Below are 57,671 nucleotides of genomic sequence, written 5' to 3' on the forward strand. Positions count from 1 at the left end.
CCATGGTCCTGGTGTCGTTTTTCCTGGTATTCATGCAAAAGGGAGCCGGGCAGATTGCCTCCCAGTTTAACCTGAATGAAAATGCCTCTGATGTAATAACAGGCATCATCCTCTTCTTCATCCTGGGCTGTGAATTCTTCATCAACTACAAGGTGGGAATCCGCAGCAAACGGAAAGAAGCAGGGGCAAAATTGTCATAAGGAGGCTGAAATATGGGTTTTTTAGTTATATTTATTCAGAAAGCAATCGGCCAGGGTATCGGCATCCTGTACGGAGCCCTGGGAGAAATCATGACGGAGAAATCAGGCAACCTGAATCTGGGTATTCCCGGCATGATGTATATGGGCGGCATTGCCGGACTGATCGGGGCTTTCCTGTATGAAAACGGGACAGCCAATCCAAACGGTCTGGTGGGGCTTCTGATTTCCTTTGTGTGCGCCTTTGTGTGCGCTGCCCTGGGAGGACTGGTATACAGTGTACTGACCATCACGCTGCGGGCCAACCAGAACGTGACAGGTCTTGCCCTTACCACCTTTGGGGTTGGCTTCGGCAACTTCTTCGGCGGTTCCCTGGCAAAGCTGGCAGGGGGAGTGGGACAGATTTCCGTGGCAGTGACAGGCGCTGCCTATAAGACTCCTATTCCCGGACTGTCCAAGTTTGGCGTCATCGGACAGATTTTTTTCTCCTACGGATTTCTGACCTATCTGGCAGTGGCCCTGGCCCTGGCATTGGCGTTTTTCCTGGCTAAGACCAGACGTGGACTGAACCTGAGGGCTGTGGGCGAGAGTCCGGCCACGGCAGATGCGGCCGGCATCAATGTAACGGCCTACAAGTATCTGGCCACCTGCCTGGGAGGAGGCATCAGCGGCCTGGGCGGATTATACTTTGTCATGGAATACTCCGGCGGTACCTGGACCAACAACGGATTCGGCGACAGAGGCTGGCTTGCAATCGCCCTTGTCATCTTCGCCCTGTGGAAACCGGTCAATGCCATCTGGGGTTCTATCCTGTTTGGCGGTCTGTACATCCTTTATCTGTATATACCTGGCCTGGACAGGGGCGCCCAGGAGATATTCAAAGCCCTTCCCTATGTGGTCACCATTGTGGTCCTGGTTATAACCAGCCTGAGAAAGAAGAGAGAATACCAGCCGCCCCAGAGCCTGGGACTTCCGTATTTCAGGGAAGAACGGTAGGGTATTGAGGCCGGATATCAGGGAAAGAATCGTCATGCAGTACAGGAAACAGAGAAGCAAAGAACGAAACAGATAAGTAAAAAACGAAACAGATAAGTAAAAAATAAAATTGATAAATGAGTAAGATAAAAGACCCTCCCGCAGGACGGATAGAATATCAGTATCTAACCGGCCCGGGAGGGTCTTTGCGGTCCAGTGTCACCACCGCAGTTGTATTCAGGACTCTGATGTTTTTCAATGGTTTTCCCTCCGCTATATCTGAAATAAAATGAATACAGGAATTTCATGATATAAAAAAACTGCTTATAATACCCCTGTGAAAGTATTATTAACAGTCTTGCTTACCCTTACGTAATAACAAACTTGTTTTCTGCATCTACGATAGCAACCCTGTTGTTTTTTTAAAATAGGGAATTTTATTTTCGTTAAAACAACCATTTTGGTACAAGGTTTTTTGTGCAGGTTATACAATGGGTATTGATATCCCGGAATGAATGGAATATACTGGGTCATATATAAAATAAAGGCAGTATTCAGGAAAAGAGGCGTTTGCTTTGTTGTTTGAAAAACAGATATATGATTACCTGCGGGGGATGGTTTCCATTCCCAGCGTGTCCAACACCCCACAGGAGAAGGAGGTTTCAGACTATATCGCAGGATGTCTGGAACGCCAGCCCTATTTTGCGAAACACCCGTCCCTCTGCGGGCAGTGCGCTCTGGAAGGCGACAGTCTGGGACGGACCGTTGTGTACGGCCTTGTGAGAGGGAAGGGAGCCGGGACGGTTGTGCTTACCGGTCATTACGACGTGGTGGACACGGACGAGTATGGACGGTTCCGCGCCCTGGCATATGATATGGAGGCATGGAAGCACATCCACGGGGAGGAACTGGAGGCGCTTAAGTCCATGCTGCCCCAGGAGGCCAGGGATGATTTGGCGTCAGGGGAGTGGCTGTTCGGCCGGGGAGTGAACGACATGAAAGGCGGGCTTTCCATTGGCCTTGCCATCATGGACTGGTTTGGACAGAAGGTGCTGGAATATCCTGAGACAACCGGAAACCTGCTCTTTGCGGCGGTGGCGGACGAGGAGGCATATTCTGCGGGGATGAGGGGAGCTGTTTCCCTGTTTACAGGGCTGCGGCAGGAATATGGGCTTACATATGACTGTCTTGTGGATTTGGAGCCCAGCTTTAATGAGGGCGGCAAGCAGCAGGTCTATATAGGGTCTGTGGGCAAAACCATGCCGGCTGTTCTTGTACAGGGCGCCAAGGCGCATGTGGTGGAATGCTTTCACGGACTGAATGCCATCGGCGTGCTGGCGGAGATGTTTATGGCCACGGAACTGGCGCCTGAATTTTCCGAGACCTTTGAGGGAGAGCATTGTCCTCCTCCCACCTGGTTTAATCTGCGGGACCGCAAGTACGGATATGATGTGTCTGTCCCCCTGCGGGCAGCCGGATATATGAGTATGCTGGGATTTTCAAAGACCACCAGCCAGGTCATGGAACGGCTGAAGGAAATGGGCCGGCGGTCCTTTGCGTCCTATATGAAGCGGATGGAGAGCCAGGAAGTCCTGGTCAGGTCGGGAAATATCCTGCCCAAGGTGGACTTGGAACACTGCGTGCTGGAGTACGGGGAGCTGGCAGAGATATGCCGGAAGAAAAAAGGATATGGGAAATGGTATCAGGACCTTTACGGAAAAATAGAGTCGGACGTGCGAACAGGTGCCATGAATTATCCCCAGGCTACGCTGGAAATGATGGATGCCATGCTGACGTTTTCGGGCATCACTTCGCCTGTCATGGTTATATCTTTTGCGCCGCCATATTATCCGGCCTTTCACAGCGACAGGCTGGGGGAGACAGATAGGGCGGGACGGACTGGAGGTATACAGGAAGGAGGTATACAGGCAGGAGAGGGTACCCGTCTCTATAACCTGCTGCAAAAGGCGGCGGAGGACACCTGCGGTCTCTGTCTTGGAAAGCGCAATTACTGCTGCGGGATATCGGATTTAAGCTACTGCGGGGGACCGGATCGGGAGGAAATGGCCTCCTATGCGGTCAATGCCCCTCTGTGGGGAACCATGTACCGGATGGACCTGGATGCCATGGCGGATTTCAGGGTCCCCTCCCTTTTATTCGGCCCCATCGGCAAGGATGCGCACCAGATGTCGGAGCGGGTTCACGCCAGGAGTCTGCTGGAAGAGGTTCCAGTAATTTTGCAACAATTCATCGAACAAATGTTTGCAAATGCATAGGCGATGTGCTATACTAGAGGCTGTCAGCGCTGTGTATCAGCGCTATGCAGAAAGAACATTTTTACAAGAAGCCAATTAAGATAAAAGACAAGGAGCATGTTCGATGGCAAAGCAGTACATTAAAATCCGCGGGGCGAATGAGCATAATCTGAAGGATATTTCCGTGGATATACCGAGGAACGAGCTGGTGGTCCTTACAGGACTGTCCGGTTCAGGCAAATCATCCCTGGCTTTTGACACCATTTATGCTGAGGGGCAGAGGCGTTACATGGAGTCCCTGTCTTCCTATGCCAGGCAGTTCCTGGGACAGATGGAGAAGCCGGATGTGGAGAGCATAGAGGGTCTGTCGCCGGCCATTTCCATTGACCAGAAGTCCACCAACCGGAATCCCCGTTCCACTGTGGGAACGGTTACGGAAATCTACGACTACATGAGGCTTTTATATGCCAGAATCGGTATACCCCACTGTCCAAAATGCGGCAAGGAGATACACAAACAGACCATTGACCAGATGGTTGACCAGATTATGTCCATGCCTGAACGGACCAAAATCCAGCTGCTGGCCCCTGTGGTCAGAGGGCGCAAGGGCGAGCATGTAAAGGTGCTGGACCAGGCCAGAAAGAGCGGTTATGTAAGGGTCCGCATTGACGGCAATCTCTACGAGCTCTCAGAGGAAATCCGGCTGGAGAAGAACATCAAGCATAACATTGAAATCGTGGTGGACCGTCTGATTGTAAAGGAAGGTATTGAAAAAAGGCTTACAGATTCCATAGAGACAGTCATGGCCCTGAGCGGCGGACTGATGATGGTGGATGTGAGCGGCGGTGAGCCGGTGAATTTCAGCCAGAGCTTTTCCTGTCCTGACTGTGCAGTCAGTATTGACGAGGTGGAGCCAAGGAGCTTTTCCTTCAACAATCCCTTTGGAGCCTGCCCGGAGTGTTTCGGTCTGGGGTATAAGATGGAATTTGACGAGGATCTGATGATTCCGGATAAGTCCCTGTCTATAGACCAGGGCGCAATTGTGGTCATGGGATGGCAGTCCTGTGCGGACAAGGGCAGCTTTACAAGGGCAATCCTGGAAGCGCTGTCCGAAGCTTATGATTTCAGGCTGGATACGCCCTTCCAGGATTACCCCAAGGAAATCCACGATGTGCTGTTATACGGAACCGGAGGCCGGGAGGTGAAGGTCCGCTATAAGAGTCAGAGAGGCGAGGGCGTCTATGACGTGGCGTTTGAGGGCCTGATTGAGAATGTAAACCGCCGCTACAAGGAGACTTTTTCCGAAGCGTCCAAGGCGGAATATGAGACCTATATGCGGATTACCCCCTGTCCGGTCTGTAAGGGGCAGAGGCTTAAAAAAGAGTCCCTCGCAGTTACGGTGGGCGGGATGAATATATATGAAGCCACCAACATGTCCATAGTCCGGTTTAAGGAATTCATGGACGGGCTGAAGCTGACTCCTATGCAGGAGACCATAGGCGCTTCTATTCTGAAAGAAATCAGAGCCAGGATATGCTTTCTCATTGACGTGGGTCTGGATTATCTTTCCCTGTCCCGGGCCACAGGCACTTTGTCCGGCGGTGAGGCCCAGCGCATCCGTCTGGCCACCCAGATAGGCTCCGGCCTGGTGGGAGTGGCCTATATCCTGGACGAGCCCAGCATCGGACTCCATCAGCGGGATAATGACAAGCTCCTTAAGACGCTGACCCATCTGCGGGATTTGGGCAACAGTGTATTGGTGGTGGAACATGACGAGGACACCATGCGGGCAGCGGACTGCATCGTGGACATCGGACCCGGTGCGGGAGAGCACGGCGGAAAGGTCATTGCCATGGGGACGGCCGAGGAAATCATGAAGAACCCGGATTCCATTACAGGAGCTTACTTAAGCGGGCGTGTGAAGATTCCGGTGCCTGCCGAGAGAAGGAAGCCCACGGGCTGGATTACAGTAAAGGGCGCGGCGGAGAACAATTTAAAGAACATCAATGTGGACATTCCCCTGGGAATCATGACATGTGTGACCGGCGTGTCCGGTTCCGGCAAAAGTTCCCTTGTGAATGAAATCGTTTATAAATCCCTGGCAAGGAAGTTAAACAGGGCCAGAACCATACCGGGCAGGCACAAGAGCATCGAGGGCGTGGAGCAGCTGGATAAGATTATCGACATCGACCAGTCGCCCATCGGGCGTACTCCCAGGTCCAACCCGGCTACCTACACAGGCGTATTCGACCTCATAAGGGACCTGTTCGCCTCCACTCCGGACGCCAAGGCAAAGGGGTACAGCAAGGGAAGGTTCAGCTTTAACGTAAAGGGCGGCCGGTGTGAAGCGTGCAGCGGAGACGGCATTATCAAGATTGAGATGCATTTCCTGCCGGATGTATATGTGCCCTGCGAGGTATGCGGCGGCAAGCGGTATAACCGTGAGACCCTGGACGTGAAGTACAAGGGAAAGAACATCTACGATGTGTTAAACATGACCGTGGAGGAGGCTCTTAAGTTCTTTGAAAATGTACCCTCTGTTACCAGGAAGATACAGACCCTGTATGACGTGGGACTGGGATACATCCGGCTGGGACAGCCGTCCACGGAGCTGTCCGGCGGCGAGGCCCAGAGAATCAAGCTGGCCACGGAGCTGTCCAAGAGAGGCACGGGAAAGACCATTTACATCCTGGACGAGCCCACCACCGGACTTCATTTCGCAGACGTCCATAAGCTGATTGATATACTTCACAGGCTGTCGGAGGGAGGCAACACGGTTGTGGTTATTGAGCACAATCTGGATGTAATCAAGACAGCGGATTATATCATCGACATTGGTCCGGAAGGCGGGGACAAGGGCGGAACGGTGATTGCAAAGGGAACACCGGAGGAAGTGGCCCGTTGTCCGGTGTCCTATACGGGAATGTATGTAAAGAAATATCTGAATTGACAACAGTTATGACAGCAGATGCGGCCGAAGCGCGGCGGGGATGAGGTAGTCCCCGCCTTTTTCTAAAAAGACAGGAATCAGGTATAGAGTGGAAAAAATGTGGACAACAGACGGAATTTACAGGGAAACCAGGGATAAGGCGGCCCGCAGGAAGGCGTAGGGCTGTGCCTGTGTGTGAGATGGAATGTGATGCCATAGCGGCTCCGGCTCAGTTCAGGAACCGGTCTATCAGCCGGTCTTTTTACAGCTCGGACAATCTGGAAAATATCATGGATATTGAAAATCCTTTGACATTTGCGCAGGGCCTACGTTATAATGGACAGGTTAAAGAGCAGTGCTAGGAGCGGGGATTGTAATGGATAAGGAAAAAAAAAGAAGTCTTTCAGAGGTGGCAGCAGATTATGTGAGGGAGCAGATTCTTCAGGGAAAGCTGGCTCAGAGAGAAAAGCTGGTTGAAAATGATATAGCCGTAACGCTGGGGATGAGCCGGGGGCCGGTGCGGGATGCGCTGAAGCAGCTGATGTACGAAGGGTTTCTGGATTATGAGACCAATAAAGGGTACTCTGTCACCATGCTTTCGCCTAAGGATGCCTATGAGATATTCTTTCTGCGGGGCAACCTGGAAAACCTGGCTTTGGAGCGGTGCGGGGGCCGTCTCCTGAGCGACAGCATTTTTCTTATGGAGGATGCGGTGCTGGCCATGAAGGAGGCAGTGTCAGAGGACGACATGGGGAAAATCATCAAGTATGATGAGATATTCCATAAACAGATTTTATTATCAGGCCAGATGGAGCGTCTGACCAGTCTGTGGGAGACACTAAGCCCCTTAAACGGAGCCATGTTCTATACCATTAAGCAAATCAACGGGTATGTGTCTGAAGAACAGGTGGATTTGGACCAGGAGGACATTGCTGCCCAGGCAGGACGGCGGGGAAACAACTATCTGGAGCATAAATGGCTTTTGGAAATCCTGCAGCGGGGGAACCTGGAACAGTCCAGGAGCGCAATCAATACCCACTACATAGCCAACGGCGAGAGAATTTACCGGATCGGAATGAAGATGAAGAACCAGGAACTGTTTTATCATGTGTAATTGCGGATGCATAGGGACAAAAAATAAAAGCGGATGTGCAAAAGCGGAAATGCAGGACGTGAAGACGATTGTATCACGTTCCCGTATTTCCGCTTTTTAAATATATGTATGTTTTCGATCATACTGCCGGTTCATACTTTTAATTCATATGCTTCCTCTATGTTTCAGCTCTTACTCTTCAGGCATCCCCTCTATCTGTCTGCATATATATTCCATATCCTCAGTTCCATATCTTTGGTCGCAGGTAAAGGACAGCACATGGCTGTAGATGTAGTCCGCGTCGCCATGGCCTTCGGTGTCCACCATGGGGCCCTGGGGCCAATAGGTGGTGGTCTTGACGCCTTGTCCGGCCAGATAGGACTGGACCATGTCCCTGTCCTTTGCATACACGGTAAAGTGGCTGGGAACAGCGCCCTCTTTAAGAACCGGGAATATCACGGTAATCTGGGGATGTTCCGGCATATGCTCCAGAAGATACTGGTAATTGGCACGGCGTCTCTGTTTCAGCTGCTCAAAGTCATAGTGCCGGATGATGTACTCTGAATCCCGGTCGCTTCCATAGGAATCAAAGATGCGGCGCAGCATCATCTCGGCGTCCCAGAAGGTATCATTGAACTTCTGCATGGCCTGGGGGTCGGGAGTCCCTGCCTGCAGAAGCTGCTGTTTGCCTCTCATGGACATACTGCGCATGGAAAGATGGGTTTCATCAGGAGGCAGAACGGGAAGGGAAAAGCCGCCTTTCCTCTTAATAGCGAATCCGCCAGCCGGTACTCCAATCCATTTGCGCATGCTGCCCACCACATAATCGCAGTGAGGGTCAACACCGTCGGCTGAAAAGATGGAGTGGGTCGTATCCTCCACAATGATGATGCCCCGTTCGGAGCACTTCCGTATAAATTCCCTGTCGTAGCTGCAAAAGCCGTAATAGCCGCAGAGATTGACAACGCTGATGCGGTCCAGGACCCTTTCATCAAAAATGGGGGTCAAATCCCTGGATACATCGTAGAATAAAAGTTCATAGCCGGCTTTCAGAAAAGGGGCCAGGACTGTCTCGCAGGTGTAGACAGGCACATAGGCCACTTTTTTGGTGTCGGACAGGCAGATATCCTGGAGCGCATAGTAGTTGGCACATCTGCCGGACATGAAAAAGCGCAGGCTTCCTCCTGGCGGGCATAGGTTTTCCAGATAATGGTTCTCGGTTTCGGGCAGTGGTTCATATGTAAAAAATCCGCCAATCTGTTTCAAATTTTCTTACCTCCCAAACATGTGCCGGCTCCAGGATGTGTGCGCCCCAGAGAGACACTTAGATTTAATATACAGACAAGTATATCATAGATTTGAAAAAAAGCACAATAGAAATGTTGACAAAATATTTAAAGTGTAAAATTTAAACAATGATTGTTGACAATTTTGATATATTGTTTTATAATTTGAATGAAGCGAGGGAGTTTCAAATCCTAAGGCTTCTTTTTTATTATTTTGGTTTCAAACCCCTGTGCGGGGTTGTGAAATATGTATTTTGCTTCGCTGCGTTAATGCAGCAAATATACGAGGATTGGAGAGAGAAAAATGTACAAGTATGTGTTAAAAAGACTGCTTATGCTGATTCCGGTCATTATCGGCGTGACGTTCATTGTGTTTTTCATTCTGAACCTGTCACCGGGCGACCCGGCGGCAATCATCCTGGGTGACCAGGCATCAGCCGAGGCGCTGGCCATGAAGAGGGAGGAGCTGGGACTCAACGACCCTCTGCTGGTCCGTTACGGACATTATATGATTAATATGCTTCACGGCGACCTGGGCACATCCTATAAAAATAACCTGAGCGTATGGTCGCAGGTTATGGAGCGGTTTCCTAACACAGCGGTGCTGGCAGTGGCAGGTATCCTGGTAGCCATTCTGATAGGAATTCCCACGGGAATTATTTCCGCCAAGAAACAGTATTCCATGATGGATAATACAGCCATGCTGCTCTCACTGATTGGCGTGGCCATGCCTAACTTCTGGTTCGGCCTGCTGATGGTTATTCTGTTTGCGCTGACCCTGGGCTGGCTGCCTTCACAGGGAATGGGGGAGGGATTCATACCTCTCATCAAGAGCCTGGTCCTTCCGGCGGTGACGCTGGGCACAGGGGCTGCTGCCATGATTACGCGTATGACACGCTCATCCATGCTGGAGGTTATCCGTCAGGATTACATAGACACAGCCAGGGCAAAGGGGGTTTCCGATAAGAAAATAACCACCCGCCACATGCTTAAGAATGCCATGATTCCGATTATCACGGCAGTGGGCCTGCAGTTCGGCACCCTTTTGGGAGGCGCCATGCTGACAGAGACCGTATTTTCCTGGCCGGGCCTGGGACGTCTCATGGTGGATTCCATCAAGTCAAAAGATATTCCCATGGTATTGGGGTCTGTTATCTTTCTGGCAATCATGTTTACCGTGGTCAACCTGGCGGTAGACATCATATACGCCTTTGTGGACCCGAGAATTAAATCACAATACAAGAGAAAGTAGGTGCAGTTCATGGGAAAGAAACATCTGATTGCCGCGGAAGCGGAAGGCGACCAGCGCTCCCTGTGGGGCGAGGCATGGCGCAGATTCAAAAAGAACCGGCTGGCCATGATTGGCATGTATTTTATCCTGGCACTGGTCATCATAGCAATAGCAACCATCATCATTGACGCGGTTACAGGCAAATCCATTTACCTGAATTACGTGGTAAAGCAGGATCTGAGGGGACGTCTGCAGGGACCAAGCCTGGCACACCCCTTTGGGCTGGATGAGTTCGGCAGGGACATGCTGCTGCGCATGCTTTGGGCGGTCCGGTACTCCCTGTTTATGGGAACCGTGGCCATCATCATTTCATGTATCTTCGGCGGTCTCCTGGGAGCTTTCGCAGGGTATTACGGCAAGACCGCTGACAATATCATCATGAGAATTATGGACATTCTTCTGGCTATCCCGTCCATGCTTCTGGCTATCGCCATCGTGGCGGCCCTGGGGACCAGCATCACCAATGTGCTGATTGCCATTGCCATCTCCTATGTGCCCACCTTTGCCAGAACGGTCCGGGCATCGGTGCTTACGGTGAAGGACCAGGAGTTTATTGAAGCGGCCCGCTCCATTGGGTGCAGCGACTGGCGCATCATCATCAAGTACGTGATTCCCAATTCCATGGCGCCCATTATCGTGCAGGTGACCCTGGGAATCGCAGGAGCCATCCTTTCCATCGCAGGACTTTCCTTCCTGGGACTCGGCATCCAGCCGCCCACCCCTGAGTGGGGCGCAATGCTGTCCAATGCCCGAAGCTATATCCGCGACGCATGGCATGTCACCATCATCCCGGGCATGGGAATCATGCTCACCATCCTGGCCCTTAACCTGGTGGGAGACGGACTGAGAGATGCCCTTGACCCGCGTTTGAAGAGCTGACGGATGAACACTAAGAAAGGACGAGTATGACATGGCAGATAAACCATTATTGGAAGTAAAAGATCTGGTCATCCACTATGAAACGGATGACGGAGTGGTAAAGGCGCTAAACGGCGTCAATATACATATCGGCGTGGGAGAGACCCTTGGACTGGTGGGAGAGACCGGTGCGGGAAAGACCACGCTGGCAAAAGGAATTATGAGGCTGATTCCCAATCCTCCGGGCAAGATTCTGGGCGGAGAGGTGATTTTTGAGGGACAGGACCTGTTGAAGCTTTCCACCAATGGAATGGAGGCCATTCGCGGCAGGGACATTTCCATGATATTCCAGGATCCTATGACCTCCCTGAACCCGGTGCTCACGGTAGGCGAGCAGATCATGGAGGTAATCGAGAACCACAACACCAGCCTGTCCAGGCAGGAGGCCAGAAAATGGGCTGAAAACATGCTGGAAAGGGTGGGAATCCCGGCAGAGCGTTTTGGAGAGTATCCCCACCAGTTTTCAGGCGGTATGAAGCAAAGGGTGGTCATTGCAATCGCCCTGGCCTGCAACCCCAAGCTGCTCATTGCGGATGAGCCCACCACGGCTCTGGACGTTACCATACAGGCCCAGGTGCTGGAGATGATATACAAACTTAAATCTGAAAATAACACATCCATGATCCTCATTACCCACGACCTGGGGGTGGTTGCCCAGAACTGTGATTACGTGGCAATCATCTATGCGGGGGAAGTGGTGGAATACGGAACCCTGCGGGAAATATACAAGGACACAAAACATCCGTACACGGAGGGACTCTTTGGTTCCATTCCCAGCCTGACAAGCGATGTGAAGCGGCTTCAGGCCATTGACGGCATGATGCCCGACCCCACCAAGCTGCCTGAGGGCTGCGTTTTCTGCGAGAGGTGCAAGTATGCGGTTCCTGAATGTTCCAAGACCCATCCCGGGATGGTGACTGTAGGCGGAACCCACCAGGTCCGCTGCATCCGCTACCGCTAAGAAAAGGAGATTGACATATGCAGGAACAGAAAACAGAGATATTACGTGTGGAACATCTGAAAAAATATTTTACAACCCCCAAGGGCACTCTCCATGCGGTGGACGATGTAAACTTTTCCATCCGTACCGGGGAGACACTGGGAGTGGTAGGGGAGTCCGGATGCGGAAAATCCACCATGGGAAGGGCTATCCTGAGGCTTCACGAACCCACAAGCGGCAAGGTTTATTTTGAGGGCAGGGATATCCTGGGCTACAACAAGAAGCAGCTAAAGGATTTGAGGAAGGATATGCAGATTATATTCCAGGACCCCTTTGCTTCCCTGAATCCCAGGATGACGGTCAGCGAGGCAATCATTGAACCGCTGCTGGTGCAGGGTATTTACAAGCCCAATGAAAAGGCCGCCATCACCCAGCAGGTGGAGAAGATCATGAACCTGGTGGGACTGGCCAAGCGTCTGGTAAACACATATCCCCATGAGCTGGACGGCGGCAGGCGCCAGAGAATCGGAATCGCCAGAGCGCTGGCGGTCAATCCAAAGTTCATTGTATGCGACGAGCCTGTATCGGCCCTGGACGTATCCATCCAGGCCCAGATCCTTAACCTGATGCAGGATCTGCAGGAGGAGCTGAACCTTACCTATATGTTTATTACACACGATTTGTCGGTGGTAAGGCACTTTTCCAATGACATCGTGGTCATGTATCTGGGACAGATGGTGGAGTCAGCACCTGCCAAGGCACTGTTTAAGAATCCCATGCATCCGTACACAAAGGCGCTGCTGTCAGCCATACCGGTTCCTGATCCGGACTTTAAGATGGAGCGCATTCCGCTAAAGGGCGAGCTCACATCGCCTATCAACCCGGAGCCGGGATGCAGGTTTGCAAAGCGCTGTCCTTATGCAACGGAAGGCTGTACCAGCAATGAAATGACTTTAAAGGAAATGGAGCCGGGGCACTTTGTGAGCTGCCGTATGGTTCAGGAGCAGGGTTAAATTCCGGAGAAATCCAGGGCAGGAGCCTGTGGTCCGGTATTTATAGAGAGCAATATTGACAGAGAGAAATGTAAGAAAGAGAGGAGCTAGTATGAGAAAAACATGGAAGAAAGTCATTGCATTATCCTTAGTGGCGGCAATGGCAGTAAGTGCAGCCGGCTGTTCCAAGTCCGGACAGACCTCCACGGAAGGCGGCAGCGCTCAGACAGAGGCAGGTTCCAAGGGAGCAGAGGCAGGAGGAAGCGCCGGTGGTTCAGGGGAGTACAAGGATACGCTGGTATGGGCGCAGGGAGCGGATGTTACTTCCTTAGATCCCCATCAGGGAAAGGAGACGCCGGCTGTAGAGGTTACGGACCAGATTTTCGACACGCTGACTGTTGTTGACGCTGCGACCGGAGAGCTGCAGCCCCAGATTGCAGAGAGCTGGGATCAGAATTCCGATACATCCTACACATTCCACATCCGCCAGGGCGTGAAATTCCACGATGGTTCTGAGGTGAAGGCAGAGGATGTAAAGTTCTCCCTGGACAGGGCCATTAATTCCGCCGCTGTTTCCTACATTGTTGACTTTATCGACAAGGTGGACGTGGTAGACGATTATACAGTTAATGTAGAGCTGAAGGCGCCTTATGCACCGGCTCTGAGAAACCTTTCCGTACCATTTGCAGCCATTGTTCCAAAAGCAGTGGTGGAGGCAGACGAGGAAGCCTTCAAGCTTCATCCAATCGGTACCGGCCCATATAAGTTTGTAGAGTGGAAGCAGGGCGATTCCGTTACCCTGGAGCGCTTTGACGATTACTATGCAGGACCGGCAGAGACACAGAAGCTGGTTATGAAGGTTATCCCTGAGGCATCCCAGAGAACCATCGCCCTGGAGACAGGAGAAGTGGACCTGGCTTACGACCTGCTTCCAAATGACCTGGAGAAGGTAAGGAGCAATTCCGACCTCCAGCTGTTTGAGGCTCCGTCCCTGACCTGCTACTACATTTCCATGAACATGAACAAGGCGCCATATGATGACCAGAAGGTAAGGGATGCCGTTAACTACGCCATTGACCGCCAGCTGATTATCGACACCATTGCCAGCGGCTCCGGAGAGCCGGCTGACGCCATCATTGCACCGGCCGTATTCGGATACTTCAGCCCTGGCGCTTATGAGTATGACCCTGAGAAGGCAAAATCCCTTCTGGCCGAGGCCGGATATCCAAACGGATTCGAGACCAGCATCTGGGTAAATGACAACCAGACACGTGTAGAGGTATGCCAGGCTGTACAGGCCATGCTTCAGGATGTGGGAATCACCTGCAACATCGAGGTAATGGAATTCGGCAGCTTTATTTCCAGGACTTCCGCAGGGGAGCATGACATGGGATACTTTGGCTGGGTGACCTCCACCACAGACGCAGACTACACCTACTATTCACTGGAACACTCCTCACAGCAGGGAGCAGCCGGAAACCGCAGCTTCATCGGAGATCCTGAGGTAGACAAGCTCATTGAGACAGGAAGGACCAGCGCAGATGAGTCCGTGAGACTGAAAGCATATGAGGACCTGGCTGTGAAGTTAAAAGAAGTGAACAACAACGCACCTATCTACTACAGCACCATCACCGCAGGCGCCAACGCCAAGGTGGAAGGTTTCGTGATGGATCCAATCGGCTACCACAAGCTGGAGCATGTAAAGGTTGCAAAATAAGAGAAGTAAAAGGAGAGATGCATCATGAGATTATCAAAGATTACATGGCCAACAGCGGAACGGTATTTTAAGGAAAATGACATGGTCATTCTTCCAATCGGCAGTACGGAGTGCCATGGACGCCATATGCCGCTGGGAACAGACACCCTGATACCTGACAAAATCCTGGATCTGATTGAGGAGAAAAATGACAACATCCTCATCGCGCCCATGATTCCCTACGGAGCATGCCAGTCACTGGCTGATTATCCGGGAACCATCAACATTGATTCCGACGTACTGTACCAGTATGTATACCAGATTGTGGACGGGCTGTACAAGCACGGCGCGCGGAAAATTCTGGTGCTCAACGGACACGGAGGGAATATCAAGACCATCGAGCGCATCGGCCTGGAATTTGACAAGAAGGGCGCCATGGTCGTGATGCTGAACTGGTGGCTGATGGCCTGGGATATGAAGCCTGAGTGGAAGGGCGGACACGGCGGCGGCGAGGAGACAGCTGGCATCATGGCAGTTGACCCCTCACTGGTAGATATGAGCAAGATTGACCTCCCTCTGGAAATGACCAATCTCACCGAAAACCTGGTGGCTACCGGCTTCCGTACCGTGCGCTTCAAGGGTGTTGAGATTGAAATTCTCAGGAACACACCAAAGGTGACAGACAATGGATGGATTGGACCGGATCATCCAAACACCGCCACCGTGGAGTGGGGCCAGGAGATGGTACAGACCACAGCCGACTATATTCTGGATTTGATTGAGGAGCTTAAGAAGGTTTCACTGTAAGGCTTTTCCTGCGGAGACAGGGGAGGTTGGACAGAGATAGGTGAGGCAAAAATAAGTGAGGCAGATTAAGTAAGGCAGAAATAAGTAAGGCAGAAATAAACAGAGCAGAATTAGTTAGGCAGAAATAAGTTAGGCAGAAATAAATAGAGCAGAAATCAATAAAGCAGAAATAAGTTTAGAAGAAATAAGTTAAGCAGAAATAAGTTAAGCAGATGCAGTGCCGCAGGCATGGTATGGCAGGAGCGGTACCATGTGATGCGGCACTTTGCGTCTCATACCTGGAGGAAATCATGGCAAACATAAAAGAAATCGAAGCGTTGACCAATGCCTTTGGTCCCAGTGGATTTGAGGACGAGGTCATCCGGGAAGTAAAGAACTGGTGCGGGGGTTTGGACGTGGCAAATGATGCTATGTACAATGTTTACGCCACCATGAAGAAGAAAAAGGCCGGGCGCCCCGTGCTCATGCTGGACGCCCATCTGGACGAGTGCGGATTCATGGTACAGTCCATACTGGAAAACGGACTTTTAAGTATTCTGATGCTGGGAGGATTCCATCTCACCAGCCTGCCCGCCCACTCTGTCATCGTAAGGACAAGGGACGGGAAAAAGCACAGGGGAATCACCACATCCAAACCAGTTCATTTTCTGACAGCGGCTCAGAAAAACGACAACTCCCTGGCAATCGAGGATATCCTGGTGGATGTGGGTGCCAGCAGCCGGGAGGAAGTGACGGAGGTCTATGGAATCCGCCCGGGCGACCCTATTATGCCGGATGTAAGCTTTGAGTATCATAAGGAAAATGGAATTCTGTACGGCAAGGCTTTTGACAACCGTCTGGGCTGTGTGAGCATTATTGACACCATGCAGGCGCTTCGGGATGAGGCGGACCAGCTGGCAGTGGAAGTGGTAGGCGCATTTGCGGCCCAGGAGGAAGTGGGTACCAGGGGGGCCACGGTGACGGCACAGCAGGTTCAGACTGATTTGGCCATTGTGTTTGAGGGATCACCGGCGGATGATTTCTATTTCCGTGCCGGTATTGCCCAGGGATGCTTAAGGAGCGGTGTGCAGATTCGCCACATGGACAACAGCTACATTTCCAACGTGGAATTCATACGTTTTGCCCAGGAGACAGGAGATAAGCTTGGAATCAAGTACCAGGACGCAGTGCGCCGGGGCGGCAGCACAAATGCCGGAAAAATCAGCCTCACGGGAAAGGCGGTCCCGGTACTGGTGTTAGGCATTCCGTCCAGGTATGTACACAGCCACTATAATTTCTGCGCGGAAGAAGACGTGGACGCCACTGTCAGAATGGCCGTGGAGGTAATACGCGGACTGGATGAGGAGAGGATTGCGAGGATTCTGCGGAAGGAAGTTATCTAATTAAAGGGTTTGCGGCAGAGCAGAAGATGGAGCGGAGCAGAAGATGAGGCAGTGCGGAAGATGGGGCGGAGGATGAGAGTCTGTTAAAAAGCTCCGATAAGGAGTTCCGGCAAAAAAATCTCGGCAAAAAATCATAATATAAATGCTCGTCAAATAGCCAGTAAAAAATTCTGAAAAAAGTGTCAAAATAGCTTGATATTTGTCGTTCTCTGCTTTATAATGTATTTATACGAAAGATAAAAAAGAGATTGTACTATTCTGTACAATCTCTTTCAATTTTATAGGGAATAAATATTTTTCGGTAAATTGGGTCAAGGTATATAATAAGGGCGGGTTTGGAAATGGTTTGTATCTGGTTAGACCTTTGGCACTGGCAGCAGCGGAAGCAGGCGAGTTACGCACAGCTTTCATCAGACAGGCTGCTTTAGGGTGTCGGATACAGGGTATTTTCAAACCCGTTCTGGGATACAGTTTTACTATAATTGTTTTGGTGGGAAAATCCGTAAAATAATGGAGGAACGAATCTCATGAACAGAGAGATGATTATTGTATTGGACTTTGGCGGCCAGTACAACCAGCTGATTGCACGCCGTGTCCGCGAATGCAGCGTATACTGTGAAGTGCATCCTTATGATATGAGCCTGGAGAAAATCAAGGAAATGAATCCAAAGGGAATCATTTTCACAGGCGGACCTGACGTTGTGTTTGAAGATGGGGCACCCCGCTGCTCAAAGGAGATATTTGAGCTGGGAATACCGGTTCTTGGAATCTGCTATGGTGCCCAGCTTATGAGCTACCTGCTGGATGGCGTTGTAAAGAAGGCTGTGGTCAGCGAATACGGACACACAGAAGTGGATGTGGATACTTCCTCCAAGCTGTTTGATGGCGTTTCTTCCAAGACCGTATGCTGGATGAGCCACGGCGTGTACATTGCAGAGGTGCCGGCGGGCTTCCGCATCACTGCACATACAGACTCCTGCCCGGTAGCCGGCATGGAGTGTCCGGAGAAGAATTTTTATGCGGTGCAGTTCCATCCTGAGGTGGTTCACACCAAGGAAGGCACCAGAATGCTCTCCAATTTTGTATATAATGTCTGCGGATGCTCCGGCGACTGGAAGATGGATTCCTTTGTGGATACCACCATCAAGGCTCTGAGGGAGAAGATTGGCAACGGTAAGGTGTTGTGCGCTCTGTCCGGCGGTGTGGATTCCTCTGTGGCTGCCGTCATGCTGTCCAAGGCCATTGGCAAACAGCTTACCTGCGTGTTCGTGGACCACGGTCTGCTGCGTAAGAATGAGGGAGACGAGGTAGAGGCTGTATTTGGACCAGAAGGTGCGTATGACCTGAACTTCATCCGTGTCAATGCCCAGGAACGTTTCTACGCCAGGCTGAAGGGCGTGGAAGAGCCTGAGGCAAAGCGTAAGATCATCGGCGAGGAGTTCATCCGTGTATTCGAGGAAGAGGCAAAGAAGATTGGCGCAGTGGATTACCTGGTACAGGGAACCATTTACCCGGATGTGATTGAGTCCGGCCTGGGTAAATCTGCTGTCATCAAGTCTCATCACAATGTGGGCGGACTGCCGGAGCATGTAGATTTTAAGGAACTGGTAGAGCCTTTAAGGCTGCTTTTCAAGGATGAGGTGAGAAAGGCCGGACTGGAGCTGGGTATACCTGAGTATCTGGTATTCAGACAGCCATTCCCGGGACCTGGTCTGGGCGTCAGGATTATCGGTGAGGTGACAGCTGATAAGGTCCGCATTGTACAGGACGCTGATGCGATTTACAGGGAAGAGATTGCAAAGGCCGGGGTGGACAAGAATCTGGGCCAGTATTTTGCAGCTCTGACTAATATGCGGTCTGTTGGCTGCATGGGCGATGAGAGAACCTATGATTATGCTGTTGCCCTGAGGGCTGTGCTTACATCTGATTTCATGACCGCGGAGTCAGCTCAGATTCCATGGGAAGTGCTGGGGAAGGTGACCAGCCGGATTGTGAATGAGGTTAAGGGGGTTAACCGGGTGCTGTATGATTGCACGGGGAAGCCGCCAGCTACGATTGAATTCGAATAGTAGACACGGAGCCGGGAAGCCGCTTAAACAGCGGACTTTCCGGCTCTTTGAGTGGGGCGTGATACCTGTTTTTACCAAATTAGTTATTACTAAAGAATTTAGATATCGCAGTTTCTTCAATATAATAATAGCGTTTATCTTTAGTTACATATGAAATATAACCTAAGGGCTTTAATTTTTTCATGGCATTTGTAATAGCTAAATGGTGTTTATCGATTTCTAAGGCTATTTCATGAGCTGATAAATGATTAGATTGGTTATTATATAATACTCTTAAAATATTGATATATAAATCTGGGAGACTTATTTTTTTCCATCCCTCTATTTTTTCCTTGAATAATTCTTCAAATTTATTTATAGAATAGACAGAATTTTCTTCTCCACATTTTAAGCAGCGGTTAAATCTTTTGACCATTTCATACTCTGAATTATCTTTGTATTCATAACCACATTTTTTACAAGTGGGTATTTCAATGTTACTAAGTACTTGAGGAATAAAATCTGTATAATCAAATTCATCATCTCTCCAGTAATCATATGCACGTCGAAATTCAGGCTTACCGTAGTCTATGCTATTTTCAAGACATAATCCATAATTTAGCCCAAAATAAGATACTTTTTTTCCGGGTTTACGACTACTGCCTTCATTGAATTTATTAACAATAAAATACAATTCTAAGGTCTGTAGGATATTTTCAATATCCTTATCCACAAAAAAATGCGAAGAAGGGAGCCAATACGTATTCCCAGCTTTATACTGTTTTAAAGTATCAATAAAAATTTGTTTCACATTCGCTTTTTTAGTATATTTATCTATTTGAGTTCTTTTAAATCTTTTGGCTATATTTATAAGTTGGTCCATTAAATTTTTTTGTGCTAATTGATTTAAAATTTCTTTGTCATCATAGAATGATTGTTTGAATCTTACATCGTTGTAAAAATCCGGCAATATATTATCTGTATAGTATTTTTTGGCAGCATTATTGATATTCGCTATAGTAATTGGCTCTCCTTGATTTATTGAACCTAAAAAACAATATGTTAGTATATAACCTAAACATCTAGGAATCCCAGCAGAAGCAAAAAACAAAATTTTTAAATATTCATTTAATTCTGTTTTTTCTGTATCAAATAGTTCATTTAAACTTATCTGATTGCTTGTATATACTTCTACCCGCTTTTGAATTGTCCGTTTTACATAGTCTATTGCTGATTCTTCAACTTTAGCGTAATTATTAGATGTTTTCTCAAATACATCGTAAAAATCTAATGAATAAGGAATTATTTTTGATGAATCAATGTTTCCTAAATAAATTCTATAAGGATATGCTGCTAATTTTATAATAAACATATCATTATATGAAGTTATAATTGGAGAAATCAACGAATCAATTACTAATTTTTGACTTTCATAATTAAGTTCACTAAAATCGTCTAAGAACAAATAAACTTTAGATATATGATGTCTTGCTAATATATCTTTCAATTTAGTTAATATTTTGTTGATTGAAAATACACGAATTTGCCTATTTTCGTGCTTGATTTCAGATTGTACTTTCTTATCTTTAGTTAAAGAGGCTTTTAAATCAAAATCTTTAGACTTATTAAAATTTAGCGAGATATTATTTTCATTTTCTGTACTTCTGGTAACTTGTCTATTTCGAAGAAAATCGGCATCAACATAATCACCATCTTGAATTGAATCAAATAATTTTTCAAGGTTTTTATCTGGAATAAGTTTTGTAATACTTTTTTTGATAGTAGATAAAATTTCATTAAAAAAATTATAATATATATTATAACGTGTTAGCTCTTCACAAGTATCTATGTTAGACACCCGTATTTCTTCATAACAAGATTGCAGATTTATATATACTGATAATTTACTCTTGTTCTGTCGTAAAATATTTTCTGCTTGCAGAAATACAGTGGATTTTCCAGTTCCTTTTCGTCCTTTAAATATTACATGATTTTCGTCTAATGCTTGTCTAAGGATGTAGTTGTTTTCAAATAGATCCACATAAAGTTGAGGAATCATATCTTTATTATCTTCATTTCTAATATCTGGTCTACCACTTTTAATTAATGATTTAAACGCTTCCTCAATACTATCCCTACACGCTAACAAATTTATGTCAGACATAATAAAGTCCTCCTTAGTATTTTCCTAGAACTACCTATATATTTTCGCATCAAATAACTTACGCACCCTTACAAGTGCTAGGCCAGTTCAATTTCCATTCCAAATATTCCTCTCTGGTAATCTCCCCAGCTTTCAACTCATTTTTCCTAACCAACCATTCCCGCATAAAATCGTCTACTACGCCGTATTTAAACCACAATCCCACAGGCGGGTGAGCAGGCCAGTCATCACTGTCATTATAACGCACAGCAGTATCGTCCGAAGCGTTACACTTCCCCGGATTCCTTACAAGCTGAAATAGGTTGATTGCGCCCGGATTATCTTCATCCAGCCAGAAGAAGGTCTGCATAATATCTTCCGCTGAACCGGATACCTCACTAATGAAATTCAACGAATTCACGTCTAAAACTTTTGCTATCTGCAACAATGTATCTTTTTTAGGCACTCGATAATTCGTTTCATATTGGGCTATCCGGTTATCGGCTCCTTTTTCATCAAAGCCTATTCCAACCCCTAACTCTTTTTGTGTCATGCCCCGGAAGTTACGGATAAACTTGATTTTTTCGCCTACTGTCATCTTCTATTCACCGCCTTTTCCCTTATTATAATGGATAATCTGAAAATAGTAAATAGAAATATTAACATTTTTGCGAAATAAATACTTGACATTAACATATAAGCGAATGTATAATGTAGATATAACATTAACAACAATGTTAATATAACTGAATGAGCTGTATCATCTGCCAACAGACTTCCGTCAAGACCCCGTAAGGGCGAGCGAAGAAAGACACTCCTGTAAATGGTGGGAATCTCGAAAAGGAGCAATCCCATAGCCGCATGAGCGGTTGAGGTCAGTTGAAACACTGGCAACAGACGATACAAACGGAAGCTGCAAATCAAAAGGAAGGAGATTTATTATTGAACAACACTTTATTTGTAACAGCCGGAGAAATTGCAGAAGAATTAGGCATTTCAAAACCATTTGCCTACAAACTGGTACGACAGATGAATGAAGAATTAGAAGCAAAAGGTTTTCTTACTATCGCAGGAAGGGTAAGCCGGAAGTATTACGAAGAAAAGTTTTATGGAATAACAAAAGCGAATTAGAAGGGAAGTGGTAGCATGGCAGCCTATAAAGACGAGAAGCGGGGAACGTGGTTCGTGTCGTTCCATTATAATGACTGGACTGGAAAGAATTGCAGAAAGGTCAAGAGGGGCTTTAAAACAAGGCGTGAGGCGGTGGAGTGGGAGCAGCATTTTCTGATGAAAGAAGGTTCAGATTTAGATATGACATTTTCTGAATTTGTAGCCGCTTACACCAGAGATATGCAGCCGAAGTTAAAACACAACACATGGCTCACGAAAGAACATATCGTTCGTACCAAATTACTTCCCTATTTTAAGGATAAGAAAATGCGGGATATTAAGCCAAAAGATATTATCCAGTGGCAGAATAAGCAGATTTCCTATCGTGATGAAAAAGGGAAAAAATATTTATATGATAAACGGGAAAAACCTTATGAACAGTTTATAAGTATGATATATACAATTATGGAAGATACTAAAAAATCTCAAAAAGAGAAGATGTCAGAAGATGAGATGATTCAAATGATTTCCGAATTTTCTAAAGGGCTTACATTATGGGGCTCAAATAGAGTAGTAAGAAAGTGGTTAAAATATAGGAAAAATTCCATTCAAGGAGGAACGGATAGTCTGTTGATACTTGAAGATATACTTTATGAAATGCGTAGGGATGTTGGGTTGAAAAAACGAATGAAAAAGGGTGATATGCTTTCGTTCTTCATAAACGATATAGATACTTTAATAAAAAAATCAAATTAGTTTTTAGGAAAAATTATAGAACGTGCATAAAAAATATGGTGTTAGTATCATGTAAAAAATCCGTCAAGGAATGATACTCCGTGATACCCGTATGATACCTGTTTCTCCCGGAACGATATATAAGCGGTATAATTTGAATAAAACAGGCACGAAAAGCCTTGAAAAAACACCATGTAATTAACAAATAAGTTAATGATTTAGGGGGGGATAGTAAACAGGGAGCCGGGAAGCCGCTTATTCGGGTTCCCGGGCTTTTTTATGCCTCCGTGACATTGCTGTGACATTATAACGCGTAGAGCCAGCCCATTGTATTGCTGGTTGAATTTTAGAATATAGGTTAGTATAATATGAATATGGTAGTATATTCGTATTAGGAAATTAGTTAAACAGCATTAAGATATAACAGAATTAAAGGTAGACACATATTTAGATGAAAATTAGATAGCACGACTTTACAAGTTTTTGTAAAAAAGATATCGCACAAGGCACTTTGTTGTATAATAAGTTTGCATACAAAATATACAAAGTAAAGTGACCCTGTATGACAAACTTATTCGGTTCCAACAGCTAATACTCTGTTTTGTTGGTGCTGTCCATGCTGGCTATAGGAAATTTGAAGATGTTTCCAAGCTGTTTGACCATGCAGCCCATAATGGCTCCAACTATCTCAATGGCCACTGCTTTGTAAGCCTGATGCTATACGTCCCTGTCCGGAATCATAAAAAAGTTGTTTTCCTTGCTGTACCTCTTGGATACTGGTTGTAGCAAAAATCGGAATCCAAACTGGAACTGGCAGCTTCAATGGCCCGTCAGGTCATGCCTGAATTTCAGGAAAAGAGAAATGTCATTATACTTTTCGAGAGCTGGTACATGAAAAAGAATCTGGTAGCCATCGTAGAGGAATATCAGAATCCGTCGTGTCCTCACAGACATCTTTGGTTCAAGGCAGATAATGGCTTATGTAACCGCAGCAGAAAAGGATACGGGCTCCCGCCGCCAGTTCTTCAGCACAGTATTACCGGAACAGCAGCAGATTTTCTGCGCATGGCAGGAAAAAGTCCCCTAAACCAGACGGGAAGCAGACGGATGAAATACATCCCGTTGTTTCTATACTCCTTGTGATGGAACATTGAGGTAAGCTACTATAAGCAGAAAACATTCTGGTCTTTATGCGATTATATGGTACGCAGCCGAAAGGGGATTGAGATGTTGGCCAATCTGTTCAATATCAGTTATTTATCAATGAAACTGCTGCCATACAAGGATGAGATGTTTTCCAAATATCGTACGGAAAGCGTACAGGAATTTTGTTTTGTATTCTGAGAGCAGATCAGGCGGCAGGTATTTTATGCGCTTTCTTGAAGAATATCGAAACCTGTATAAAATCCAATGCCATTGTAAACGTGTTGAAACAGTTGATTCAGCAACAGGAAATCCACTTATAAAGTTGTAAAGCAATGTTAGATAAATAAATGGGAGTGCGGGTTATATAGAGCATGGAGAAACAGAATAGTATTAAATGCATATTTATTGATAGAAAAACACGTAGTAGTACACAAATTTATGTTAAAATAATATATTATGTGGGTAACTGTATTTAGTTAAATGAGAGGGTAAAATGAATAAATTTTATAATAATAATGCAAATATTTGGGATAATGTTTGGAAAACAGACGTATATTCAAAGCCAGATTTAAGAAAGGAAAAGGCAGCAATCAAAGTCGAAAAATTATTAAAGCATATTACGATTGATAATTCGACAATGGTTTTAGATTTGGGATGTGGTGGAGGATATATAGCACGAGAATTGTATAATAAAACAAGAGCACAAATATATGGTATTGATAGTTCCAATGAGGCCATACAACTTTCTGTAGATAAATCAAAGGAAATACCTATTAGATACCAAAAGGCTGATATTACAGAGCTTCCTTTTTCAGATGATTTTGCAGATGTTATTTTATGTATTGGTGTTATAGAACATGTTAAAGAATATGAATGTTGTTTGAAGGAAATAAAGCGGGTTTTAAAAAGTAATGGATTAGTTTATGTTGTATCATCCAATAGAGATAGTTTTATTTATGAACAAAAAATTGTAAGGGAGAGATTGGGATTTTGGAATTATGGTTACCAGAAAAATTGGACAAAAGATGAATTAGAAAATGTGTTTTCTATTGAGGGGTTTTTAACACAATATATTGAAATTGATAAAGGAATAGGCAATTTTAGATTTATTGATAAAATGGATAAACTGTTTTCGACTCCGACAAAAAAGAGAGGACGTTACATATATTATATAGGGAGAATTTACAAATGACAATAGAAAATTTGGTTTGTGGGATAATAGGGTCTATAGTGGCTGCAATAATTATCACAATAGCATCTAAAGTGTATTTGGGGGTATCTGGTTTTCGAGGGTTAAAAAACACTGTTCGTCTTATAAGGGATAGCTATAAAGGTGGTATTGTAAATATTTTTCCCAATCGAAAATCTTATATCCAACATAAAGACCATGGCACAGAAACGCAGTATATATCTAAATGCAAAAGTAAATTAATGTACATAGGTTATTGGCTTGCACATGGTACAGAAATGGGGGATGTGATAAGAACACTACAAACGTTGATTTTAGAAAAAAAAGATGTGGAAGTGGTTTTACTGAATCCGGATAATAGTTGTTTGATTAAAGAAATGGCAAATTTTTTGAAAATTGACAGCATAGAGATTCAGCAGAGAATAAAAAATAGCTTAACAAAATTATGTAAGATTAAGAATAGTTTACCTGATGATTTAAGGATGCATTTTATAATAAAGGTACATGATATTCCATTAAATGCATCTGCGTTTTTAATTGATTATGATAGTAAGAAGGAAATGCGGATATTAGTAGATTATAAGATATATAATCAAGAACGTGAAAAGAGTTATGGTATAGAGTATATGAGAGGTAGTATAACACAAAGTTTATGGGACTCCTATCAGGAAATATCCAGAAATGCAAAAGTATATTGAAAATAGTGTGTCTATTTGAAAGGAAGCAGATGGAAAGTGTTAATAGCGATAATCTGTATTATATGAAACAAGCTTTTAAGGAGGCAGAAAAGTCGAAGTGTCCTAGAACAAAGGTCGGCTGTATACTGATAAAGGATAGTAATATTCTAGCTGTTGCTCATAATAGTGAAGTGCTAGATTTGGATAGATGTTCTAAAAATGGTTGTATAAGAATTGCTAATGGTGTACCAAGCGGTTTAAATGTGGAAATATGTAGGGGAATCCACGCTGAACAAAAATTGATTATTACTTGTTCGCTATGTGGGATAAATCCATCAGGTGGAACTGTTTATATTACGCATTCTCCGTGTTATATATGTGCAAAGATGCTTTTAGAGGCAGGCATAGTAGAATTATATTATTCTATCGACTATTCGGACATAGGTTTTAAATGCTTGTTTGATGAAAACGGATTGAAGTATAATAAATTGGAGGGGATATAAATTGATAAACGAAGCATATGGTCTGGTTAAAATTTTTCAGTCACAGGCAAAACAGCCTGTGAGCAATAAACCGACATTTTTGTCTCAGGATAGAGTTTCCATAAGATATACATGGATGAAAGAAGAACTAGAAGAATTTTTTGAGGCGCAGAATATATATGAGCAGGTCGATTCAATTATAGATTTGCTATATTATGCTTTAGGAACTTTAGTGGAATTAGGTGTTGAACCGGATGAATTATTTATATTGCTACATGAGTGGAATTTGAAAAAATTAGATAAGATTTGTTTTGATGAAAGTGGGAAAGTACTTAAGCCAGAAGGGTGGGAACATCCAGATAAAGAAATTAAAGAAATTATAGATAGTATGAGTTGTGAGTAGATTGGATGCAGGAATACTTTATTATGCATTTATTGTGAAGTAATCTAAAAAAAAGTTGGTCATAAATTATTGGCAACATTTAAGTCTGCTCTTTTTGGGCGGCTCGTTCCTTATCGCATTACTGACCTACATAGACAGGCATAACAAGAAATAAAAAAATGCCTACCCTGTCAGCCAACAGGATAGGCGCGTCCTCATGTAGGACGTAAATTGACTCGTAGGCTTCCACCTTGTGGGCGGTTGCTCTTTTATATGCTTATTATACATTATATTTTTAGATTTTGCAAGGCTCAGAGAAATTTCATCGGCAGGCCGCGGCTGGCGAGACAATAAACCATACCGCAAATTTCCAGGTACCCGGCCTGGAAGCATTGTTATAGTATGGAATGGAGGACTACCCAATGAATATACAAATCTTCGGAACAAAAAAATGCTTTGACACAAAGAAAGCCGAACGCTACTTCAAAGAGCGGAACATCAAGTACCAATTAATCGACTTAAAAGAAAAGGGCATGAGTAAGGGGGAATACACAAGTGTGAAGCAGGCCGTGGGCGGTCTGGATGTTATGTTGAATGATGATTGCAAAGATAAGCACGCACTGGCATTAATCAAGTACATTGCTGCTGAAGACCGGGATGAGAAAGTCCTGGAAAACCAGAAAGTCCTGAAGTCGCCCATTGTCAGAAATGGTAAGAAGGCTACAATTGGTTATCAGCCCGAAGTATGGAAGACATGGGATTAAACCGGATTAAATTATATGGGTCTAACTCGACTTAACTTATCCTATTGCAACTTACTCAATGCAACTTACCCAATGCAACGTACTCAATACAATTTACCCCAATGCTGCTAAATTTACCCCAACCAAGCTCAACTCAACCAAGCTCAACTCAACCAAGCCCAACTCAACCAAGCTCAACTCAACCAAGCCCAACTCAACCAAACCAAACTCAACCCAAGCCAACTCAACCCAACTAATCCCAACCCAACCACAAGCACCACCTGCCCACAATCATAAGAATAAAAAAGGGGGTCAATCCCATGGAAACACTCCGCGTAGCAGTCTGCGATGATGACAGGGTATACCTGGAGCAGATTAAAGAGGAAATAAAAGAGTATATCGGCAGTATGCCGGGAATCGCAGACATGCAGGTAAGCCTTTTTACCGATGGACGCAGGTTATATGAAGCAGGGCAGCAGCAGCCCTTTGACCTGGTGTTTCTGGATATTGAGATGCCGGAGAGGGATGGGTTCTGGCTGGCAGAGCAGCTGGGCATTAGCTGTCCGGAGACCCGGCTTATATTTGTTTCCAGTCATGAGAGCTGGGTGTTTGATGCCCACGAATATATGCCCCTGTGGTTTGTGAGGAAGGGACTTTTAAAACGGGATATGGGCCGGGCGCTGCAGAAGTATTTTCAGGTGACGGCCCGCAGGAAAATCAGTTATAAAATTCAGGGGGGCTTTGGCGCAGGCGAGGTGCTTCTGCGGGATATCATGTACATAGAGTGTAATGGCCATACACTGACCTACAAAATGTCCGGCGGAGCGGAGTACTCTGTTTACGGGAGCTTAAAGCCTGTGGCGGAGGAACTGAGGGATTATGGTTTTTTACGTATTCACCGGAATTATCTGGTGAATCAGGCGTATATTTCCCAGATAGAAAAACAGGATGCTGTTCTTAAAACCGGGGCAGTTATTCCTATGGGAAGGGACAGAAAAAAAGGCGTAAGGGAGATGATGATGGAGTATGGGAGAAAGCACGGCAGCCGCTTATGTGATTGATGTATTGTCCACCCTCGTGGCAATGGAATATATGGACCATGGTTTTGATAAGAAATATTCCGGTGCTGCCCGAATCATGCTTTTTACAGGCGGATGCCTTGCCTATTATGGAATCATGGTCCTGCTCAACCGTTATATTGTCTTTGAAGGATTCCTGGGAATTAGCTATGGCGTGGTATTGACTGCATATGGCTTGATTGCCCTGAATGGGAAGGCGCAAAAGGTCATTGTTCACAGTCTTTTGTGGATTCTGATAGCCATCAGCAGTTCTTATATGATCTATGGGACATTGGGGATTATTACAGGCAGAAGTCTTAATACACTGATGATCATGGACCGGGACGCGGTGGTATTTCCCATACTGGCAGGATGTGCCCTTAAATTTTCCATGGGCCGGGCAGCTCTGGCACTGTACGGACGGAAAAAGGGACCGGTCCAGGCTGAGGATGGAATGCTGGCAGGAACATTTTTCTGCATGTTTATTCTGATTATGGGAATGTTTCTTATGGAGGAAGGCAGACTGGACCAGAGAGGGAGATATGTTCTGGCTCTTTGTATGTTAATGGGAATTTTTGGGGTGATTGTTTTTATAGGAGGCTTTTACCACAGGCTGGAGCGGTACCGGAGGGAAGAACGCGAGGCGGAATTCAGAAGAGAAACCAAGTGCCAGCAGGAGGAACAGATTCGGGATTTATACAGAATGGGCCGGGAGGTAAACCGCCTGCGCCATGATATGAAGGGGCGCCTTAATGTGTTGTACCGTCTGGTGGCAAAGGAACGGTACGCAGAGGCGGCCGAATATATTGAACGCATGGGAGCAGACCTGGGAAACTATCCTGAACTGCCCCAGGATACAGGCAATGAGGGATTAAATGCAGCCCTGATTAAAGCGGTTCAGGAGTGCAGGGAAAAGGGAATCCGGTTCCGGTATGTGGTTATGGGAAGGCCGGACAGGATTGACAGCATGGACATGGGCACCCTTTTGTATAATCTGCTTTCTAATGGAATCGAAGCCTGCATGGCGGTTGAGACAGAACGTGAACTGGAGCTGGTGGTGAGGGAAGAGGACGGAACAACCGAGATTTTCATGGAAAATACCATATCAGGGTCTGTGCTGAAGAACAATCCCAATCTTGAAAGCAGAAAACAGGATAAGAGGTATCATGGGTTTGGAATGGAGAGCATACGGGGGATTATTGGAAAATATCAAGGACATTACAGTTACAGGGAAGAATCAGGACGGTTCATTCAGGAAATTGATTTGCGAGATGGCTGAATGATACCGTCTTGCTTTTTGTGCCGAAATAGTACGGCTTATGCTGTACCAATTGTTTTTTTACGATTCATACGTATAATAAAACTGGATAGAATGACTGAAACATTTCTGCATTCTATCACGGAAATGCCATTGTTACAAAAGAGGAGGAAACAGTATATGACAGCCCAGAACAAAGAAACATACTTAGAGAGTATGAACGAGGAGTACAAGCAAAAGCATTATCCGGAAGGATCTGTGTTTAAGGCTCATAAAAAGGCCATGAAGGGAGTCAATGCGGGCCTGGGCCTGTTTTTTATGGGAGCCTTTCTGGCGGGCAGCATAGCCGGCCTGGTCTGGTCCATAAACAGAACCCTGGAAATCATCCGGGATAAAGAGGAAAATATGCTGGGAGTGGGAATCGGGATTTCGGTTTTCTTTCTTTTGCTGGTGGCGGTATTCGGAGTAGCTGTTTTTTTTATAACCAAAGATATTAGAAAGACTGTGGATGATTGGATTCGCGTTGCTGCCAAGGCCGGCGGATTAGAGGAACAGGAGATACGGGAATTTGACAAACAGGCCATGGGTTCGGACAGCCTGATCCTGAATCACCTTGGAAAGCTGAAATCCTTTACCACCGGACAGAAGAGGGGAATTCTGACCAGGGATTATATCTGTCTTTACGGCGGCAACATGCCATGCGTATTGAAACTCAGCCGGCTTACACAAGCGTACATCAAGGATAATACATACTATGTGAAAGTCGGAAAAACCAGAAAGCAGGCTCATTACCTGACCATCCATCTGATGACTGAGGATAAAAAAACCGCATGGGCCGAGACATCACGGGAAGCTGCCAGGGCGCTTCAGGAGGAATTGGAGAGCCGGTGTACCGGAATTGACACTGCCGGAGGATCGGTACTGCCGGGATAACAATGAGGGGGATATATGGTATGGGAAGCGATAATACAAACAGGAGAACGGTGGAAACAGAATTCAAAAAGGCCATGGTGCGCGTCAATGTGCCTGTAGGTCTGTTGGTAACTGCCTTTGGGATTGGCCTGATGGTACTGGTAGGCAGCTATCTGATAAAGTATTTTCGGGGTGCAGTTCCGCTCCGTGAAGTATACGGGACAGAACAGGCCGGGGATGAATATGTAAGCTTTGATATAAACTATGTGCTGGATGCCTTCATGGAAAGCTACCGTACCCGCAGCGGGGTGCGCACCAAGAGCAGTATATATTATCTGGTGCTGGATGAGGAGGCGGGAGCTGTTCCTGTGCGTATTTCCGGTAAAATGGAGGCGGAAATGGACCGGATTATGGACGAAACCTGGGATTATTTAAAGGGTGTGCGTTCCGATCCGCCTCAGGGGTTGCATGTGGAAGGCACCCTGAAGAAACTGAAGGGTGATGGCAAAAAATACTATGACAGGGCGGTCCGGAGTTTTGACCTGGAGACGGAAACGGAGAGTTATTATTTTTGGGCAGGCATGCTGGATAACCAGACACCCTCCAGTGCCATGGGCACCACCGGCCTCGGGGCCGTTATCGCGCTCCTTGGGCTATTTATCCTGTCCTCCATGCTGAAAAAACATCATGTCGCAGCAGTACGGACGTTTCTGGACAGCCATAAAACCATAAACAGGGAAAGGCTGGATGAAGATTTCCGGAATGCCCGGAAGATAAGCGGCACATTCTGGATTGGTGAGGATCTAACATATGGAATCGTGGGTAAGCCAGTGATTCTGGTGAACCAGGAACTTAAAAAGGTTCGGTTCCAGGTAAAGAAGGTTGGGCGCGGCACCAGTACGGAGCTGGTGTGCGTGATGGCGGATGGAAAGGAATACGAATTTACGATGAACCGGAAAGACGCGGACGAGGCCATAGCTCTTTATCACGCAAAATTTCCAACCCTTAAAATGGCTTCCAGCCTCAAGGGAAAGCTTATAGTGCCAGAGGATGGGGATACAGAAAGCAATTAAAGTCAATGAAATAAAATAGAAAAGCAGGGTATAAAAATCCTGCATAAGAAGTAAATTATGAGAACAAACACCGGTAGGTACGGACTTGGAGCCGTTATTTCCCGGTGTTTGTTTGTATTTTGCCTGTTCTGCCAAAACCGCAGGCACAGGCTTATGGGCCGGTTTATCTGCCGGTCCGCATCATCTCAAGTTCAACAATATTCCCAAATCCGGTATCCTGCGTAAATGTATTACCGGTAAGCATAAAACCCATATGCTCATAAAAACCAATTGCGGGGTTATTGCCCCGGAGGACATATAATACGGCTTCTTTATGGGGCATCATACTCAGGGATTTTTCCATAAGAGCTCTGCCTATGCCGTGGCCTTGATACTTTTTTAGTACATAAAGGGCATTTATTTCAGACATGCCTGTTTTTCGTGTATATTCCCTTGCATCCGGTGAATACCATATGAAGCCCGCCACTGTTTCGTCCACAAGTGCCACATAGGTGTCCTGAGGATGCTTCAGCGTGGACTCATAACAAGACTCAAGTTTTCTGTTATCAAGAAATTCATCCGGCATTAATCCCCTGTATGTTTCAAACCAGGCGGCATACTGGACATATGCTTTGCCATAATAATGTTTTTCTGTCATTTCCGTAATTGTATAAACCATTTATCCACCTGCTGTGTATTGATATATGAAGAAGCTGCTGCGGCAGCCTGTTGCTGCTTAGCGGCATTATTATATCGCATAATGATGAATCTGTCCATTAAGGGCAAGAGAACCCATATGTCTTTAGATACCCTTCTGTATATATATGCTCACTGGTTGGAGCTGTCTTAAGAAGATAGGAGCAGGATATATGAAAAAATTCTGTTAAAGCCTTTATTTCAAAATTATAATTGCAGTACCATATTAATACCAATCAAACAAAACTACAAAATCTAATAGATATAGAATGTGCACAAAAATTGATTAATATATTTTAAAATATGTACATATTTACAAAACATACAAAGTGTGTTATATTGACACTATGATAGAAACAATGGTAACAATAGAAACAAACAATAAAACATTATAAATGTTGCCCAACAGAAGGAAAGGACAATTGGAATATCTATGATTCATTACGCCGAAGTGTGGAAAATCAATAAGGACTCTAAAATCCCATACACGGACCAGCTGGTCAGGAATATCAGATGGAGCATTTTTACCGGAGAGGTGCGGTGGACAGAAAAGCTTCCTCCCATCCGCGTACTGGCGGATGAGCTGGGAATCAGCATTAATACGGTGCGCAATGCATACAAGCGGCTGGAGCAGCAGGAGCTGGTGGTTACCAGGCCCCATATTGGGACCATTGTGCAGACAGAATCCATGGACAAAAAAAAGCTGGAGGAGGAACTGGTCACATCCATTAAAAACGCCATTTATTATCAGCTTTCTGTGGACGAGGTACGGAGCATTGTGGACAAGGTCCTGAAGGAGATTGAAGAGAGCAAGAAGAAAAGCGTTATTTTTGTGTATGAGGAAAAGAATATAGGCCACCGGTTCGCCATGCAGATTGCCAGAGAAGCGGATGTACAGGTTGAGGAGGTCCATCTGGACCAGCTGCGGGATTATCTGGAGGAACACCGGGACCAGATTGAGCACCTGGACGCAATCATCACCACATATTTCCAGTATGCCCAGGTGAGGAGCATAGCCAGAAGCTACCAGCCTATTATTTACGGTATGACAGTGGAGGTTGCCCCGGATGTGATGGAGGCGCTGCAATCCCTGGAGTCAGGCTCCGTGGCAGCGGTTATCTGCAAAAAGGAAGAGTCGGCGGACGGCTTTGTGAACCTGGTTCACAGGATGTGTCCTGAGCTGGATGTGGAAGTTTACTACGAGGATAAGAGGAGCGGGTGGAAGAAGATTGCCCAAAAGGCATCGGTCATCTGTGTAAGCCCTCAGCTGGCGGAGAAGGTACGGCAGTGTGACTGGAAGATTCCGGTGTATGAGATGTGGGACAGAATCAATGAGCAGTCCATGAACATGCTTAAGGATTATCTTCATTAAATCATATCAGGAATGTAGATGATAACAGAAATGAAGACAATAACAGAAATGAAAGCTTTAAGAAGATAAAAACGGAATGGAGCTGGAATATGGAAGAGAAGCTGTTGGAAATTAAGGATCTGAGCGTGGAGTATACGACGGACGAGGACATTGTAAAGGCAGTCAATCACGTATCCCTCACCCTGAACAAGGGGGAGACCATTGGTCTGGTGGGAGAGACCGGCGCCGGTAAGACCACCCTTGCCCTTTCCCTCATGCGCCTTCTGCCAAAGGTATCGGGGAGGATTACCGGCGGAGAAATCATGTTTAACGGGGAGGATTTGGTAAAAGCAGCCGAGGAGGACATGCGGAAGGTCAGGGGAGAAAAGATATCCATGATTTTTCAGGACCCCATGACCAGCTTGAATCCGGTCCTTACAGTGGGGAACCAGATTGGTGAGGCCCTGGAGCTTCACATGGACCTGACGCCTGAGGAAAAGCAGGAGCGGATTGAGGAAATGCTTAAGCTGGTGGGGATTGCGGAGAGCCGTAAAAAGGATTACCCCCATCAGTTTTCCGGGGGTATGAAGCAGCGTGTGGTCATAGCAATGGCCCTGGCCTGCAAGCCTGAGCTTTTGCTGGCCGATGAGCCTACCACGGCCCTGGATGTAACCATTCAGGCGCAGATTCTGGATATGATGCAGGAGCTGAAGGAGAAAATCAACACGTCCATCATCCTGATTACCCATGACCTGGGGATTGTGGCTGAGATATGCGACAAGGTGGCAATCATGTACGCCGGAGAAATCATTGAGTACGGCACGGCGGAAGATATATATGAAGGAAAGAACAGACATCCTTATACAGAAGGACTGTTTGGCTCCATACCGGATTTGGAGGTGGAAAGCAGGAGGCTCAATCCTATTGACGGACTGATGCCGGACCCCACGGATTTACCCCCTGGGTGCAAGTTCCATCCCCGCTGTCCTAAATGTATGGATATATGTAAGAATGCCCAGCCGCCGGAATGTGTGGAGGGAACCCATATGATTCGGTGCCACCTGTACCAGGATGGACCGGAAGGTGTCTCATAACCCGCTCCTGCAGTCTGTACTGAGGAATCCGCCTGGCTCTGCCCGGGACCTCTGGGGACAAAGCAGGCTACGGCGCAAATATAATAACCGCTATATTTTTAAGGCACCAAGACAAGGTATAAGGAGAAATTGGCATGTCTGATAAAAAAATATTACTTGAGACGAAATCTTTAAAAAAGTATTTCCATACTCCTGCCGGTGAACTCCATGCAGTGGACGATGTGAACATGCAGATCATGCAGGGACAGACCCTGGGAGTGGTAGGGGAATCCGGGTGCGGCAAGTCCACGCTGGGCAGAACCATACTGAGGCTGTCAGAGCCTAATGCAGGGCAGATTTTCTTTGACGGCAAGGACATCTTAAAATGCGGAAGGAAGGATATGCAGAATCTGCGCACGGATATGCAGATTATTTTCCAGGACCCGTATGCGTCCCTGAATCCGCGTATGACAGTCAGCGAAACCATAGGGCAGCCTATGATGGTGAACAAGATCTGCCGGAAGAAATCTGAGGTGGAAAAGCGGGTGGCTGAACTGATGGACACGGTGGGCCTGGCCTCCCGTCTGTACAATGCGTATCCACACGAACTGGACGGCGGACGCCGCCAGCGCATTGGGATTGCCAGGGCCCTGTCCTTAAATCCAAAGTTCATTGTCTGCGATGAGCCGGTATCGGCTCTGGATGTTTCCATCCAGGCACAGATACTGAACCTGTTAATGGATTTGCAGGAGCAGAGAGGCCTTACATATATGTTCATCACCCATAACCTGTCTGTGGTAAAGCACATTTCCAATGAAATCATGGTCATGTATCTGGGCCAGTGCATTGAAAAGGCTTCCAGCAGGGAACTATTTAAGAATCCGCTCCATCCTTATACCCAGGCGCTTTTGGATTCCATACCGGTACCCAGGCTTCAGGGAAGGAACAGGAAAAGACAGAGCATAAAGGGAGAAATCGTGAGTCCCATTGACCCGGCTCCGGGCTGCCGTTTTGCGCCGAGATGTCCAAGGGCAACGGAAAAATGTATGGGCCATGATATTCCTTTGAAAAATGTTTCAGAGAACCACCAAGTTGCATGTGTATTATTTAACTAAATTAAGGGAGGTAAACAGATGAAGAAGAAATTAATCAGCATGCTTTTAGTGTGCGCAATGGCAGCCGGTGCCCTGGCTGGGTGCGGAGAAAGTTCAGGGGGCAGCTCAGGGGGAGGCGCTGGTGCAGGAACCGAGAAGGCGGCGGATGCAGGAAACCCGGAAGGAGGAAAGGATACCATCAAGATTGCTGTCTATTCCGACTTTGCGGGCTTTGACCCATATAACAGCGGCATGGACCTGGATAAGGTGGTGTACAGCAATATATTCGACTGTCTGCTGCGCTATTATGACGGCAAATATGAAAATGTATTGTGCAAGGATTACAGCATCAGCGAGGACGGCACAGAGTATACCTTCAGCCTGAAGGAAGGCGTTAAGTTCCACAATGGGGAGACCCTGACTGCGGGCGACGTGGTATTTTCCATGATGCGCGCCAAGGAATCCAGTGAGATGTCTAATTTCACAAAGAATATCGTCAAGGCGGAAGCCGTGGATGACCTGACGGTAAAAATCGTTCTGGACCAGCCATATGTACCGTTCCTGACAGCAGTGGCCTCCACGGTATGTATCATGAATGAGAAGGCGGTAAATGAGGCCGGCGACAACATCAGGCAGATGCCAGTCGGTACAGGACCATATAAATTTAAACAGTGGGATTCCGGCTCCCAGGTTGTCCTGGAACGCTTTGATGATTACCATGATGCCCTGCCTCAGATCAGAGAGGCCAACTATGTGGTGCTGACTAATCCGGAGACAGCGCTTACAGCTCTTCAGACAGGTGAGATTGACATGACGTACACCATCCCGCCAATCGCGGTGCAGGAGCTTAAGGACAGCCAGGATCTGGTGCTGGATTTGAATCCTACCATGGGTAGCGGATACATAGTCATGAACCTGGAAGCGCCCTTCTTAAGCGACCCGAATTTCCGTATGGCCCTGGCTTATGCCACCAACCGGGAACATATTGTGGAAGTGGGTATGGACGGCGTTGCCAAGGTATCCAGCCTGTTATGGGATGAGAGGACCGCTGGGTATTCCGGCAAGTACACAACACCTGAGTTTAATCTGGATAAGGCGAAAGAGTATCTGGCAAAGACTGACTATAATGGAGAGGAAATCCCCTTCGTGGTCGGCTATGAGAACTATAAGAAAATTGGCGTTGTCTACCAGGAAGAGTTAAAACAGATTGGTGTGAATATTTCCGTGGAACAGCTGGAGGCCAATACATGGGTTTCCGATATGAAGTCCGGTAATTTTGCCATGTCCACCATCGTACAGACTATGGACCCTGATGTGGATTTCTGGAGTACGGTGTTCATGTCCAGCGCTATCGGCGGATATAATTTCTCCAGGCTTAATGATGCGGATGTTGACAAGGCTTTTCAGGACGGTTCCGTATGTCAGGACCCGGAACAGAGAAAGGACATTTACTCTGTTATAGAGAAGAAGCTGTATGAAGATACAATCATAATCCCCATTTATGACCGTGTGGTTACATGCGCATACAATAAGGGAGTCACGGTAGACAGATCCTATGATTCCGGTTTCTCAACCCTTCGGGATATGCACTGGGATTAAGGCCGGCACGTTTTAAGCCGGATGTCTGAACTACCGATATCTGAAAGGAAGCATATCTATGATTAAATATGTTTTGAAAAGGTTGCTGCTGATGATTCCGGTATTGCTGGGCGTGTCGTTCATCGTATATGGTATCATGTCATTTACACCGGGTGACCCTGCCTCTGCCATCCTGGGAACATCGGCAACAAAAGAACAGATTGATAAGCTGAATGAAGAATTGGGGATGAACGACCCGTTTGTGGTGAGGTATGTGCACTATCTGGAGGATGCCCTTCACGGGGACTTCGGAACCTCCTACAGAACCCGTCAGCCTGTATTTGATGAAATCTTTTCCCGTTTTGGCGTGACATTCCGCATAGGTGTGCTTTCTATCTGCCTGGCAGTGATGATAGGTGTTCCCATCGGCGTCATATCGGCGGTGCGGCAATATTCGGGCCTGGATTTTGTCAGTACCATATTGGCCATGTTTTTTGCCGCAGTGCCCCAGTTCTGGCTGGCAATGATGTTTGTTATGCTGTTTTCGCTGAAGCTGGGCCTTCTGCCATCCACCTTTACAGGAGTGGTCACCATGAAGCATTTTATCATGCCTGTGGTGACCCTGGCCATGGCCACGGCAGCCAGCATACTCAGGCTGACCCGTTCCAACATGCTGGAGACCATCCGCCAGGACTATGTAAGGACAGGACGGGCAAAGGGAGCGTCTGAACATACTGTTATTTACAAGCATGCACTGAGAAATGCGCTGCTGCCGGTTATCACGGTCATTGGAAATGAATTCGGCTACCTGTTGGGAGGCACCGTACTGGTGGAATCCATTTTCGGAATACCGGGACTGGGCTCCCTGACCATCACGTCCATCCGCTCCAAGGACATTCCCCAGACAACTGCCTGTATCCTGTTTCTGGCAGCCCTCAATGTGGTGATTATACTGATTGTGGACATTTTATACGCATACATTGACCCAAGAATCAAAGCCAAATATGTAGGAGGTGTTAGACGTGCCAAACGACAACCTGCAACCTGATACAGTTAAGAAAGACAGGAAGAAACAGAGCCGTGCGGCTGAGATATGGAAACGCTTCCGAAGGAGCAAGCTGGCTATGGTTGGCTTTGTCATTATCGTAACCGTGGTCCTTCTGGCGGCCTTTGCATCGGTTATCTGCGACTATGAGGCGGATGCCATTACCCAGAATTATGATGCCAGATTTCTGGGGCCCTCCCTGCACCATTTGTTTGGAACAGACGATTATGGCCGCGACATTTTTGCCCGTGTGCTCTTCGGGGCCAGGGTGTCCCTGACCGTGGGTATTGTATCCACGGCAGTGGCCTGTCTGATTGCCTGTCTGCTGGGGTCCATCGTGGCTTATTACGGGGGCAAGGTGGATACGGTGCTGATGCGCATACTGGACGTATTTATGGGGATTCCAACACTGCTTCTGGCTATTGCCATAGCGGCGTCCCTGGGAGCCGGTATACGCAACCTGATTCTGGCGCTCATTATTTCCCAGGTACCCGGCTTTACCAGGGTGGTCCGGTCCGCGGTATTTAATATTGTGGACATGGAGTACATAGAGGCTGCCAAGGCTTACGGCTGTTCCCCTGTATTCATCATAGTAAGACACATATTACCCAATGCAGTGGGAACAATTATAGTGCAGGCCACCATGGCTGTGGCGGCGCAGATTCTGAATACGGCAGCCCTCAGCTATCTTGGCCTGGGCCAGCAGCCGCCGGCTCCGGAGCTGGGCTCCATGCTTTCCGACGCAAAGGAGTATATGCGCTACTCTGTATGGGGCGTACTGTTTCCGGGGCTGACCATTGCAACCATTGCCTTATCCCTGAATCTGGTGGGGGACGGCCTGAGGGATGCCCTGGACCCAAGACTGAAAAATTAGTACTGTGTTTAATGAATTTGCGCAATACAGCACCGGAGCCTGCAGGAACAGGCTCTGATGAAAGGGGAGAATTCCCTCCTTGCAGCCGGCCGGTATGGGCGGCCCGGGAGGGGGCTCCCTACGGTTATTTTAGCGGAGTATTTTCCCCGCAAAAAGGAGGATAAACGATTTGAAATATAATTTTGATGAACCCGTGGACCGCAGCCGTAATTTTTCTGCAAAGTATGATGAATGCGCCAGAAAATTCGGCAGGGAGGGCCTGATTCCCATGTGGATTGCAGATATGGATTTGAAAACTGCCCAACCCATCATGGACGCCATGGAGGAGAGAAACAAACAGGGGATATTTGGCTACACCACGCGGCCTGCTTCCTACTATGAAGCTGTGTGCCGGTGGCAGAAGGACCGCAACGGTTATGACTTTGACAAAAGCCTGGCGGCATTTGCCCTGGGCGTCATTCCGGCTATCTGCACCATTGTGCGCGAGTTTACGGAGCCGGGCCAGGAGGTGATGTATTTTACTCCGGTCTACTCTGAATTCCATGATTCCGTTGTCAACAGCGGCAGGACTCCGCTGACTGTTTCACTTAAGGAGCAGGACGGGTATTATGAAATTGATTATGAGGCTTTTGAGGAAGCCGCAAAGCGCAGGCCCGGCCTTTTAATCATGTGCAATCCGCACAACCCGGTGGGGCGCTCCTGGACAAGGGAGGAGCTGGAAAAGGTAGGGGACATATGCGTCCGATACCAGATACCCATTATTTCCGATGAGATTCATTCCGACCTGATGCTGTATGGACATCGCCATACTGTTATGGCAGGTGTTTCCGGAGAAATTGCTGATATTACCATCACCTGCACCTCGGCTACCAAGACATTTAACCTGGCAGGACTTCAGGCAGCTACCCTGTTCTTCCCAAATCATGAGATGAAGGATAGATATGAGAAATTCTGGTTCGGCATGGATGTACACCGCAATAATTGTTTTAGTCTGGTGGCTGTGGAAACCGCATTCCGGGAAGGCGGGGAATGGCTGGAGCAGCTTCTGGATTACCTGGAGGGGAATATTGACTATACATGGGATTACCTGAAGAAAAATATACCGGAAATTCATTTTCTTAAGCCGGAGAGCACGTATCTGCTGTGGCTGGACTGCCGGGAGCTGGGGCTTTCAGGGGATGAGCTTCAGACATTCATGGTGCAGGAGGCAGGACTGGCCTTAAACGACGGACGGGGATTCGGACCGGAGGGCGGCGGCTACATGCGCATGAACATTGCGTGTCCGAGGGCGACCATTGAAAGGGCATTGGGACAGTTAAAGGCAGCCGTGGACAGGAAGATGGGACGGTAAATTTGCCGGACCATGAACTGGCAGATGTGCGGGGCAGCACATGCAGTTAGGAGCGCAGAAAAATGAAATATGAGAAGGTAGTCATAAAACCAAAGGAGCGCCGGATTAAGTCAATGCTCCGGGAAAGGGGCCTGGATGGTGCTATCGTGTCATCGCCGGAAAATTTCCACTATGTGACAGGGTTTGCAGGACACCAGCACACGGTTTCAAGACAGCCTGGTTTTGCTCTGGCAGTCATGTCCTCGGATGACAAGACTGCCACCCAGCTTACCACCATGGACTATGAGGAACTCACGTTTGAAAAGCGGGTGAGGGAACAGAAGGAAAGACTGGGAGAGGAGGCTTCGGAGTTTGTGGTTCGTCCCTATGATACCTGGGTGGGAGTAAAGACCTGGGACGAAATCACAGGGGCTGCCAAAACAGTCGATAAACAATCCATGGAATCCTCCTTTGACATGCTGAAGAAAATGGTACGGGACATGGACCTGGCCCATAAGAAGCTGGGAGTGGAGCTTGCGTATCTGAATGTACCCTATTTCCGGCAGCTTCAGGAGACGTTTCCGGAAGCCGAATTTGTGGATATATCGTCCATGTTTGTACTGGCCAGAAGCGTGAAAGCGGAGGATGAGATACAGATGTTCCGCACCCTGTGCCGGATTGCGGATGAAGGCTTTTACCAGGTGAGCCGGATGGTGCGGCCGGGGGTGAGAGAAAGAGAGATGGCGGACTGTTTCAGACAGTCAGTCATTGCAACGGGTTTCTGTGTACCCAGCTCATGGTCTATGTTTTCCACAGGCCCTTCGGGAGCCAGGCTCACGCTCCCGGAGGACGGAATCATAGAGAGCACCCATGTGGTCAAATATGATGCCGGGGTCAATGCGGAGTTTGATTTTTATACCACGGATACTTCCCGGGCATGGGTTATGAAGGATGCCGCCCCGGAGCTGTTCCGGCTGAAGGACCGCCTGTATGAGGGACAGAGAAGGATGATTGCAGCCGCAAGGCCGGGGCTTCCTGTCTGTGAATTGTTCCGGACTGCCTATGAATATGTAAAAGAGCAGTATCCCTGTTACAGAAGAGGCCACTGCGGCCACAGCATCAGCCTGGGTCCTGCCACGGCAGAGGAGCCGTATATCAATGCTTCCGCAGAACGGCTTTTGGAACCAGGCATGGTCCTGGCTATGGAGGTGCCCTGTTATATACGGGGAGTCAATGGATTTAATATTGAGGATATGGTGCTGATAACGGAGGACGGCAGTGAGGTGCTGACACCAAAGACCCCTCATTATCTGTAGGGAACCAGTCACTTTAAGACTATTTAAAATAAAAGGCCGGGCAGCCAGTCACAGGCGCCCGGCCTTTTGACGTCCTGGCTGTTCCGTGTTACAATGACATAAAAAAGCATGGGGGATACCATATGAAATACCATTGGAATGATCACAGCAAGGATGACCCGGATGCCGGTGTATCCGCCGGGCAGTCCCATCCGGTTGAAATCCTTACCATGGAAGAGTTTCGGACCGCCTGCCCGGATATTTACCGGAGAATATTTTCCGGCAGCGGTCTGAACCATATACGGTTCTGCAAGGCAGATGTGTTTAGAGCAGCGGTGGCAGGCACTTTTGCCATTCCTTCCAAGGAGGACCCGTCAAAGGAAAAGCAGGTATTCGGCTATTGCCTTACCGGGGAAAAGCTGATCTTTATGGATGACAGCGGTTATGTAAGGGGGCTTCTGGATGAGATGCAGGATTACCAGATGACAGATGTAACATCTCCTTCCCTGCAGCTTTTTGATGTGATGGAATATCTGCTGAAGGAGGATGTGATTTTTCTCCAGCAGTACGAGGACAGCCTGACACGTCTGGAGGAAGGACTGCTTAAGAGGGAGTCAGAGGAATTTGACGTGAGAATCCTGGCAGCCAGGAAGGATTTGTCCGCATTGAGCGTTTACTATGAACAGCTCTCCGACATGGGGGAAACCCTGCAGCAGGATGCGGCCGAGAGAGGGAATGAAAGGGACAGCCTGCTGTTTGGCCTGTTTTCCGATAAGGCGGGGCGCCTTTATTCCACGGTGCAGATGATGAAGGAGTATTCCATGCAGCTGCGTGAAATGCACCAGACCCAGGTGGACATACGCCAGAATGAAATCATGAAATTCCTCACCATTGTGACTACTGTATTCATGCCCCTTTCCCTGATCGCGGGATGGTACGGCATGAATTTTATCAATATGCCGGAGCTGGGCTTTCCCTATGGCTACGCAGTGATCTGCATTCTCTGCCTGCTGATTGTGGCAGTGGAAATATGGTTCTTTAAGAGGAAAAAGTGGTTTTAGGACAGGGGATTTTGGAGCGGGGAATAAGCCAGGAGGAAAATGCATGAACCGGATTCACATGGAGCTGGTACAAACCATATATGATTACGGGGAATACTACTGGATGATTGACGGCAGACCCATTGTCAGATATCTGAATGAGGCGGTAAGTGCAGGGGCATGTCCCAGGCTGGAAGTATTCGGCTCCCTGGAAGGACTGCTGCCCGCATGGACAGGTGAGCTGGTATGGAAGGCTGAGAACCGTTTTATCTGGGAGATGGTGGATTCGGCGGAGGACTTGAATGTGCCTGTACTTGTGTGCGAGGATGACTGCGATTTGAGCTGCATTGTCATAATGGCGAAAATCAGGAAGGAACCGGGTACTGTATACTGGGACAGTCTGGGGGTGCTGAATTTGGAAAACCAGGATTTCCGGATGGAGAAGCAGTCTGGTATCCTGTGCCTGGAAGCATATTCGGACCAGGACTGGGAGGAATATGGGGACAACATAGCATGTGAGCAATTTGACAGTCCTGAATACAGGAAATGGGTGTCGGAACATTGGGATGAAGAACTGATTCGCAGGAGGCGAAACTATACGAAGCCCTATATGCAGGGGGAGGAGAATATCACCTGGATATGCTCTCCCTTGTGGCAGTTTGAACGGAAGGAATACGAACGCATGGTGGAGGATTACCGGAAGGTATATGAGGACAGGATGGGAAGGGATTGAGACTTGGAGCAGAACGGTTCTGTTTGGGGGTGGGGGCAAGAATCTGTTAAATTTCCGTATATTAAAAATCCGCTAAGATTCCGTGTATACCGTTGACAACCCGCCGCCCATCCCGTATAATGCTGCATAATACAGAGGTATCTGCATTCACACAATGATTTCAATATAACTTTAACATAACTATGTAAAGACAACTATTTTAGTGATTGGCAAGAGGAGCTTGGAATAAGGATGGACGACGCTGACAGCGACGGAAGCCAGGATTGTGATTATAACAATATAGGATTATGCACCGGCAGATTCAAGGCATAACCTGCATCTTTCATAAGAATGCGGGCTATGTCTTTTTGCGTTGCCGTACCGTTCATTTTATCCGGCTCATGGCTTAAAAACAGTAATGACGCAAAGCGGAGGGACACACATGTATTACGGAAAAGATGGATACTGGAAGAAAGTACAGGAATACCTGCCGGAAGAAAACCGGCTGACCGGCGTTTGGCGGCCGGATGAGTATTTTGTGGGAATAGGCAGGTTTGGCATACATATAGACCACTACAGGGTAAAAGAAGCAAAAGCGCGGGTTATACTGTTTCACGGTGTGGGGGGAAACGGAAGGCTTCTGTCTTTGATAGCAGTACCCCTCATGAAGCAGGGTTACGAGGTAATCTGTCCGGACCTTCCCCTCTATGGAATGACCGAGTATTACGGAAAGGTGGTATACCAGGATTGGGTGGACTGCGCGGCTGAGATAGTCATGTACTATCAGGCCAGGGAGATAAGGCCTACCTTTCTGTTCGGCCTCAGCGCAGGGGGAATCCTGGCATATCAGACTGCATCCGGACTGCCTGAGATTCAGGGAGTGATAGCAACCTGCCTTCTGGACCAGAGAGAGCCGTTGGTCCGGAAAAACGTTGTGAGTTCCGGGTGGATGGCAGAACACGGCCTCAGGCTCATATCAAAGGTATCCGCATGGCTGGGCTTTATAAAAGTGCCTATAAAGTGGGTGGGGAATATGAAGGCAATCGTAAACCATGAGGAACTGGCTGAGGTGCTGATGAGAGACAGGCGTTCTTCCGGGGCAAAGGTGCCAGTGGCATTTCTGCACACGCTTTTAAATCCTCATATCCACCCGGAGCCGGAGCGCTTTAGCAGGTGTCCCGTGCTTCTGGTGCACCCGGAAAATGACAGATGGACAGATGCCAGTCTCAGCAGAATATTCTATGACAGACTGAATTGCAGCAAGGATATGAAGCTGTTAAAGGGGGCGGGCCATTTTCCAATAGAAAAGGAAGGGCTGATGCATCTGGAACAGTACTGTGTGGAGTTTCTGGAAGAATGTCTGGCGCAGCGCCTTGTAAGCAACTGCCAATAGGGGAAGCTGGCTGGATTGCCATGTGGTAAATCATATCAAAAGATGGTATGATAATACTCATTGAAACAGGCTGTATGATTGTATGGGAGAATGCGCGCATGGAAGAACGGATATTGCAAATCATAAAAGGTGAGGACAGTAAGAATCCCCTGACAGATGAGGAGATAGCGTCCCGACTGCAGGTATTCAGGGAGGATGTGACCACGGTGCGCCGGGAGCACCATATACCTGATTCCAGGAAGCGGAGGAAGCCGGTCATATTTGAGGACATGAAGCGGATTCTGACAGAACATCCGGATGTGTCGGACCGCGGGCTTACCAGGATGCTGGAGGAAGCCGGCTACAGGATAGGAAAATATGCCGCAGGCAGGCTGCGGGAGGAACTGTTGGAGATATGGACTCCTTTTGGCGACTGCCAGGAGAAGGAGGGAGCCGGTCTGGCACCGGATTTAGCGAAACATACGGAATATGCAAAACATACGGAATATGCGAAACATGCGGAATATGAAGAACCTGCGGAATCCGGGGCGGAGGATGAAAGGGCTAATGCGTTCAGCGCTTTTGTAGGGTTTGACGGTAGCATGAAGACTCAGATTACCCGTGCCCAGGCTGCCGTGCTGTATCCGCCCAGAGGGCTGCACTGCCTTATATACGGACCTTCTGGCGTGGGGAAAAGCTTTCTGGCGGAGCTCATGCATGAGTATGCCTGCGGTACTGAAAATTTTGGTAAGGACGCTCCCTACTTTGAGTTTAACTGTGCGGATTATGCGGATAATCCCCAGCTTCTGCTGGCCCAGCTCTTCGGATACAGCAAGGGGGCATTCACCGGCGCTTCTGACAACAAAAAGGGGGTAGTGGAGCTGTGCAATGGGGGAATTCTGTTCCTGGATGAGGTGCACAGGCTGCCCCCGGAGGGCCAGGAGATCCTTTTTTATCTGATGGATAAGGGGAGGTTCAGACGTCTGGGGGAAGTGGATACCCAGCGGGAAAGCCATGTGATGGTCATTGCCGCAACCACGGAAAATCCCCAGAGCTCCCTGCTTCTGACCTTCAGGCGCAGGATTCCCATGGTGATAGAAATTCCCTCCTTAAAGGACCGGCCGGCGGGAGAGAAGCTGCAGTTTATCCTGCGGTTTTTCCAGTGGGAATCCAGACGTCTGGGGAAACAGATAAAAATAAGGCAGCAGGCGCTCTGGTGTCTGTTGGGCGGGGACTGCCCGGGCAATGTGGGACAGCTTAAATCGGATATACAGGTGTGCTGTGCCAAAGCGTTTCTGGAAGGACGGGCCAGAAAGGACGGACGTATCACCGTATCATTCGCCAGCCTGACGGAGAACCTGAGGAAGGGTTATGTGCCTGACCGGATTACCAAAGATATAAAGGAACTGTGCCCTGACGACTGTTATGTGTTTCCCGATGATACCGGGGAATCAGCAGGAAAATCAGGAACGGAAACCTTTTTGGAGGGCTTTAACATATATGAATCCCTGGAGGAAAAGTACGACCAGCTGCTGAGGGACGGCCTTAGGGAACAGGACATCGAAGTCCAGCTCACCGACGAGATAGAGTCAAGGTTCCAGCGCCATATCCATGAATTCCAGAAGTCGGGGATACGGGAGGACGAGATTGCCGCTATTGTGGGGGACGACATTCTGCGCATGACGAGGGATATCTGTGATCTGGCCAGAAAACGGCTTCCCGGGCTGGAGGAACAGGTGGTGTTTCCTCTGGCCATTCATCTGAACATGGCCATGGAGCGGATGCGCAGTCACGGGCGTATGGTGTACCCAGGCATGGAGAATATTCGCCAGCAGTCTTACGAGGATTATGAAGCTGCCTGCTATGCTGTGGATGAAATACAGAAAAAGTATTATCTGACCCTGCCGGAAGAGGAAAAGGCATTCCTGGCCATGTACTTCAGGAAATTCAGGAAAAAGGACATGGCCCAGGAGGGGAGAATTGGGGTGCTGGTGGTATCCCATGGCCCAGTGGCCAGCGGAATGGCCCAGGTTGCCAATGCCATCATGGGAACGGAACACGCTGTTGGAGTGGATATGAACCTGTGGGATACGCCGGCTCAGATGGCGGAAAAGACAGTGGATATGGCCAGGCGCGTCAACCAGGGAAAAGGCTGCATCGTGCTGGCTGACATGGGATCACTCCTGAATGTGGGACAGAAGATTCGGGAGGAGACAGGCATGCAGGTCAGAGTGCTGCCCCGTACAGACACCATGATGGTGGTGGAAGCAGTGCGAAAGACCATGTGGACGGATGAATCCCTGAACGAGATTGCGGATGAACTGGACAAGATTAAACTTACCGGAACCAGGGAACAGAGCGAGTCCAGGAAAAAAGCGATTTTGTGCCTGTGCATCACAGGACAGGGAGCTGCCGTAAAATTAAAGGAACATTTGACGGAACGCCTGAAGAGCAACCTGGCCGGGACCGTTGTAGTGACCAGGGGGTACATTGAGGATTCCAGCATTGATCGCATCATTGCCAATACGGAAAAGGAGTATGAGATACTGGCTATTGTGGGCACCATCAATCCGGATTCAGGCACTTATCCGTTTATATCTGTAAGCCGGGTTTACAGCCCGGAGGGCATCAGGCAGCTTCGCGGCATATTAAAGCGGAGTGCCATGTTCGAAGAAAACCAGCTGTCGGAGGTTATCTCTCTGGGCCATATCTATATAAGGACAGAGGCGGAGTTTAAGGACCAGATTATAGATGAGGCAGTGGGACATATGGCAGAGGAAGGATTGGTCCGGCAGGAATTCCTTCTCAGCGTCTATAAGCGGGAGGGAATGATGACTACCCGGCTCAGCCAGGGGATCGCCATTCCTCATGGCGACCCTGGATTGGTTACAAAACCAGTCATTTCTGTTACAAAATTAGACAAACCCGTTTTATGGGATGGAGTCAACACCGTGGATGTTATTTTTGTGCTGGCCATTCAGGAGGATTCCAGAAAATATTTTGAACAGCTGTATCAGATTATTTCTGATGAATCCATGGTTTCTGCCATCCGCGCCAGCCGGACACGGGAAGAGATCCGTAATCTTTTATGTAAAAATACAAAATCAGTCAATTAGTTGGCATCATTCTTGCTTTATATATTGTCAGAAAGGAGCGAGAATGATGAATATAGAAAAATTTCCGAAAGTGACAGTAATCTTAAGAGGCTATACCTATTCACAGACCCGCACGGTTGTCAAGAACCTGGTGGGGACCTGCTTAGGCTCCGTTGAAATTACCATGAATACTCCGGGAGCCCTGGAATCCATACGGAAAATCAGCCAGGAATTTGGAGCACAAATCATGGTGGGAGCCGGCACGGTCCTTACTTATGAAGAAGCCGTGGAGGCCATTGAGGCAGGTGCAGCCTTTTTGTTGTCTCCCACGGTATTTGAAAAGCGCATATTGGACCTGTGCCGGGAGCGCGGCGTGGTGTCTGTACCGGGGGCTTTTTCACCTTCGGAAATCAGACAGAGTTTTCTGGACGGGGCGGATATTGTGAAGATATTCCCTGCCGGCAGGCTTGGGAGCAGATATGTGTCAGATATCCAGGCGCCTCTGGGGAAAATGCCGCTGATGGTCGTGGGGGGCATTGGCACCTCAAATGTACAGGAGTACTTTGCGGCAGGGGCATCATTTGCGGGAATCGGTTCGGGTATTTTCCTGAAAGAGGATATACTGAATGAAAATGAAGAGGGAATCCGCGGTTCCATAGCAGCCATGGAAGAGAAAATGAAGAGTATGGAGGAAAAAGAATCATGAGCGGCATTGCGTTTAATGAATCATTGATTCTGGAATTTGACAAACCTATGACGGACCGGGAGGTTCTGTCTGCCATGACAGATTATCTCTGTGAAAAGGGCATTGTAAAGGATACATATAAACAGGCCATCCTGGAGCGGGAGCAGTCCTTCCCCACGGGTCTTAAGACCGGGGGAATCAACGTGGCCATTCCTCATGCGGATATCTGCCATGTTAATGAGGCGGCCATCTGCGTGGCGGTGCTTAAGACACCGGCTCCCTTCAGGGCCATGGATGAGCCTGACAATGACGTACCGGTAAGCCTGGTCATCATGCTGGCCCTGACAGAGGCCCACGGACATATTGAGATGCTTCAGCGAATCGTAAAGCTGATTCAGAACCAGGAGGATATGAAACACATAGTGGAGGCAGGACAGCCTGACACCATCCATAAAATCATCAAGCAGTATCTGCTGGAAGATGAAAACTAAAAGAGACTATCAAAGGAGAAAATAAAAATGAAACGTATATTAGTGGCATGTGGAAATGGAATCGCAACATCAACGGTAGTGGCAACCAAAATCAGGGAGAAATGTGAAGACAACGGAATCCCGGTATCTGTAACCCAGTGCAAGCTTCTGGAGGTGGAATCCAAGGCGGATGATTTTGATTTGCTGGTTACCACAGGAAAGTTTACGGGCGGCAATGTGAATATCCCGGTGGTAGGCGCCATTTCCCTGCTGACAGGAATTAATGAGGATGCAACGCTGGATGAGATTCTGTCCCATCTGAAATAAAAAGGGGTTTGAGTGTGTCTCAAACGCGCTCAGGACAGACAGCCGTAGGCTATGAAAGACAAATGAAATCTTAGGGGAGATTAATCATATGCAGATACTTTATAATATTTTCAATACGATTCTGGATGCAGGCGCTGTGGTCATGCTTCCAATCATCATAACCATCATAGGGCTTATTTTCCGGGTGAAATTATCAAAGGCTTTCAGAAGCGGCCTTACCATCGGCATTGGCTTTGCGGGTATTAATCTGGTCATCAACATGATGAAGAGCAATCTGGGGCCTGCCGCCCAGGCCATGGTGCAGAATTTCGGTATTAAGCTGGACATTCTGGATGTGGGTTGGGGAGCCATCGCGGCAGTTACATGGTCATCGCCGATTATCGCTATCCTTATATTCTGTATTCTGGCCACCAACATTGTTATGCTGGTACTGAAGGCCACAGATACCCTGGATGTGGATATCTGGAATTATCATCACATGGCAATCGTAGGAATCATGGTTTATTTTGTGACTAAAAATGTGGCAATGGGTATCGGTGCAACGGTCATCATGGCCATTATCACATTTAAGCTGTCAGACTGGACCGCGCCTCTGGTGGAGGATTACTTCGGTATTCCCGGCGTATCCCTTCCAACCATGTCAGCTCTTTCCTCCATCATTATCGCAGCACCCCTTAACTGGCTGCTGGATAAGATACCCGGAATCAACAAGATTGATTTTGAAATCAAGGATGCCAAGAAATATCTGGGATTCTTTGGTGAACCCACCATCATGGGCCTGGTACTTGGCTGCGTTATCGGTGTTCTGGCAAAGTATTCAGTGGCTGATATTATGGCGTTGGGCGTAAACATGGCGGCTGTCATGGTATTGATTCCCAAGATGACCTCTCTTTTTATGGAAGGACTTATGCCAATCTCAGAGGCTGCCAAAAAGTTTACCCAGGAGAAGTTTAAGGGCAGGAAATTCCTTATCGGCCTGGATGCGGCGGTTGTAGTGGGAAATCCTGATGTCATCACCACATCCCTGATTGTCATTCCGCTAACCATCCTTATGGCTGCCGTACTTCCGGGAAACCGCGTGCTTCCCTTTGCGGACCTGGCGGTTGTGACCTTCCGTGTGGCCCTGGTGGTTGCTATCACCAGAGGAAACCTGTTTAAGAACATCATCATGGGCCTGGTGTGTACAGGGGCCATCCTGCTGGCAGGTACGGCTACAGCGCCTGTCCTGACCCAACTGGCCACCTCCGTGGGACTGGACCTGGGGGAAGGAATGATTACATCCTTCGCTGCCACCAGCCTTACGGTAAGCTTTCTGGTGTACGAGGCATTCATCAAGAAGCCGTACATTTTTGTGCCGGTACTGATTGCGGTTATGGCAGCCGTATGGGTGTTCATGAATCGTTATAACAAGAAGAAAACAATGTTAGCAGGAGGAAATGATGTTGCGGGCAATTGATAAATTGGAGCCGTTCCAGAAAGCCATATCCAAGGCCCATCTGGCATCGGCAGGCGTTTCCATCGACTCCCTGGACCACAAGCCGCTCATTGCCGTTGCCAACAGCTGGAATGAGATATGTCCGGGACATGAGCCTTTAAAACAGCTGGCTGAGGAGGTAAAGAAGGGAATCCTGGAAGCCGGCGGCGAGCCCATTGAGTTTAACACGGTAGCCATGTGTGACGGTATTGCCCAGGGGCACTCCGGTATGCGATACTGTCTGCCCCACAGGGAAATCATCACGGATTCCATTGAGGCCATGGTGGTGGGCGAGGGAGTGTTTGACGGAGTAGTGTACATGGGTTCCTGCGATAAAATCGTGCCGGGAATGCTGAACGCAGCAGCACGGATTGACCTTCCTTCAGTTATTGTCACGGCCGGTCCCTGCTATGCCCAGATAAAACCCAATGAGTCAAAGGAACTGCGCCAGCAGTTCCTGCGGGGAGAGATAACAGAGCGGCAGCTGATTGAGGGAACGCTCAAATATTACACGGGCCCCGGAATCTGTCCCTTTCTGGGAACAGCCAATACCATGGGCGCTCTCTGTGAGTCCCTGGGTATGATGCTGCCGGGAGGAAGCCTGATTCCTTCAAGCACCAGCATGCGCCGTTTCAGCGCAAGAGAATCAGGTCGGGTTGTGATGAAGATGGTGGAGAAGCAGATTCGCCCCAGCCAGATTATGACACGGGAGGCGCTGGAGAATACCATCACCCTTCTTTCCGCTATCGGAGGCTCCCTGAATGCCCTGATTCATCTACCGGCGCTGGCGGCAGAGCTGGGGATTTCCCTGGACTGGGATGATTTTTCAAAGATTACCACTGCCACGCCGGTACTGTGCTCCATTGTACCCAACGGAAACCGGACCGTGGTAGACCTGCACTATGCAGGCGGAATACCGGCTGTGATGAAAGAGCTGGAGTCTGTAATGAACAAGGATGTGCTGACAGTGACTGGGGAAACACTGGGGCAGATTCTGGAGCGTACGTCTCATGGCGACAGGGAAGTTATAAAGTCCATGGACGATCCTGTATCCAGGGCAGACGGAATCCAGGTTCTCTATGGCAATCTGGCGCCCCAGGGAGCCCTGGTAAAGACATCGGCAGTTCCCATGGAAGTGCGGCGTTTTAAGGGCGCGGCCAGGGTATTTGAGGGCGAGGATGAGTGTTATGCTGCTTTCCGGGCAAAGGAGATAAAGGAAGGTGATGCCGTTATTGTACGCTATGAAGGTCCAAAGGGAGGTCCGGGAATGAAGGAGCTGCACCGGATTACGGAAATCATCAAGGGAATACCCAACACAGCGGTCATCACGGACGGGCGTTTCTCGGGGGCCAGCGGCGGCTTAAGCATCGGGTATCTGTGCCCTGAGGCAGCAGAGGGAGGTCCAATTGCCCTGGTTAAGGATGGGGACAGGATAACTGTGGATTTGTATAAGGATTACCTCCATCTGGAGGTCAGCGACGAGGAACTTGAAGCCAGACGCAGGGAATGGAAGGCAGTGACGCGTCCAAGAGAAAAGGGTCTCCTCGGCCGGTACGCCCGCCTGGTGAACACGGCCAGGTCAGGCGCTACCCTGAGCAGAGAGTAGAGAAAAAGAGTGTAAACCAGTTCCGGGAGCGGTTCCGTGCGGTTTGCGCTCTTTTTCGATTTGCGGTAAGAACCGTCAGGAAGAGGGCGGGGAGGGGGAACAGCGGAGGGCAGGAAGTGAATGTGAAAACCGATATAAAAACAGAAAAATAAGTATTAACGGGGATAGGGATTATGGTATACTGAAATGAGATTGGCCTAAGAATAAGAAATGAATGGTTAACAGGAGGATACGGCAATGGAAGAACAAACAACGGGATGCCTGGTATGCGGTGCGCCGCTGGAATATTTCCCGAGTCAGATTGAAATGGAATGTACCTACTGTCACAAAACATTTATGAGCAATGCCAGATGTGTGAACGGTCACTTTATCTGCGACAGCTGCCATGAGCAGATGGGCCTGCGTGTCATTGAAGATATATGCAGGCATACAGACAGCAAGGATCCGGTGGCAATCATGAAGAAAATCATCCTGTCTCCCTATATCTATATGCATGGACCGGAGCACCATGTGCTGGTGGGCTCCGCGCTTCTGGCTGCCTATAAGAACGCCGGGGGAGAACTGGATTTGGACGCGGCCCTGGAAGAAATGAGGAACAGAGGGGCACAGGTGCCGGGAGGTATCTGCGGTTTGTGGGGAACCTGCGGGGCTGCTGTGAGTACAGGTATTTTTGTCAGCCTGATTACAGGGGCCTCACCCTTAAGCGGAAAAGAGTGGGGGCTTTGCAATGAGATGACCTCCAGAAGCCTTGGGGCTATTGCCAAAACAGGGGGACCCAGATGCTGTAAACGGGATTCCTACACAGCCATACTGGAGGCAGTGGATTTTGTGGGGGAGAAATTCGGGATATGGATGGAGCGGCCCAAAAAGACAGTATGCGGATTGTACGGCCGGAATGAACAGTGCCTGAAGGAAAAATGTCCTTACAATCCGCAGGGATAAACAGCGGGACATAGGGATCATTGTATGCCCCTTCCGATGGCTGACAGAAGGCTTTTGCCGGAATCGTCCGTGTCCTGGGTCAGTTCCCATATCATGATTCCGCCTAGGTTATTCCTGGCGTACGCGGCCTTTTTTTCTATGGTGGAAATGCCGTTATACCAGACATCCATTCCACTCACCATGGCATGGTCTTTATTCCCGGCATCCGGGTCAGCGGCCAGGATATCCCCGTAACCGGCCCAGCCGGGACGTCCGTAGAAGGGAACACCCAGCACCACTTTACCGGCCGGCATTTTTCTTGTGCCGCACCAGTAGGCGGCGCTGTTTACTGCAAAGTCATAGGAAGAATGGCGTTCCCCGTCACCGCCGTCATAGGCCATAACATGAATCCAGTCCACTGCGTTTAACACGGCATCGCTGTGGGCCGCGGCATCATAATAAATATTGCCGTCTGCGCTGACCCCGCTGACGACAGCGCTGGTCAGAAGCTTTCCCTGGGCATGGAGCGCGTCTGCCAGGTAAAGAATCAGCTCCTGGTACTGGTCCTTGGAGGGCCCGTCTACCCTGGGATGCTCCCAGTCCATGTCCACGCCGTCAAACCCGTACTCATTGCACATGGCCAGTATTTCATCGCCCAGCTGCCTGGTTTTTTCACTGGTTGAAGTGGCGCTCACGAAGACTGGTTCCAGCTCGGCACCGTTATAGCTCCATCCGCCCACAGCTAATAAGACCTTGACCTGGTTTTTATGGGCATCCTCTATCAGGCGGACTGCTGTTTCCGGGTTTTCCAGGGGGAGCAGTCTGCTGTCCGGTGTGGGTATGGCAAATGCGTAGGCGATGTGGGTCAGCACATCCATCTGCAGCTTTTGGGGCTGGTAGGATTTCCAGTCAGGGTAATAACCCACCACCTTTACCGGGGATGAGGCGCCGGCTGTGGGAGCGGCCTGGGAATCTGCGGGAGGGGGCGTCTGCGGAGCAGCCTCCCACACATCGGCCTGCCCTGGAAGCTCCCCTAAGGTCCACCACCTGGCTATATATATTTTACCGCCGCAGGCCACCTGATCGCCGCCTGTATAGGTGGTGTTTTTGTCCCACTCAGGATAGGACGGTCCGGAGGTCAGTATGGCCTGGGGAGCAGATATGCTGACGGCAGCTTGTTCCGGGGAAGCCGGGAGTGCTGAGTCCTCTCCGGTGGTTATAAGGGGGATGTTTTCCTGTCTGCCGGATATCCGGGAACCGGAAGTATCTGCGGCTGCATGTCCTCTCACCGCGCTGGAGAGCAGGAATCCGGCTATGAGTCCAAGCAGGAATATGAGAAGAAAAATGCCTGTTTTCCGTTTGTCCATGATTGTTCCTTTCTTTTGTTTTATCAGATTTCTGCTGTATTTTCAGATTTTCATTCCCACAGGCTCTGATTCAGCCTGTTATTGATATGAGTATATTATACAATAAGATTAGGGTTAAGGAAACAGGCGGCGCCGGAACTGCTGCAAATGAAAGACCGGAAAGGACCTTTCAGAAAGGCAGTTCTGCCATGTCAGTCATAGACAGGCAAAACAGTGCAATGATATAATAATATAAATACCTGTAGTTTTACGGAACATAATCCGGACAACAGGAATGACACACAACTGCCCGCATGGAGGAGCTTATGCAAGAGGATACCCTTAAACAATTCCTGCCAGCCACTGAAAGCTGGTTTAGGAAAACATTTGGAGAACCCACCAAAATACAGAGAGAAGCATGGCCCGCCATTGCTGACGGAAAGCACGTGCTGGTAAGCGCTCCAACCGGTACAGGAAAGACCCTTTCAGCTTTCCTGGTGTTCATAGACCAGTTGGGCGGACTGGCTGAGAGGGGGGAACTTAAGGAGGAGCTGTATGTGATATATGTGTCTCCCCTTAAGTCTCTGGCGGGGGACATCAGGGAAAATTTACGCAAACCTTTGGAGGGGATCGGAGCGGAAGCTCCCGGGGAAAGCAAAGCGGAAAGCAGACCGGGTAATCCATCCATAGGGCAGATTCAGACCGCCATCCGTACCGGGGACACGCCTCAGAAAGAGCGCCAGAGGATGGTAAAGCATCCGCCCCACATCCTGATTATCACTCCGGAATCCCTTTATCTCATGCTGACATCCAAATCCGGCCGACAGGTGTTAAAGACTGCAAAAGCAATTATTTTGGACGAGATTCACGCCCTCATAGACACCAAGAGGGGGGCGCATCTGATGCTGTCAGTGGCCAGGCTGGATAAACTTTGCGGTCGCAGGCTTCAGAGAATTGGCCTGTCAGCCACCATTGAGCCGTTGGAGCTTGCGGCCGCCTACCTGTCCCCGGAACCGGCCGTTATCTGTGCACCTTCCATGGATAAACAGGTGGATATACAGGTTATTGGTACGGCCCCTGCTGTGGGAAGGCGGAAGGATCCGGTATGGGAAGAGCTGGGAATGGCAGTATACCGCCAGTGCTTAAGCTGTAAGAGTGTAATTGCATTTTCCGAAGGAAGGCGTTATGTGGAAAAGCTGGCATACTATGTAAATCTGTTGGGCGGGGACGGGTTTGCCAGAGTCCACCACGGAAGTCTGTCAAAGGAACAGAGGGATGAGGTGGAACGGGATTTAAGAGAGGGGAGGCTGAGACTGTTATGTGCCACGTCGTCCATGGAACTGGGCATTGACGTGGGGGATGTGGAGCAGGTTCTGCAGGTCGGATGCCCCCGCACCATTTCCAGCACCATGCAGCGCCTGGGCCGGGCCGGCCATAATCCGGGCCGGGTCAGCGTCATGTATATGTATCCCAGGACTGCGCCCGAATCAGTATACTGCGGCATGACCGCACAAGTGGCCCGCCGTGGAGGCGTGGAACGGGCCAATCCTCCGCGCATGTGTCTGGATGTACTGGCCCAGCATTTGGTTTCCATGGCTTCGGGAGAGAGCTACAGCATAGATGATGTGATGGATGTGCTGGAGCGGTCGTATCCGTTTTACCAGGTGACCAGGAAGGATGTGGAGGACGTCCTTGCCATGCTGGCAGGAGATTACGAACACAGCCGGGAGATACCGGTGCGTCCGAGGATTTTGTATGACCGGATTCACGGCCGGGTGGCTGGGGATGTTTACAGCCGTATGCTGGCCACGGCAGCGGGAGGGACCATACCCGACAAAGGGATGTACGCAGCCAAAACAGAGGACGGGGTGAAGTTAGGAGAGCTGGATGAGGAATTTGTCTATGAATCCAGGATCGGGGACCGGTTCATGCTGGGGTCCTTTGGCTGGCGTGTGGTCCGTCAGGATAAGGACTCTGTTATCGTGACCCAGGCCCCGGCCGAAGGCGCCAGACTTCCATTCTGGAAAGGGGAGACAAAGGGAAGAGATCTTAGAACCAGTCTTGCCTTTGGCCGTATATTAGGAGAGCTGGAGAAGGCATGCCGTGAGGGAGAGCTGGAAAAAGCTCTGGAGAAACTGGGATTAGACGAGTCTGCGTCGGTCCATGCGTCCGGATTTATAACACGTCAGATTCAGGCCACAGAAGGACTGCCTGATGACAGAACCATAGTGGTGGAGCATTTTAAGGACAGTACAGGAAGCCACCAGGTCATGGTCCATGCTCTGTTTGGAAGACGGGTAAATGGTCCGCTGTCCCTGGTCCTGCGTCATATGATACGCAATACCATGGGGATGGATGTGGGGAGTGTGGATGAGGAGGATGGCTTCCTTCTGTATCCATATGGCAGGGAGCAATTGCCGGAAGGACTTTTATTCCAAATCAACCCGGACCAGGTACGGCCGGTGCTGGAAGCAATCCTGCCTGATACGCCTCTGTTCGGCATGACATTCCGCTACAATGCTGCCCGCGCCCTGATGATGGGCATGAAACGGAACGGGCGCCAGCCGCTTTGGATGCAGCGTCTTAAGAGC

The 57,671-nt window shown here is 48.3% G+C and carries 50 protein-coding genes (2 of these 50 cut by a window edge); 45 read left to right on the forward strand and 5 right to left on the reverse strand.

What is annotated here, in order from left to right; genetic code table 11:
* The 5 genes from LI015_RS03810 to LI015_RS03830 all read left to right on the forward strand — a co-directional run.
* On the forward strand, nt 1–200 hold the 3' portion of the coding sequence (locus LI015_RS03810; RefSeq protein ID WP_002568543.1) for an ABC transporter permease. The gene continues 928 nt to the left of window position 1, outside the view; only the last 200 of its 1,128 coding nucleotides appear in the window; the start codon falls outside the window, past its left edge; it ends in the stop codon at nt 198–200.
* A 12-nt stretch (nt 201–212) separates the two neighbouring features.
* A complete protein-coding gene (locus LI015_RS03815) occupies nt 213–1,193 on the forward strand; it encodes an ABC transporter permease (RefSeq protein ID WP_002572019.1) in 981 nt (326 codons plus the stop codon).
* Between the two features lie 554 nt (nt 1,194–1,747).
* Nucleotides 1,748–3,448, forward strand: coding sequence for a M20/M25/M40 family metallo-hydrolase (locus LI015_RS03820; protein ID WP_227124181.1), 1,701 nt, complete (start codon nt 1,748–1,750; stop codon nt 3,446–3,448).
* Between the two features lie 103 nt (nt 3,449–3,551).
* On the forward strand, nt 3,552–6,377 hold the full coding sequence (gene uvrA / locus LI015_RS03825; protein ID WP_002568540.1) for an excinuclease ABC subunit UvrA: 2,826 nt from the start codon (nt 3,552–3,554) through the stop codon (nt 6,375–6,377).
* A gap of 355 nt (nt 6,378–6,732) precedes the next feature.
* On the forward strand, nt 6,733–7,470 hold the full coding sequence (locus LI015_RS03830; protein ID WP_002568539.1) for a GntR family transcriptional regulator: 738 nt from the start codon (nt 6,733–6,735) through the stop codon (nt 7,468–7,470).
* Nucleotides 7,471–7,641: 171 nt separating this feature from the next.
* Here LI015_RS03830 and LI015_RS03835 read toward each other — a convergent pair whose 3' ends face one another.
* Nucleotides 7,642–8,715, reverse strand: coding sequence for a DegT/DnrJ/EryC1/StrS aminotransferase (locus tag LI015_RS03835; protein WP_195631963.1), 1,074 nt, complete (start codon nt 8,713–8,715; stop codon nt 7,642–7,644).
* 324 nt (nt 8,716–9,039) lie between these two features.
* Between LI015_RS03835 and LI015_RS03840 the strand changes: the two genes are divergently transcribed.
* From LI015_RS03840 to guaA, 8 genes are all read left to right on the forward strand, one after another.
* Complete coding sequence (locus LI015_RS03840) at nt 9,040–9,987, forward strand: ABC transporter permease (RefSeq protein WP_002568537.1); 948 nt, start codon at nt 9,040–9,042, stop codon at nt 9,985–9,987.
* Between the two features lie 9 nt (nt 9,988–9,996).
* On the forward strand, nt 9,997–10,905 hold the full coding sequence (locus LI015_RS03845) for an ABC transporter permease (protein ID WP_002568536.1): 909 nt from the start codon (nt 9,997–9,999) through the stop codon (nt 10,903–10,905).
* A gap of 31 nt (nt 10,906–10,936) precedes the next feature.
* The gene (locus LI015_RS03850; protein WP_002568535.1) at nt 10,937–11,905 is read left to right on the forward strand and encodes an ABC transporter ATP-binding protein; all 969 of its coding nucleotides are present in this window, start codon (nt 10,937–10,939) and stop codon (nt 11,903–11,905) included.
* Nucleotides 11,906–11,922: 17 nt separating this feature from the next.
* Nucleotides 11,923–12,897 carry an ABC transporter ATP-binding protein gene (locus LI015_RS03855; RefSeq protein ID WP_002568534.1) on the forward strand — a complete coding sequence of 325 codons (975 nt, stop codon included), beginning with the start codon at nt 11,923–11,925 and terminating at the stop codon, nt 12,895–12,897.
* Between the two features lie 91 nt (nt 12,898–12,988).
* On the forward strand, nt 12,989–14,593 hold the full coding sequence (locus LI015_RS03860) for an ABC transporter substrate-binding protein (RefSeq protein ID WP_002568533.1): 1,605 nt from the start codon (nt 12,989–12,991) through the stop codon (nt 14,591–14,593).
* Nucleotides 14,594–14,617: 24 nt separating this feature from the next.
* The gene (locus LI015_RS03865) at nt 14,618–15,379 is read left to right on the forward strand and encodes a creatininase family protein (RefSeq protein WP_002568532.1); all 762 of its coding nucleotides are present in this window, start codon (nt 14,618–14,620) and stop codon (nt 15,377–15,379) included.
* 290 nt (nt 15,380–15,669) lie between these two features.
* The gene (locus tag LI015_RS03870) at nt 15,670–16,761 is read left to right on the forward strand and encodes a M42 family metallopeptidase (protein ID WP_227124182.1); all 1,092 of its coding nucleotides are present in this window, start codon (nt 15,670–15,672) and stop codon (nt 16,759–16,761) included.
* Between the two features lie 527 nt (nt 16,762–17,288).
* Nucleotides 17,289–18,830, forward strand: coding sequence for a glutamine-hydrolyzing GMP synthase (gene guaA / locus LI015_RS03875; protein ID WP_002568530.1), 1,542 nt, complete (start codon nt 17,289–17,291; stop codon nt 18,828–18,830).
* Between the two features lie 79 nt (nt 18,831–18,909).
* Here the strand turns inward: guaA and LI015_RS03880 are convergent, their stop codons facing one another.
* On the reverse strand, nt 18,910–20,973 hold the full coding sequence (locus LI015_RS03880; protein ID WP_227124183.1) for a hypothetical protein: 2,064 nt from the start codon (nt 20,971–20,973) through the stop codon (nt 18,910–18,912).
* 58 nt (nt 20,974–21,031) lie between these two features.
* Nucleotides 21,032–21,550 carry a helix-turn-helix domain-containing protein gene (locus LI015_RS03885; protein ID WP_227124184.1) on the reverse strand — a complete coding sequence of 173 codons (519 nt, stop codon included), beginning with the start codon at nt 21,548–21,550 and terminating at the stop codon, nt 21,032–21,034.
* A gap of 344 nt (nt 21,551–21,894) precedes the next feature.
* On the opposite strand from LI015_RS03885, the gene LI015_RS03890 reads away from it, so the two are divergent.
* From LI015_RS03890 to LI015_RS03960, 13 genes are all read left to right on the forward strand, one after another.
* Nucleotides 21,895–22,083 (forward strand): DNA-binding protein, encoded by a 189-nt coding sequence (locus tag LI015_RS03890; protein ID WP_147594982.1) that lies wholly within the window; start codon nt 21,895–21,897, stop codon nt 22,081–22,083.
* Nucleotides 22,084–22,098: 15 nt separating this feature from the next.
* Nucleotides 22,099–22,818, forward strand: coding sequence for an Arm DNA-binding domain-containing protein (locus LI015_RS03895; RefSeq protein WP_227124185.1), 720 nt, complete (start codon nt 22,099–22,101; stop codon nt 22,816–22,818).
* A gap of 1,618 nt (nt 22,819–24,436) precedes the next feature.
* Nucleotides 24,437–25,135 (forward strand): class I SAM-dependent methyltransferase, encoded by a 699-nt coding sequence (locus LI015_RS03905; protein ID WP_227124186.1) that lies wholly within the window; start codon nt 24,437–24,439, stop codon nt 25,133–25,135.
* A complete protein-coding gene (locus LI015_RS03910) occupies nt 25,132–25,830 on the forward strand; it encodes a hypothetical protein (protein ID WP_227124187.1) in 699 nt (232 codons plus the stop codon). Before LI015_RS03905 ends, LI015_RS03910 begins: the two co-directional genes overlap by 4 nt.
* A 29-nt stretch (nt 25,831–25,859) precedes the next feature.
* Nucleotides 25,860–26,312, forward strand: coding sequence for a deoxycytidylate deaminase (locus LI015_RS03915; RefSeq protein WP_227124188.1), 453 nt, complete (start codon nt 25,860–25,862; stop codon nt 26,310–26,312).
* A gap of 1 nt (nt 26,313) precedes the next feature.
* Entirely contained in the window at nt 26,314–26,694 is a 381-nt protein-coding gene (locus LI015_RS03920; protein WP_227124189.1) for a hypothetical protein, read from the forward strand.
* 55 nt (nt 26,695–26,749) lie between these two features.
* The gene (locus LI015_RS28175) at nt 26,750–26,848 is read left to right on the forward strand and encodes a putative holin-like toxin (protein ID WP_227160484.1); all 99 of its coding nucleotides are present in this window, start codon (nt 26,750–26,752) and stop codon (nt 26,846–26,848) included.
* Between the two features lie 247 nt (nt 26,849–27,095).
* Complete coding sequence (locus tag LI015_RS03930; protein WP_118019601.1) at nt 27,096–27,437, forward strand: arsenate reductase family protein; 342 nt, start codon at nt 27,096–27,098, stop codon at nt 27,435–27,437.
* 111 nt (nt 27,438–27,548) lie between these two features.
* Entirely contained in the window at nt 27,549–27,713 is a 165-nt protein-coding gene (locus LI015_RS28975) for a pentapeptide repeat-containing protein (RefSeq protein ID WP_369293736.1), read from the forward strand.
* Nucleotides 27,714–27,736: 23 nt separating this feature from the next.
* The gene (locus LI015_RS03945; protein ID WP_227124190.1) at nt 27,737–28,477 is read left to right on the forward strand and encodes a LytR/AlgR family response regulator transcription factor; all 741 of its coding nucleotides are present in this window, start codon (nt 27,737–27,739) and stop codon (nt 28,475–28,477) included.
* The gene (locus tag LI015_RS03950) at nt 28,443–29,753 is read left to right on the forward strand and encodes a sensor histidine kinase (RefSeq protein ID WP_117625396.1); all 1,311 of its coding nucleotides are present in this window, start codon (nt 28,443–28,445) and stop codon (nt 29,751–29,753) included. Before LI015_RS03945 ends, LI015_RS03950 begins: the two co-directional genes overlap by 35 nt.
* Nucleotides 29,754–29,912: 159 nt before the next feature.
* Nucleotides 29,913–30,665 (forward strand): hypothetical protein, encoded by a 753-nt coding sequence (locus LI015_RS03955; RefSeq protein ID WP_227124191.1) that lies wholly within the window; start codon nt 29,913–29,915, stop codon nt 30,663–30,665.
* 20 nt (nt 30,666–30,685) lie between these two features.
* On the forward strand, nt 30,686–31,717 hold the full coding sequence (locus LI015_RS03960; protein ID WP_002572027.1) for a DUF6709 family protein: 1,032 nt from the start codon (nt 30,686–30,688) through the stop codon (nt 31,715–31,717).
* Between the two features lie 163 nt (nt 31,718–31,880).
* Here LI015_RS03960 and LI015_RS03965 read toward each other — a convergent pair whose 3' ends face one another.
* Complete coding sequence (locus tag LI015_RS03965; RefSeq protein ID WP_117625395.1) at nt 31,881–32,375, reverse strand: GNAT family N-acetyltransferase; 495 nt, start codon at nt 32,373–32,375, stop codon at nt 31,881–31,883.
* A 450-nt stretch (nt 32,376–32,825) separates the two neighbouring features.
* Between LI015_RS03965 and LI015_RS03970 the strand changes: the two genes are divergently transcribed.
* The 18 genes from LI015_RS03970 to LI015_RS04055 all read left to right on the forward strand — a co-directional run bounded on the left by LI015_RS03970 (nt 32,826) and on the right by LI015_RS04055 (nt 53,755).
* Nucleotides 32,826–33,764 (forward strand): GntR family transcriptional regulator, encoded by a 939-nt coding sequence (locus tag LI015_RS03970; RefSeq protein WP_002568522.1) that lies wholly within the window; start codon nt 32,826–32,828, stop codon nt 33,762–33,764.
* An 89-nt stretch (nt 33,765–33,853) separates the two neighbouring features.
* On the forward strand, nt 33,854–34,837 hold the full coding sequence (locus tag LI015_RS03975; protein WP_002568521.1) for an ABC transporter ATP-binding protein: 984 nt from the start codon (nt 33,854–33,856) through the stop codon (nt 34,835–34,837).
* Nucleotides 34,838–34,971: 134 nt separating this feature from the next.
* A complete protein-coding gene (locus LI015_RS03980; RefSeq protein ID WP_117625394.1) occupies nt 34,972–35,931 on the forward strand; it encodes an ABC transporter ATP-binding protein in 960 nt (319 codons plus the stop codon).
* Nucleotides 35,932–35,949: 18 nt separating this feature from the next.
* Entirely contained in the window at nt 35,950–37,509 is a 1,560-nt protein-coding gene (locus tag LI015_RS03985) for an ABC transporter substrate-binding protein (RefSeq protein WP_227124192.1), read from the forward strand.
* Between the two features lie 58 nt (nt 37,510–37,567).
* Entirely contained in the window at nt 37,568–38,536 is a 969-nt protein-coding gene (locus tag LI015_RS03990) for an ABC transporter permease (RefSeq protein WP_002568518.1), read from the forward strand.
* The gene (locus LI015_RS03995; protein ID WP_002568517.1) at nt 38,511–39,407 is read left to right on the forward strand and encodes an ABC transporter permease; all 897 of its coding nucleotides are present in this window, start codon (nt 38,511–38,513) and stop codon (nt 39,405–39,407) included. Before LI015_RS03990 ends, LI015_RS03995 begins: the two co-directional genes overlap by 26 nt.
* 169 nt (nt 39,408–39,576) lie before the next feature.
* Complete coding sequence (locus tag LI015_RS04000) at nt 39,577–40,758, forward strand: MalY/PatB family protein (RefSeq protein WP_054353946.1); 1,182 nt, start codon at nt 39,577–39,579, stop codon at nt 40,756–40,758.
* Between the two features lie 62 nt (nt 40,759–40,820).
* Nucleotides 40,821–42,053 (forward strand): M24 family metallopeptidase, encoded by a 1,233-nt coding sequence (locus LI015_RS04005; protein WP_002568515.1) that lies wholly within the window; start codon nt 40,821–40,823, stop codon nt 42,051–42,053.
* 122 nt (nt 42,054–42,175) lie between these two features.
* Nucleotides 42,176–43,093, forward strand: a complete 918-nt coding sequence (locus LI015_RS04010) for a magnesium transporter CorA family protein (protein ID WP_227124193.1) — start codon at nt 42,176–42,178, stop codon at nt 43,091–43,093.
* Nucleotides 43,094–43,136: 43 nt separating this feature from the next.
* Nucleotides 43,137–43,805: an XRE family transcriptional regulator gene (locus LI015_RS04015; protein WP_227124194.1), complete on the forward strand. Its 669-nt coding sequence runs from the start codon at nt 43,137–43,139 to the stop codon at nt 43,803–43,805.
* A 421-nt stretch (nt 43,806–44,226) separates the two neighbouring features.
* Nucleotides 44,227–45,177 carry an alpha/beta hydrolase gene (locus LI015_RS04020; RefSeq protein ID WP_227124195.1) on the forward strand — a complete coding sequence of 317 codons (951 nt, stop codon included), beginning with the start codon at nt 44,227–44,229 and terminating at the stop codon, nt 45,175–45,177.
* 98 nt (nt 45,178–45,275) lie between these two features.
* Entirely contained in the window at nt 45,276–48,272 is a 2,997-nt protein-coding gene (locus LI015_RS04025) for a sigma 54-interacting transcriptional regulator (protein ID WP_227124196.1), read from the forward strand.
* A gap of 46 nt (nt 48,273–48,318) precedes the next feature.
* On the forward strand, nt 48,319–48,957 hold the full coding sequence (locus LI015_RS04030) for a bifunctional 4-hydroxy-2-oxoglutarate aldolase/2-dehydro-3-deoxy-phosphogluconate aldolase (protein ID WP_002568510.1): 639 nt from the start codon (nt 48,319–48,321) through the stop codon (nt 48,955–48,957).
* Nucleotides 48,954–49,427, forward strand: coding sequence for a PTS sugar transporter subunit IIA (locus LI015_RS04035; RefSeq protein ID WP_002568509.1), 474 nt, complete (start codon nt 48,954–48,956; stop codon nt 49,425–49,427). Before LI015_RS04030 ends, LI015_RS04035 begins: the two co-directional genes overlap by 4 nt.
* 27 nt (nt 49,428–49,454) lie before the next feature.
* Complete coding sequence (locus LI015_RS04040; protein ID WP_002568508.1) at nt 49,455–49,733, forward strand: PTS sugar transporter subunit IIB; 279 nt, start codon at nt 49,455–49,457, stop codon at nt 49,731–49,733.
* 88 nt (nt 49,734–49,821) lie between these two features.
* Nucleotides 49,822–51,189, forward strand: a complete 1,368-nt coding sequence (locus LI015_RS04045; protein WP_002568507.1) for a PTS galactitol transporter subunit IIC — start codon at nt 49,822–49,824, stop codon at nt 51,187–51,189.
* Nucleotides 51,173–52,813, forward strand: a complete 1,641-nt coding sequence (gene ilvD, locus LI015_RS04050; RefSeq protein WP_319638714.1) for a dihydroxy-acid dehydratase — start codon at nt 51,173–51,175, stop codon at nt 52,811–52,813. The genes LI015_RS04045 and ilvD overlap by 17 nt, the downstream gene beginning before the upstream one ends.
* A 237-nt stretch (nt 52,814–53,050) precedes the next feature.
* Nucleotides 53,051–53,755 (forward strand): DUF5714 domain-containing protein, encoded by a 705-nt coding sequence (locus LI015_RS04055; RefSeq protein WP_002568505.1) that lies wholly within the window; start codon nt 53,051–53,053, stop codon nt 53,753–53,755.
* A gap of 17 nt (nt 53,756–53,772) precedes the next feature.
* Here the strand turns inward: LI015_RS04055 and LI015_RS04060 are convergent, their stop codons facing one another.
* Complete coding sequence (locus tag LI015_RS04060) at nt 53,773–55,101, reverse strand: glycosyl hydrolase family 18 protein (protein WP_227124198.1); 1,329 nt, start codon at nt 55,099–55,101, stop codon at nt 53,773–53,775.
* Nucleotides 55,102–55,406: 305 nt separating this feature from the next.
* On the opposite strand from LI015_RS04060, the gene LI015_RS04065 reads away from it, so the two are divergent.
* Nucleotides 55,407–57,671 carry the 5' portion of a DEAD/DEAH box helicase gene (locus tag LI015_RS04065; RefSeq protein ID WP_227124199.1) on the forward strand. 1,941 nt of this gene lie beyond the right edge of the window, so only the first 2,265 of its 4,206 coding nucleotides appear in the window; it begins with the start codon at nt 55,407–55,409; its stop codon lies beyond the right edge, outside the window.

This window comes from Enterocloster sp. 210928-DFI.2.20, from assembly GCF_020554465.1.
GTDB classification, from domain to species: Bacteria; Bacillota; Clostridia; order Lachnospirales; family Lachnospiraceae; genus Enterocloster; species Enterocloster bolteae.

What these genes read in the sequence shown, in the direction of transcription:
- LI015_RS03870 (WP_227124182.1), top strand. Translation starts at nt 15,670, where the DNA reads ATGGCAAACATAAAAGAAATCGAAGCGTTGACCAATGCCTTTGGTCCC.
- LI015_RS03860 (WP_002568533.1), top strand. Translation starts at nt 12,989, where the DNA reads ATGAGAAAAACATGGAAGAAAGTCATTGCATTATCCTTAGTGGCGGCA.
- LI015_RS03950 (WP_117625396.1), top strand. Translation starts at nt 28,443, where the DNA reads ATGGGAGAAAGCACGGCAGCCGCTTATGTGATTGATGTATTGTCCACC.
- LI015_RS03865 (WP_002568532.1), top strand. Translation starts at nt 14,618, where the DNA reads ATGAGATTATCAAAGATTACATGGCCAACAGCGGAACGGTATTTTAAG.
- LI015_RS03980 (WP_117625394.1), top strand. Translation starts at nt 34,972, where the DNA reads ATGTCTGATAAAAAAATATTACTTGAGACGAAATCTTTAAAAAAGTAT.
- LI015_RS04035 (WP_002568509.1), top strand. Translation starts at nt 48,954, where the DNA reads ATGAGCGGCATTGCGTTTAATGAATCATTGATTCTGGAATTTGACAAA.
- guaA (WP_002568530.1), top strand. Translation starts at nt 17,289, where the DNA reads ATGAACAGAGAGATGATTATTGTATTGGACTTTGGCGGCCAGTACAAC.
- ilvD (WP_319638714.1), top strand. Translation starts at nt 51,173, where the DNA reads ATGTTGCGGGCAATTGATAAATTGGAGCCGTTCCAGAAAGCCATATCC.
- LI015_RS03990 (WP_002568518.1), top strand. Translation starts at nt 37,568, where the DNA reads ATGATTAAATATGTTTTGAAAAGGTTGCTGCTGATGATTCCGGTATTG.
- LI015_RS04010 (WP_227124193.1), top strand. Translation starts at nt 42,176, where the DNA reads ATGAAATACCATTGGAATGATCACAGCAAGGATGACCCGGATGCCGGT.
- LI015_RS03970 (WP_002568522.1), top strand. Translation starts at nt 32,826, where the DNA reads ATGATTCATTACGCCGAAGTGTGGAAAATCAATAAGGACTCTAAAATC.
- LI015_RS03845 (WP_002568536.1), top strand. Translation starts at nt 9,997, where the DNA reads ATGGGAAAGAAACATCTGATTGCCGCGGAAGCGGAAGGCGACCAGCGC.
- LI015_RS03915 (WP_227124188.1), top strand. Translation starts at nt 25,860, where the DNA reads ATGGAAAGTGTTAATAGCGATAATCTGTATTATATGAAACAAGCTTTT.
- LI015_RS03960 (WP_002572027.1), top strand. Translation starts at nt 30,686, where the DNA reads ATGGGAAGCGATAATACAAACAGGAGAACGGTGGAAACAGAATTCAAA.
- LI015_RS03830 (WP_002568539.1), top strand. Translation starts at nt 6,733, where the DNA reads ATGGATAAGGAAAAAAAAAGAAGTCTTTCAGAGGTGGCAGCAGATTAT.
- LI015_RS03910 (WP_227124187.1), top strand. Translation starts at nt 25,132, where the DNA reads ATGACAATAGAAAATTTGGTTTGTGGGATAATAGGGTCTATAGTGGCT.
- LI015_RS04030 (WP_002568510.1), top strand. Translation starts at nt 48,319, where the DNA reads ATGAATATAGAAAAATTTCCGAAAGTGACAGTAATCTTAAGAGGCTAT.
- LI015_RS04060 (WP_227124198.1), bottom strand. Translation starts at nt 55,101, where the DNA reads ATGGACAAACGGAAAACAGGCATTTTTCTTCTCATATTCCTGCTTGGA.
- LI015_RS03895 (WP_227124185.1), top strand. Translation starts at nt 22,099, where the DNA reads ATGGCAGCCTATAAAGACGAGAAGCGGGGAACGTGGTTCGTGTCGTTC.
- LI015_RS03880 (WP_227124183.1), bottom strand. Translation starts at nt 20,973, where the DNA reads ATGTCTGACATAAATTTGTTAGCGTGTAGGGATAGTATTGAGGAAGCG.
- LI015_RS04055 (WP_002568505.1), top strand. Translation starts at nt 53,051, where the DNA reads ATGGAAGAACAAACAACGGGATGCCTGGTATGCGGTGCGCCGCTGGAA.
- LI015_RS03885 (WP_227124184.1), bottom strand. Translation starts at nt 21,550, where the DNA reads ATGACAGTAGGCGAAAAAATCAAGTTTATCCGTAACTTCCGGGGCATG.
- LI015_RS03945 (WP_227124190.1), top strand. Translation starts at nt 27,737, where the DNA reads ATGGAAACACTCCGCGTAGCAGTCTGCGATGATGACAGGGTATACCTG.
- LI015_RS04025 (WP_227124196.1), top strand. Translation starts at nt 45,276, where the DNA reads ATGGAAGAACGGATATTGCAAATCATAAAAGGTGAGGACAGTAAGAAT.
- LI015_RS03855 (WP_002568534.1), top strand. Translation starts at nt 11,923, where the DNA reads ATGCAGGAACAGAAAACAGAGATATTACGTGTGGAACATCTGAAAAAA.
- LI015_RS04005 (WP_002568515.1), top strand. Translation starts at nt 40,821, where the DNA reads ATGAAATATGAGAAGGTAGTCATAAAACCAAAGGAGCGCCGGATTAAG.
- LI015_RS03840 (WP_002568537.1), top strand. Translation starts at nt 9,040, where the DNA reads ATGTACAAGTATGTGTTAAAAAGACTGCTTATGCTGATTCCGGTCATT.
- LI015_RS03985 (WP_227124192.1), top strand. Translation starts at nt 35,950, where the DNA reads ATGAAGAAGAAATTAATCAGCATGCTTTTAGTGTGCGCAATGGCAGCC.
- LI015_RS03930 (WP_118019601.1), top strand. Translation starts at nt 27,096, where the DNA reads ATGAATATACAAATCTTCGGAACAAAAAAATGCTTTGACACAAAGAAA.
- LI015_RS04040 (WP_002568508.1), top strand. Translation starts at nt 49,455, where the DNA reads ATGAAACGTATATTAGTGGCATGTGGAAATGGAATCGCAACATCAACG.
- LI015_RS03965 (WP_117625395.1), bottom strand. Translation starts at nt 32,375, where the DNA reads ATGGTTTATACAATTACGGAAATGACAGAAAAACATTATTATGGCAAA.
- LI015_RS04045 (WP_002568507.1), top strand. Translation starts at nt 49,822, where the DNA reads ATGCAGATACTTTATAATATTTTCAATACGATTCTGGATGCAGGCGCT.
- LI015_RS03815 (WP_002572019.1), top strand. Translation starts at nt 213, where the DNA reads ATGGGTTTTTTAGTTATATTTATTCAGAAAGCAATCGGCCAGGGTATC.
- LI015_RS04015 (WP_227124194.1), top strand. Translation starts at nt 43,137, where the DNA reads ATGAACCGGATTCACATGGAGCTGGTACAAACCATATATGATTACGGG.
- LI015_RS04020 (WP_227124195.1), top strand. Translation starts at nt 44,227, where the DNA reads ATGTATTACGGAAAAGATGGATACTGGAAGAAAGTACAGGAATACCTG.
- uvrA (WP_002568540.1), top strand. Translation starts at nt 3,552, where the DNA reads ATGGCAAAGCAGTACATTAAAATCCGCGGGGCGAATGAGCATAATCTG.
- LI015_RS03955 (WP_227124191.1), top strand. Translation starts at nt 29,913, where the DNA reads ATGACAGCCCAGAACAAAGAAACATACTTAGAGAGTATGAACGAGGAG.
- LI015_RS03850 (WP_002568535.1), top strand. Translation starts at nt 10,937, where the DNA reads ATGGCAGATAAACCATTATTGGAAGTAAAAGATCTGGTCATCCACTAT.
- LI015_RS03905 (WP_227124186.1), top strand. Translation starts at nt 24,437, where the DNA reads ATGAATAAATTTTATAATAATAATGCAAATATTTGGGATAATGTTTGG.
- LI015_RS03975 (WP_002568521.1), top strand. Translation starts at nt 33,854, where the DNA reads ATGGAAGAGAAGCTGTTGGAAATTAAGGATCTGAGCGTGGAGTATACG.